Here is a 56,821-nt window from a genome sequence, read left to right on the forward strand (position 1 = left end):
GCCGCTCCGTGATCCGGAGCGGCGGTGGCGCTTTCAGGACTGCTGCGGTGCGCAGGCCGCGGCGAGCAGGGCGGCGCGGGTGGCCAGTTTGACGCGCGGCCTGCCTGCGGCGGCGCCCGCGGCAAGTTCGGCGCGATCGATGGCCGCCCAGCCGTCCCGGTCGATGCGGTCGGGCTGCCTGCGGTCGAGCAGTTCGGTGAGTGCGGCCCGGTCGCCGCTGGGCGACGCCAGGCGCCCCGCGGCGAAGTCGGACAGAATGGCCTCGACCGTCTCCTGCGCGTCGACTCGGTTGGTCCCGATGACGCCCTGCGGACCTCGTTTGATCCAGCCGGTCACATAGACCCGGTCCACCGGTGCGCCGTCCGGTCCGACGACCCGGCCGTGCTCGTTGGGGATCACCCCACGCGTGGGATCGAAGGGCAGACCGGGTTGCGCAGTACCCCGATAGCCGACCGCGCGCAGTACGAGTCCGGCCGTGAGGGTTTCGGTGCGGTCGGTGGGCTCGGCACGGAGGCGCCCGTCCCGCGCGGTGAGTTCGTTGTGGACCAGCTCGACGGACTCGACCTTGCCGTCACCGGTCAGTGCGGTCGGGGAGGCGAGATAGCGGAAGACGATACGGCGGTGTCCCGGCGTGCCTGCCGACGTCGAGTACTGCTGTGCCACCGAATACTTCAGCCGCAGTGATGGTTCGGCGGCGAGATCGTCGAGCAGGGCGCGACTCCCGGGGTCCAGGTCGAGGTCGGTCTCCTCGACGACGACGTCGACACCGTCGAGATGGCCCAGCGCGAGGAATTCCGGACCGGTGTAGGCCGCCTGTAGCGGACCGCGCCGCCCGATCAGGACGACCTCGGTGATACCGCTCGCCCGCAGGGCCGTGAGCGCGTGCTCGGCGATATCGGTCCGGCCCTCGAGCAGATCCGGTGGCATCGTCAGGACCCGGGCCACATCCAGGGCGACATTGCCGTTGCCGATGATCACCGCGCGCGGGCCCGACAGGTCGAACGCCCGGTCGGCGTAGTCGGGGTGACCGTTGTACCAGGCGACGAACTCCGTGGCGGAATGCGAGCCGGGCAGGTCCTCGCCCTGGATGTCCAGGGCGCGGTCGCCGGAGGCGCCGACCGCGTACAGCACCGCGTGGTGGTGGGCGAGCAGCTCGTCGTGTGAGACATGAACGCCCACTTCGACATTCAAGTGGAGCCCGACGGCCTCGCGGCCGAGGGCCGGCTCGAACCGGGTCGTCATCGCCTTGGTGCTCCCATGATCCGGCGCGACTCCGGAACGGAGCAGGCCCCACGGGGTGGGGAGGCGGTCGAAGATCTCGATCTCGGCGGCGCAGCGCCGCAGCAGTTCCTCGGCGGCGTAGCAGGCCGCGGGGCCGGCGCCGACGATGGCCACCCGCAGCGGGCCGAGGTCCTTCGGCAACCGCAGGGGCGCGACGGGGTCGGCCGCGGGCAGCAGCGGATGCCGCCGGAAGTACGCGGCGTTGATGTCGGCGAATCCGGTCAGCACGTCGGGCAGGTCGTCCTCGGCGAAGACGGCATCCACCGGGCACGCGTCGACGCAGGCGCCGCAGTCGATGCAGGTGTCGGGATCGATGTAGAGCATCTCGGCGGTCGCGAACCCGGGTTCGTCCGGACGTGGCCGGATGCAGTCGACCGGGCAGTCGGCGACGCAACTGGCATCGTTGCAGCAGCGCTGGGTGATGACGTAGGCCATGGTGTTCCGCTCCTCGGGGGCAGGGTGGGGGGTGAGCCGTCGTCGACGGGCGAGAGCGCGCGCCGGAATCGGCCGGAAGATACTGTCAGTATTACAGTAAGAGTTATTGGACGCGAGCTCCGGGGGTGTGTACTGTAATGGCAACAGTATGATTACCCGCCGGCCTGGCCGCCGGGTCGAGCGGATCGGAGACCGGCCGAATGCCCGACGGTGACGGAGCCCTCGCGGGGCGAACGATGATCATGTCCGGCGGTAGCCGGGGCATCGGACTCGAGATCGCCCGGCGGGCGGCCGCGGACGGCGCCAACATCACCCTGATCGCCAAAACCGATCAGCCGCACCCGAGTTTGCCCGGCACCATCCATACCGCCGCCGAGGAGCTCGAGCTGGCGGGCGGCGCCGTGCTGAAGGTGATCGGCGATGTCCGCCGGGACGATGTCGTCGCGGCGGCGGTCGAGCAGACCGCCGAGCGGTTCGGCGGGATCGACATCGTGGTCAACAACGCCTCCGCGATCGACCTCTCGCGCACCGAGGACCTGTCGATGAAGGCCTACGACCTGATGCAGGACATCAACTGTCGCGGCAGTTTCCTGCTGGCCAAGACGGCGCTGCCGTACCTGCGGAAATCGGCTGAGGCGAGCCGTAATCCGCACATCCTGACCATGTCGCCACCGCTGAACCTCGAACCACGCTGGGCCGGAGCTCATCTCGGCTACACCATCGCCAAGTACGGCATGTCGCTGGTCACGCTGGGGCTCGCCGAGGAACTGCGCGGCAGCGGCATCCGGGTCAACTCCCTGTGGCCGCGCACGACGATCGCGACCGCGGCGATCCGCAACCGGCCCGGTGGAGCGGAGCGCGTGGCCACCTCGCGGATCCCGCAGATCTGCGCCGACGCCGCCTATCTGGTGTTCACCTCGCCGGGCGAGGTCGCGGGCCGGTTCCTCATCGACGAGGACGTGCTGGCGGCGCACGGCGTCACCGACTTCGGCCGATACCGGGCGGTGCCAGGATTGGCTCCGCTCGACACCGACCTGTTTCTGTCATCGCGCACCGGGTGACGCCGGCAGGACGGAAGGACCCGATCCACGTGACCGACATTCTGCGCCGTGAGCGCAACGACCGCGTCGTGACGCTCACGCTCAATCGGCCCAGCCGCAAGAACGCGATCACCCTCGAACTGTGGGACGCGCTGCGCGGTGCGCTGGACGCGATTGCCCACGAACCCGGCGTGGGTGCTGTCGTCTTCACCGGGGCGGGTGGCGCCTTCTGCTCGGGCGCGGACGTCGTCGACAGCGATCCCTATGCCGCGCCGTTCCGGAAGCTGCGGGCGATCACCGATGTCGCCCAATACCTGCACGATCTGCCGGTGCCCACCGTCGCGAAGGTGCGCGGGGTCGCGGTCGGCGCAGGCTGGAACCTGGCCCTGGGCTGCGACCTGGTCGTCGCTACACCGGACGCGACGTTCTCCCAGGTGTTCACCCGGCGCGGGCTCTCGATCGACTGCGGGGGCTCGTGGCTGCTGCCCAAGCTCGTCGGCGTTCAGCAGGCCAAGCGGCTCGCGCTGCTCGCGGAAACGATCGACGCGGCCGAAGCACGCGAACTCGGCCTCCTCACCTGGATCAAGCCCGAGGCGGAGATCGACGAGTTCGTCGACGGGATCGCGCAGCGGCTCGCCGCGGGCCCGCCGATCGCGATCTCGCAGACCAAGGCGTTGCTCAACGAGGGTGTGGACCGATCCCTGCGTGAGGCCCTGGCCGGCGAGTCGCGCGCGCAGGCGGTCAATTTCGCCGTCGAGGATCTGCCCGAGGCCTATGCGGCGTTCGCGCAGAAACGGGAGACGGCGTTCACCGGCCGATGGAATGTCCGTCGGCTCGACGAGCTGGCGTAGCGGTCGGGGCCGCTACTCGGTACCCGAGGCCGCGCGGGTACGGCGCGGGGTGGCCGTCTTCCGGGCCGTCGTGGTCTTCTTCGCCGCGGTGGCCTTGGCGGCGGGTTTCGCGGGTGTCTTCTTCGCCGCGGCCTTCGTGGCCGGGGTCTTCTTGGCGGGCGTGGCGATCAGGCGGACCGCTCGTTCGAGAATGCAGTCGAGCCCGTATTCGAAGTTGTGATCGTCCGGAGCGCCGCTGTGGTGGCCCCTGGCGCTCGCTTCGGCCAGCAGCGGGGTGGTGTCCGCTGCGATCTGCAGGTGTTCGTAGTACGCACCCGGCTCGTCGCCGGATTCCTTGTTCTTGTCGTAGAGCCGCTGCAGAACCACCGAGCCTCGGGTGTGCAGCTGGACCGCGGAATAGGTGTCCACCGCGTCATCGATCGACATCCCCGCCTCGACCAGGTTGGCGACGACCTTCTCGGTCATCACGGCGCCGACCTGTGCGGCACGAGGACTCAGCGCGCCGCGGATGAGGATCAGATCGCACAGGATCGGGTTGCTCAGGAACGTCTTGCGCATGGTGCGCGCGTGGTTGCGCAGGGTGTCCTGCCAGTCGTCGGTCTCGATGAACGGCGCGGCATTCTCGTACTGCTGCAACGCTCGGTCGGTCATCGCGTTGAGGAGTTCGTCCTTCTTGCGGAAGTACCAGTAGATGCTGGTGACGCCGACGCCGAGGTGCTTGCCGAGCAGCGGCATGCTCAGGTTGTCCAGCGAGATCTCCTCGGCGAGCTCGAAAGCGCGGTCGAGGATGTCGTCGGGGTTCAGTGAACCCCGCTCGCGCCGGAGGCGCCTGTCCGTGGTTGCTCGTTTCGTCATCTGTGGCCACCTTCGTGGAGTCTTTGGTGTGGGGGCTATATCGGTGCGCGGCCTTTGTTATTTACCACAGTAACCATTACCGATGGAGTTTCCGCTGCCCGGCACGCGGGCGCGCGGCCCGCGCAGGTGAACAACCGAATCCAATACAGTATCATTCACGGGATGATATTCAGTGAGGCCCGCGGCGCAGGTGCCGACCTCGGTCGGAGATCGTGGTTGTTCGCTCCCGCCGACAGCGAGCGGAAGACGACGAAAGCTGCGGCGAGCCCGGCCGATATCGTGATCCTCGATCTCGAGGACGCGGTGGCGCAGGATCGCAAAGCCCACGCTCGCGCCCTGTGCGCGGAATTCCTGGCCGACTGCCCCGCCGCGGACCGGCGGCGGCTGTGGGTCCGGGTGAACCCGTTCGACAGCCCGCACACCTTGACGGACCTGGCGGCGGTGCTGCCCGCCCGGCCCGGCGGCATCATGCTGCCCAAAGCCCGCGGCGGCCAGGACCTGCGGACGCTGGACAACTATCTGTCCGCTCTGGAAGTGGCGGGCGGAACACCGCCCGGGCACACCGCGGTGATCGCGCTGGCCCCGGAGACCGCCGAATCGGTCCACACCATGGGGACCTATCGAGGTGCGCCCCGGTTGGCCGCTGTCACCTGGGGTGTCGCCGATCTCGCGGCCGAGATCGGCGCGGCGGCGGTGAGCGGCGCCGACGGACGGTTCGGTCCGGTCCTCGAGACGGCGCGCAGCCTGTGCCTGTTCGGCGCCGCTGCCGCCGGGGCGGTCGCCGTCGACACCATCCACGCCGACTACCGCGACTCCGCCGGGCTGCGGGCGCGCTGCGTCCGTGCCAGGCAGGACGGTTTCGGGGGCATGCTGGCCATCCATCCGGACCAGGTCGGGATCATCAACGACGTGTTCGCACCGACCGAGGACGAATTGGCCGCCGCCCAGGAGATCGTGGATCTGTTCGCCGCCGACCCCGCGGCAGGGGCGATCGGCCATCGCGGTGCCCTGCTCGACCGGCCGCACCTCACCCGGGCCCAGGCGCTGCTCTCGCGGCGGCGCCCGAGCTGACCGAGCCGTCCGGTCGCACGCGGATCAGGTATCGGCCGCCACGACCGCTGCCTACCGCAAATCCGTGATGGACGGGTTCGAGAGCCCGATCAGGTCGCGCAGGACCGCAGTGGTGTGCTGACCCAGCGCCGGAGCGATCCGGGCGGGCGGGTGCGTCCCGTTGATCGAAACCGGCGCGCCGGGCGCGAGATAGGTGCCGATGCCGGGCTGATCCAGGGGCGAGAACAGGGGATTGGCGGTGACTTTCGGGTCGGCGGCGACTTCACCGAAGGTCCGGTAGCGCTCCCACAGCAGGGATGTTCCCGCCAGTCCGGCGGTGATCTGCGCGCCGGTGTGGGCACGGAACCACGGTGCGACGAGACCGGTGAGCACCTCGCGATGGCGATAGCGATCTCCTTCCTCGGCGAAGTTCGCCGCCAGCGCGACGGCGAGCGCGTCGACGACGTGGCCGGTCCCGGTGAGCTCGGTGAGATCCCGGAAGTGCCGGGCGGTCAGTGCCACCACCATGAAGGTCGCGCCGTCGGTTCCGGTGAAATGCCCGCCGAACTGGCCGTAGACGGCATTGCCGAGCCGGGGGCGGGTGCGCTCGCACACCATGGCCTCGGTGAGGAACCCGAGGTTGCCCGCGGTGGCCAGCGCGACGTCCTCCAGTGGCAGCGAGATCCGGCTGCCCTCCCCGGTGGCGTCGCGGTGCCGGACCGCGGCGGTGATCGCGAGCGCCGCGTACAGGCCGCAGAGCAGGTCCCACACGGGCACAACGTGATTGACCGGTTCGGCGTGGTCGGCCGGTCCGGTGACGAGTGGGAAGCCGGTGGCCGCGTTCACGGTGTAGTCGACGGCGGTCGACCCGTCCGCGCGGCCGAGGATTTCGAGATGGATCAGATCGGGCCGCAGGGCGGCCAGGGCGGCATGGCTGTGCCAATCTCGGCCGGACACATTGGTCAGCAGGATTCCGCCCGCGGGGCCACCGGCCGTGATCAGCCGGCTGACCAGTTGCTGTCCCGCCGGGGACCGGAGATCAGCGGTGACCGAGCGTTTGCCCTTGTTCAGGCCTGTCCAGTAGATGCTGGCGCCGTCATCGGTCAACGGCCACCGGTGGACATCGGCCGCACCGCCGAGCGGGTCGACCCGGATGACCTCGGCGCCGAGCTGACTCAACGTCATCCCGGCCAGCGGTGCGGCCACGAAGCTGGAGATCTCGACGACCCGGACCCCGGCCAGGGGCTGTGTCGCGGACTGCTGATCCTCGGTCACCGACCAGCTCCTTCCGGCTGGGGGGACTGCAGCAGGGTGCGCAGACCGCGGATGTCGACTTTGCCGGTCGCGCCGCGCGGGATCCGCTCGGGCGAATCCGTCAGCACCCACACCGTGGGTATCTTGAAGGCGCTCAACGACTCCCGGACCTGTGCGCGTAGTCCGTCCGGCGTGGCCGAGCTGTCGCAGACCACGAGCGCGCCGACACGTGCGCCGTGCTCGCCCGCGACATCGGTCACGCACGCATCGATGACGCCGTCGACACCGCGCAGAGCCCGCTCGACCTCGCTGGGATACACCGTCGCGCCGCTGACCTTGAACATGTCGTCGGCACGTCCGTGATAGAAGAGGAAGCCCTGGTCGTCGACACGGCCGAGGTCGCCGGTGCGGTAGAAGCCGTCCGGTGTCATGAATTCGGCGCGCTCGCGCAGGCACATCCCGCGCAGCAGGTGAGGTCCGCGGAGTTCGATGACACCCACGTCGCCTGCGGGCACCGCGGATCCGGTGTCCTGGTCGGTGATCCGGAGCTGCGTCCCGGCGAACGGCTGCCCGCAGCTGCCCCAGGCCGACGCGGGCATATCGGTATGCGCGGGATACCCGCTGTACGGGCCGAACGATTCGGTCATGCCGAACAGGTTGGCGCGTGCACCGGGTCTGGGCCGTAGATCGGTGGGCAGCAACGCGTCCAGGCTGCCCGGCAGCAGCGTCGTGACGGCGACACCGTCGGTCGCGGCCACCCGGGCAAGGGCCTCGGCCTGCTCGGGCCAGCCCCGGAACAGCGTCACCCGTTCCCTGCGCAACAGCTCGAGGGTGGACTGCGGGTGGGGGACGGCTTCGGTGACGAGCGTGGCACCCGCGAGCAGTGTCGAGAGCACTCCGCCGCCGAGGCCGCCGACCCAGAAGAACGGCATCGGCAGGTAGAGGCGGGTGCTCGCGTCGATGGCGCGGGCGGATAAGCCGGCCCGGACAGCGCCGAAAGCACTGCCGTGGGAGTGCAGGACTCCCTTGGGCATGCCCCGGCTTCCCGACGTGAACAGAACGGCGAAGGTGTCGGCAGCCGACACGGATTCGGCCAGGGCTGTTGCGATCCGGACCGCTCGGCCGGTCGGCTTCGCGGTCAGGAGCCGATCCGCGGTCCAGATCTGCCTGAGCGCCGGGAGCGACGAATCGGGTGCGACCGTGCCGTCCGGGTGAGCCGGTGGGAGATCCGCGAGATAGTTCCGGCCGCGGAACTCCGGCACCGTCACCACGATCCGGACCGCGGCGACCCGCAGCTGGGCACGCAACTCCGGGGGACGCAGCAGTGTGCTCAACGGGACCAGGGTCGCGCCGATCCTGGTGAGCGCCATAGCGATCCGGACCCAGTCGATGCCGTTGGGCAGCAGCAGGCCCACCCGGGTTCCCTTGCCGACACCGGAACCGACGAGCACGGCGGCGAGTTCGCTTGTCGCCGAGTCGAGCTCGCCGTAGGTGAGCCGGCCACCGGGTTCGATCACCGCCGGAACATCGCCGAACCTCTCGGCCCGATCGCGGACGAGCCGGTCCATGGTCGTGGCCGGATGCTCGCCCGGGTGCGCCCGCGGCGACGGCTCGATACCGCGACCCACCGGGTGGATCACGCCGTCGTCGTCGCGATGGACGAGTTCGCCCGTGTGGAACCACTGATCGGGATCGAAGCACTCCTCACGGCTTCGCCGATGGTAGTTCTGCATGACGAATGGTCCGCGGAAACAGAACTCGCCGACCACTCCCGGATCGACCTCGGCGCCGGTATCGGGGTTGAGGACCGCTGTATCGAAGCCCGGCATCGGCATTCCGCCGGCCCGGCGCTCGTCCCCGTGCCACAGAACCGAACCGCCCGCTTCGATCGAGCCCGGCCCCTCGGGGCAACCGGCGGGGAGCTGCGTGGGAGCGGTGAGGTCACGGCGTTGCAGCGTCGCGCCGGCGAGCACGGCGGGCAGCAACCCGGACAGGATTCCGGCGGGGGAGGGGAGCGGGTGATCTGTACGCAGCACGAACTTCGCGGCCAGCCCACTCGTCCGGTTGCGTACGCGATGACCGCCGAGCAGCGAGCCGTGGGTATGCACGGCACCGGTGAGCGAGTCACCGGTCGAGGGCAGATAAAGCAGGCACAGCGGATCCGCGGCATGGACATCGTCTTCGATCGCGGCCAGCTGTTCGTCGTCGACGGCGTCGGCCCATCGGTGGACGTCCGGGGCGTACCGTGCCGGTGTCGTGCTGTCGGTGACCACGTGGCGCAACTGTGGTGCCGCCGTGCAATACCACCTCCCCTCGGCATCGAATTCCGCACCGCGCAAGGCCTCCGACACCACCCTGGCCGCACTGGGCAGGTGATCTTCCCGCGCCCGCAGGAGGATCCGGACATCACTGTGGGCCAGCAGATTCCGGATCTCGACGGGGCCGGCAGAGGCGGGCAGCGGGACGGCGACGGCTCCGATGCGCGCGGCGGCGAGCAGCGCGACAACGAATTCCGCCCCGTCGGGGTACAGCAGCCCGATGTGCACGCCCTTGCCTGCGCCGAGTCCGGCGAGACCGCGGGCGAGCAGCGCCGAACGATGCTCCGCGGCACCGAAGGTCAGCTGCTCGTCTCCCCGATCGAGCAGCGGGCGGTCCGGGAACGCTCGCGCGTGCGCGAGCAGCGCTCCGCCCAGGGTCGTGGGTTCTGCGCCGGGTCCGCGCCGTGTCGGCTCCACCTCGGTACCGCCTTCCATTCAGGTTCTCCAGTCACGCATGGCCATCCGCGGCTAGGGGCTGCTTCGCATCGCGATCGCCTGCTGGGCGCGGTCGAGCACCGAAGCCAGACCCCACTCGAAGTTGCGGTCGTCGGGTGCGCCGGAGCGGCGCCCTTCCGCCATGGCCGCGGCGAGCAGCGGTGTCGTCTCGGGCTCGATCCGGATCACGTCGTAGTACGCGGCGGCTTCGCTGCCCAGCTCCTGGTTCTTGTCGTGCAGGCGCTGGAGCACCACCGATCCCTGGACGTGCAGGTTGACCGCCGAATAGACGGTGAACGCGTCGTCGAGCGACAACCCGGCGCTGACCAGGTTCGCCACGGTCCGCTCCACCTGTTCGGCGCCGAGGCGCGCCGCGTGCTGGCTCAGCGCCGAGCGAATCAGGACCAGGTCGCACAGGATCGGGTTGTCGAGGAAGGTGCGGCGCATGATCCGCGCGTGCCGGGCCAGCGAATCCCGCCAATTGTGCGGCTCGACCGAGGGAAAGGGCACCGCGTACAGGTAGCGGCGCAGCGCGCGGTCGGTCATCGCGTTGAGCAGATCGTCCTTCTTGCGGAAATACCAGTAGATGCTGGTCACCCCGACGTCGAGGTGTTTGCCAAGCAGCGGCATGCTCAGGCCGTCCACGGTGACCTGCTCGGCCAGTTCGAACGCGCCGTCGATGATGTCCTCCGGATTGAGGGAGCCACGTTCGCGCCTCCGTCGCGGTGTGCTTCCCTGACGGCCGCTCACGCGGTGACTTCCGTGGCGCGGGTGTAGCGCGGTTCGCGCTCTTCCGCGTAGGCGGCGAATGCCTCGAGCACGTCCGGTCCCGCGAGATTGGCGCTCGCGGCCGACGCTTCGGCGTCGAGGGCCTCGGGGAGGGTGCGACCGGTACCTGTGTTGAGCAGGTCCTTGGTCTGCCGGAGTGCCAACGGCGGACCGGCGGCGAGGCGCTGGGCCAGCTCGGTCGCGACGCCGTCGATCGTGTCGGCGGTGTGCAGCCAGGTGACCAAGCCCAGTTCGAGGGCTTGCGTTCCGTCGATCATCTCCGCCAGCAAGGCGAGGCGTTTGGCCTGCTGGAGGCCGACGAGTCGCGGCAGCAGCCAGGAACCACCACAGTCCAGCGACAGCGCCCGGCGGGCGAAGATCTGGCAGAATCTCGACTCCGGCGTCGCGATCACGAGGTCGCAGGCCAGCGCGAGGTTCCAGCCCGCGCCGACGGCGACGCCGCGAACCTTGGCCAGGGTCGGCACCGGCAGTTCGTGCAGCAGGCGCACGGTGTCGTTGATGGTCGCGAGTTCCGCGCGGGGATCGGGGAATTCGTCCATGCCCTCGGCATCGGCGATATCGGCACCGGCACAGAATGTTTCGCCCGCACCGGTGAGGATCACCGCGCGGACCGTCTCGTCTCCGGCGATGTCGCTCAGCGCTGCCCGCAGCGCGTGCCACAGCGGGAAGCTGATCGCGTTCTTGCGGCGCGGGCGGTTCAGCGTCAGGGTGCGCACCCCGTCGGTCTGGTCGATGAGTAAGGTGGGTTCTGCGGTCACTGGATCGTCCTTTCGTCGTTGTTCCCGGCGGGCCCGATCGCGCCCCGGCTGCGGAACTCCTCGACCTCGTCCGGCGTGAAACCCGCTCTCGCCAGGACGGTTTCGGTGTGCTCACCCAGTGCCGGTACCGCGCCCATCGGCGGCTCGAAGCCGGTGATGACCGGTGGTGGCAGCAGCGCGGTGACCGGACCCGCCGGGGTCGGGACGTCGCGCCAGCGCCGCCGTGCCGCCAGCTGCGGATGCGTGAGCACCTCGCCGGGCGTCCGGAACCGGGAATTGCCGATACCGGCCGCGTCCGCCTGCTCCTGCACGGCGTCGGCCTCGTGGCGGCCGCACCAGCGGGCGATCTCCCGGTCGAGCTCGTCGCGCAGCCGCACCCGGTCGGCATTGGTGGCGTACCGGGGGTCGGCCGCGAGGTCCGGCCGGTCGATCAGGTCGCGGGACAGGCGCTGCCACTCCCGGTCGTTGGTGGTACCGAGGACGACCGTCGCACCGTCGGCGGTGCGGTACGCGCCGTACGGGGCGACCGCGGGCGAACTCATGCCCAACGGCTGCTGGTCGACCCCGGTATGGCGGGTGTAGGTGAGGTGGTAGCCCATCAGCTCGGCCGCGGTGTCGAACAGGCTCACCGACGCGCTGGCGGGCACAACGGATCGACCGTTGGGGGTGCGCTTGGCGCAGATGAGCGCCAGGATCGTCAGCGCGGCGTACAGGCCGGAACTCACATCGGCGATGGGTGGTCCGGGCTTCGCCGGCGCGTCCGCTGTACCGGTGACCGCGCAGGTGCCCGACTCGGCCTGGATGAGCAGGTCGTATGCCCGTTTGTGCGACAGCGGGCCGCCCGCGCCGTAGCCGTCGATCTCCATCACCACGAGCTCAGGGAACTCCGCCGTCAGCTGCTCGGCCGACAACCCGAGGGCGGCCGCCGCGCCCGGTGCGAGGTTGGACACGAAGACATCGGCGGTCCCGAGGATCCGCCGCAGGATCGCGCGGCCGTCGCGATCCTTGAGATCCAGCGCGACGGACTCCTTGCCCCGATTCGCCCACACGAAATGCGCGGCGAGGCCGTGGACGACATCGTCGTAGTGCCGGGCGAAGTCGCCGCCGGCCGGATTCTCGATCTTGATCACGTGGGCGCCGAAGTCGGCGAGGACGCGCGTACACATCGGCGCGGACACCGCCTGCTCCAGCGCGACCACGGTGAGCCCGGACAGCGGTCCTTCCGGTCCTGCCTCGGCGGAAATCTGCACAGCTGACCTCGTTTGCGTCGTCGGGCCGGTGACATCGGCCGCGAAGGTGTCTACTGTAATATATACAGTAGAAGAAACTGCACGGGCTACTGTCGTCTGGTGGCCGTGCGGCGTCACGGCGGCGCGAGGATCGGTGAGGCAGAGGTTGTCAGTGATGAAGTACGTTCTGGAGTACCCCGGTGAGCGTCCCGGCGCCTCGGAGGAATTTCTGCATCCCTCGGTGATCCGCGATCTCACGATCGCGGCCGAGGAGTGCGGATTCGCCGCGGTGGCGCTGAGCGAGCACCCCGCGCCGTCGCTGAAATGGCGGCACAACGGTGGGCACAACACGCTGGACCCGATCGCGGCGCTGAGCTACATCGCCGGCGTGACCTCGCGGATCCGGCTGCTCACCAACCTGTACGTGCTCCCTTTCCGCAACCCGTATCTCGCGGCGAAGGCGCTGGGAAGTCTGGACATCGTCTCCGGAGGCCGGCTCATCGCCGGTGTCGGAGCCGGATACCTGCGCGCGGAGTTCGCCGCGCTCGGCATCGATCACACCCGGCGGGGTCGCCTGCTCGACGAGTCGCTCGAGGCGATGTGCCGGATCTGGTCCGACCCCGGATCTCCGGTCACGGGAGAAGGTTTCGGCGCGCCAGGGTCGGTGTGGTTACAGCGTCCGGTTCAGCGGCCCCATCCACCACTGTGGATAGGGGGCAACGGGGCCGCCGCCCGGCGCAGGGTCATCCGGCACGGTTCCGGGTGGATGCCCATCATCGCGGATCGAGGGATGGCCGCGGCGATGCGCACGACAGCGATCGAGAATGCCGAGGACTTCAGCGAAGGCGTCGACGGCTTGCGTCGCGAACTGGCCGCCGCCGGACGTGATCCGGACTCCGTCGACATCCAGATCGTCTGCCCGGTGATCGATTTCGCCGACCGCTCCTCGGTACGGACCGCGATCGACGTACTGGAGGACCTCGGGAAGCGAGGCGCCACCTGGGCCGTCGTGCACGCCGACAGTACGAGTCCCGATGCCGCGGCCCGGTCGATCCGGGCGTTCGCGGACTCGGTGATCGCGCGGTAGACGCGACATGGAAATCGTCACAGCGAACCGAAGATGGAGTGTGTCATGACCGCACAGGTGCCCGCCGAGCTCGCGGACCTGCTCCGGCGGCCGATCGTCGGTGTTCTCGGAACGGTCGCGCCACACGGTGCTCCGGATCTGTCGCCGATGCGGTTCAAGTGGGACGGTGCGCATCTGCGGATGAGCCATACCATTCCGCGTCGCAAATTCACCAGCCTGCAAGCGAATCCGAACTATTCGTTCCTGATCACGGATCCGGATGCGCCGTCGCGATGCCTGGAAACCCGGGGGTGGCTGGTCACGGTGCTCGGGGACGAGAAGGGCGAGTTCTACCAGGAGCTGAACGAACTCTACGGTGACGCCGGAGGCGGACTGCCCGACGACGTCTACGACCGTGTCGTGCTGATTCTCGACGTCACCAGGTTCATGGCCAAATGAGGACGCCCGCCCCAGCACCGTCGTTCCGGTGCTGGGGCGGGCGGGCTTATGCGGTGGGTCCGCCGAGTCAGTCCAGCGTGACTTTGGCGCCGATCAGTTCGAGTGCGTTGTCACGCATCACCTTTCGGGTGTCCTCGTAGGAGAACTCCGGGAACTGCGGGATATCCGCGGTGAAGGTGGTCGGATCGGCGAGACCCTCGCCGTGCGGCCAGTCGGAGCCGAACAGGATCTTGTCGACGCCGATCGTCTCGGCCAGGAGCTTGACGTCGTCCTCGTAGTACGGGGCGATCCAGACATGGTTCTTCAGCTGCTCGACCGGGTCCTCCGTGAAGTGGTACGGCGCGGTGTTCGCCGCCTTCTTCAGACGCTTGATCAGGCGGTGGACGAAGTACGAGCCGTTCTCGATGCTCGCGACCTTGAGCTTCGGATGCCGGGTGAAGACCTGGTGGACGATCATCGAGGCGATGGTGTCGTGGATCGCACGGTCGTCCAGGAGGATCTGATCCAGCGGATCCTTTTTGCCGAATCCCTCGAATTGGGCCTTGCCTCCCCACAATGCGTTGATCGCGAGGTATCCGCTGTCGGACAGATGGAAGCCGACCGGCACCCCCGCCTCGGCCAAGCGGGCCCACACCGCGTCGTGCAGCGGGTCGCCCAGCGATCGTGGGTGCGTGACACCGGGCACCGGCGCCGGGCGGACCAGGACCATCTTGGCGCCCCGGCTCAGCACGAACTCGACTTCTTCGATCGCGGCCACCGGGTCGGCGAGCGAAATGATCGGCGCGGCGATGATTCGATGGTCGGGCCGGTCGAATCCCCAGTCCTCGTCGAGCCACAGGTTGAAGGCGTGCAGGGAGGCCATCGTCGCGGGGATGTCGTGCTTGAGGGCTTCCTCGACCCCGCAGGCGAAGGTGGGCAGCATGAAGACGGTCTCGAGCTTCTGCCGGTCCAGGACCGGTACGCGGGCGTCGCGCTGCTGGTACTCCGGGTGGTCGGCCAGGCGGTCGACTTTCATCAGCGAGGCGGGATCGACGCCGTCCGGGATCTCACCGCGGAACAGCAGATCGAGGCAGCCGGGTTCGATGATGGGGTCGAACGTCGGGTTGGGGACGAAGTGATTGACCTTCCCGCCCATGATCGCGAGGGTGCGCTTGCCGTCCTGGACCATCTGCACTCCGCGCTGCCGGAATTCCTTGGGCAAGTGGCGGGTGAACGCATCCAATGATTCGTAGTAGTGGTTGTCGACGTCGATGGCCAGATAGTCCAGCGTTGTCATTCCCTGTCCCTTCGTTGCGGATACCGCCGTCGAGGCCTCGTGGCAGACCGTCACAGACGCTGCGGTGGGTCATACTGTAGCGTTTCCAGTATTGCATTTGGAACATCGGATGACGAGGTTTCCGGGGGCGCTCGGCTGCAGCGGCTATCGATCGGGCGAATCGCGCGTCTGACTCGGTGCCGCCGGATCAGACCGGGCGGGCGGTGCAGCGCTCGGCGGGGTCGGGGTCGAGGCAGCCGGTTGCCCACCCACGCTTCTCACCCGACGGCAATACCTACTGGTCATCTGGGGTCACGCCCGGACTGGTCAGTGGCCGATCGGTATCGGCTCGACCGATCGGTTCAGTTCGAAACCCAGGCCGGGCGGGCGAGGTATTCGGCCAGCGCGCGCTCACCGGCACCGATGCCGCCATTGCCGTGGGCGCGCCGGATCTGTGTGGGTGGTGGCCGCATCTGCGTCCCGGTGAGCTGGCCCGGCGCACGGCGCGCACCGTACCGGCGCCTGCCGGCCCGCGCCCGGCCATTCGGCCACCGCCGCGTTGCTGCGGAACAGGTCCAGCTTTCGGTGGCTTCTGCCGTAGGCCTGACGACTCGACCATCCGGGCCAGGGCCGCCGGAGCCGATCGATACCGCGACGCGGCGCTGGGGCCGCTCGAGGTACTGATCGGCGGCGCTGGATTCGATGGGAGGGCCTGCCCGCAGTGTCCATGCCCGACTCCGGACCGGGTGCTGCAATCCGCCGACGCGGCGATTTGGCGGATCTCCGAATACGCGGAGGATCAATTGTAGGCGGCCGAAAAGACCGCTGAGAGAGGCAGCGCTACGCCGCGACCTCCGACTCACCGGATCGCATACACAGAACAGCCCCGGAATCTCGTGGTCCGGGGCTGTCGTTGTGTGTAGGTGCAGGTTAGCGGACCACCGGATACCGGCCGGATCGCCAATCGGAGAGGCGGAGCCGGATGGCGTCCACCATCGGAAGCGTGTCGGTGTCGTCGGGCGTGAACCACGCGACCTCGTGCGACTCGTCCGACGAGCGGAGGTCACCGCCGGTGGGCTTGCCGAGCAGACAGATCGAGAACTCCTGTCGGACCTCGCCGTCGTCGTAGGCGAAGACGTGACCCGGGTCGGTGTACGTCCCGACGATCCCGACGATTTCGACGTCGATTCCGGTTTCCTCCCAGGTCTCGCGGATGCCGCACCCTGCGAGCGATTCCCCGAGTTCCATCTTTCCGCCGGGCAACGCCCACATCCCATTGTCGACGCGGCGTTGCAGCAGGATGTGCCCCCGGTCGTCTACGACCACCACCGAAGCGGCAGGCACCAACGAATTCGCTGCTGGTGCGGTCGGGTCGTCTTGGTAATCGATCCTGCCCATGCGTTCAGCCTTCCCAGATGTCGCGGCCACGGGTCCAGAGTTCTTCGACGTGCTCGGTGAACCGGTCGAACATGCCGTCTGGCTGCTCGCGCCGTAGGTGCATCATCGGCGAATCGTGGCCTACCCGCCGAGCGAGGATCGGCGTGACGATCATGTCGTTGTCGAACCTGAACACCGAGATGTTCACGTGCCCCGTCTCGTACCGAGCGGCGAGGTTTTCTACGCCCCGGATCCGTGACAGCTCGCCTACGGTCACCGCGATACGCGCCGACAGCGTGAGCGGCACCGATTCCTCTTCCTCGCGGTCACGGGTTACCCGATGTTCCGGATCTCCAAGCAGGAAGCGGATACGGCATCCGACGGCGGCCTTGCGCTGGAGGAGTTTTCCGAAGTTGGCGTGTTCGAGCCACAGGAAGTAGTTCGTGTACCCGGCAAAGGTGAGTTCAGTTCGGGCGTTGTTGATCAGCGAGCGCCACAGTGAAGCAGGGGCGGCCGACCGATACGGGTAGACCTGGACGACCTCGCGGTCCGGCCCCGACTTCACCTGTAGCCGCACCGAGGACGGCCACAGATCGCTCTCGGTGGCCCCGAGTAGTTCGCACACCCGCCAACGATGCTTGGCGTGCGGTACGCGTGCAGCATTCGACACCCAGCGGGCGACGGTTTTCGCGTCGACTTCGCAGGCTTCGGCCAACTGCTGCTCGGTGAGTTTGGCTGCTGACATCGCCTGGCGCAGACCGTGGTTCATGCTCTCCACCTCGTGGGAAGGACGAACGGACGGATCGATCGTAAACGTCCCAAAAGTCCCGAGTACGCGGTGTAAACGGCCCTAACCGTGATCGATCCTTAAGGCGGGAGCGGGAAGAGATTCTGCACCACAGGGCCGCCCGGGCGATTAGACCCAGTTCGGTTGGTTGTCCGGGCGGAGCCCACCACCCGACGAGGGGGGAGCCGTGCCACTACCCAGCCGTACACCCAAGCCCAAAAACCCCGACGACGAGCAGGCAGTCCCGCCGCCGCCCGCGATCATCCGCAGACTCCTCGCCGCGCTCGATGCTTGGCAGCCCTACGGATCAGCGGAAAACTTCATGAGCGATGCGATACAGGCGCGCCTAGGCGCACTGAGTGCGCGAGCAGGACTGCGGTCCATGGCGATCCGCCGCGCACCGGAGCCGCCCTACGGCTGGGAGCTGAGTTCACCGTTCCGGGTGGTCGTCTCGGGTTCGCTGGACAACGTCGACGCGTGGCTGACGGCAGCCGAAGCGCGCGACCACGAACCACTGCCGCTGGACTCCGAGGGCGCGAGGGCGGACGGGTGACCACGCTCGGGTTCGTCGTCGCGGTCGGCCTGCCGTTGGCTGTCCTGCTCGGTATGATTGTCTGGCCCGAACGCATCCCGAAGGACCGCACGGTGGAGGCGATCCGGGCGCGCATTGAGAACGAGGCTAGGCAACCCAACTCACCGCCGGGTGGTGCCCAATCACCCCGGTAGATCCCAAGCTTGCCGTGCCGACGCTCCGGCGGTGATGTTCATCGCCGCGGTGGTGCTCATCGTCGTCGGTTCACTGTTGGTCGGGTTCAGTGCAGCGCTGCCCGACCGTGTCCCGAGCCGCGCCCGCGGAACCTTCGCCGCGGTGACGCCGGACTACGGTGCAGGAAGGAGTTCGTCGCCGTAGATCTCGAGGCAGCGCAGGGCCAGCTCGATGTGGACGCGCCGGCGATCGATCGGATGACCCATGCGGCGCTCAGCCTGCTGGAGTCGGTAGCGGATGGTGTTCGGGTGCACGCCCAACAGGTTCGCGGTCGCGTTGATGCTGCCTCTGGCGTAAAGGAATTCGCGCACGGTATCGCGAAGCCGGGCGACCGGCTCGCTCCGGTCGGCGAGCCGGCCGAGCTCGCGCTCGACGAGCGCGCGCACGGAGTCGATATTCCCGTCACCGGTGAGCAGGCAGACCAGGTCGACGTCCTGGTAGGCGGTGACCGTGGCGGCGTGGCAGGCGCTGGTCGCGATCCGCTGTGCGGCGCGTGCTTCCAGATGGCTGCGCCGGAAGCCGTCCACTCCTGGGCAGGGGATGCCGACAGCGACATGGGTGTGGGTCGTCGGTGGCGCAGGCAGGTCGGCGGTTTCCGGGCGATGCGGCGTTCCCACCCAGGCCCACATGCCGTGGGCGCCGCTGCTGACCAGCAGCGGAGGTGGCCCTCCGAGCGAGTCGGCGATGTGCGTAGCGTGTTCGCGAAGCAGGTGGGTTGCCTGCCGGGCGGGCACCTCACGGTCGGTCCAGAGAACCAGGGCTGTCTGGTATTCGTCCATCGGGTGTCCGAGGTCGTCGGACGAATCGGCAGTCGGCGCGGGCTCGCCGTGCAGGATGGCCTGGACGGTCGCCGTGCGGTGGGCATCGGAGTCGTGGGTGTGGTGTTCGCGCTCGTTCATGTACGCGGCGACGATGTCGTCGAGACAGTTGTCGAGCCATAGCGTGCTGCGTTCCCAGAAGGTGATCAAGACGACCCCGCGCAGCTCGGCATCGGGAATCTGCTGATTCAGCACCTGGGTGATATACCGCCACAACCCTCGCTGTGCTGCCCGGTACGTCTTGAGCAGCATGTCCACGCCGTAGCCTCGGCGTGCCACTGTCCGCGCACCGTCGACGGCCTCGGTGGGCGGGTGTGCCTCGAACCGCGTGCGCCCGACCACGGCGAGGAAACTCAGCCAGTGCGCCCTGGTGGCCGCGCGGACCTCCCGACGGAGTTCGGCGTCTGCGAGAACCTGCGGAAACGTCTCCTGGATCGCGGAATCGACAGCGGACAGGATCAGCTCGCTGGCGGACTCGGAGCGCATCCGCAGCGCGAACGCGGTCAGCCATTCGAGGGCCGATGCCTTGTCCGCCGCGGCAGCGGGGATCGATTCCTCCGCGCTGGGGTGGGTTGTCCTCACTGCGCCGCGGTGTGGTCGAACCGGGGTGCCTGACCGGTGTGCGTGGATGTGCTGTCGGGAGTAGCGGATGCCGGCATCACTGCACCCTAGCCCAACCGGACTCACTTGTCCGGATGTTTCGGATGTTCGGTGTACCACTGGGGCCGGCATTGTGTGGATGCATCAGTCGTGCGTCCACATTTGGAGGAATAGACAATTTCCCGATGCACGGTTGGTGCGGCTGTGTGTCGCTGCTACATCCGAAGCGGTCGACATCGGGCGGCGTATGTCTCCGGACGGCGTGGTACCGGAAAAGCTGCCCGGCGTCCGACCTGATTTGCTGAAATACGGGAAACAGTGAATTCGGTACCCGGTCGTCGATAATATCCGAACGGGGAAATGGTCGGCGCGCTATTCGACATGGCCGCATGGGAGGAGCCGATCGATTCGTTCCGCCGGTATGTGGGCGTGCTGTGAACGCGGGTTGCCCCCTGCCCGCGGTTTCGTCGCGGTTTGTGACCGGATCGGATCGGCCTATGGGTAGCGTTGTCCGGATGAGCTCGCCACGCCGTGTCAACAGAGGACCTGCCGCCGCCGCCGAGAATCGCGCCGCCCTCCTTGCCGCGGCGAAGGCCACGTTTGCCGAACACGGCCTGGACGCGCCGCTGAACCTGATCGCGCGCACGGCGGGAGTCGGGCAGGGCAGCCTCTACCGGCATTTTCCGAGTCGTGAGGCGATCATCCTCGCGGTCTTCGACGAGAACCTCGGACAGCTGGAGGCGATGGTCGCGAAGACCGACTCGACGCTCGACGAGCTGCTGGCGGAGATGTTCGACCAGATCGTCGAGGTGGCGGTCCTGTTCGACCTGTTTCGTCTCGCCGACAGCAGCGACCCTCGGCTGGCGGACATCATCGGCCGCCTATATGCCCTGCTCGACGACAAACTCGCCGACGACAGTCGGCGAGGCAGCGTCCGCCGGGGTGTCACGGCAGAAGAGGTCTTCCTGGCCGTAGGAATGCTGGGCGCGCTGCTGAACAAGACGCCGGAACGGGAACGGGTATCGGTGGCGGGCAAATGCTGGGGACTGTTGCATCGCGCGCTGTGCGAGTGACGCCCGGCGCACTTGGCGGTGCCGGGTGATCCCGTTCGCAATGTGTCTCGCAACCGGATATTCATGTCCGGTTGCGGTCGGTGGATTCGTATCGGCGGACTCGCTGGTGTGTCGGCGGGGGACAATTCGAGGCATTGTGTCGATCCCACGCCCGGCCGGTTGGCATGACAGCCGGATTTCATCCGGTGTCAGGTATCGGATTGCAGGGGAAATTCTTGAAGAAGGCACGTACAGTTGCCCCGATGATGTCAGCGATTGCCGCGCTCTCGGTGGCATTCGCTTCGGCAACAGTGTTCGCGCTCTCGCCCTATCTGAGCGCTTACGGCATACAGGTCACCACCGCGCTCCGGTCCGCGTCGATCGCCAACGTCTTGTTCCAGTACCCCGGCCTGACCTGGCAGCAGCTGATCAAGCCCGAGTATGCCGATTCGAATTCCGTTGCGCCCCTGGTCAAAGCGGTAGACAAGGTCAACCTGGGTGCGCGCCGGAGGCGTTTGTCGGGCTGCGACGCGCGGGGGAAGGTCCCGGCGTTGGGGCCGGTAGACCAGCGCCTGCCTCGTTCCAGCATCAGCACGTGCTGCAAGACGACTTAGCAAGTTCTAGAGCCTGACCGTAGTAACGGTCGTGCTGATCGTTGCCAAGTGCTCGACATAGATATCCGATTGCACCGAGCAACAGCAACTTTGGCTCGGATCCAACGGCCCCGCGCTGCTCTCGATCTCGGAGGCGTCTCGGCACCAGCGGGACTGATCTGCGAATTCTGACTGTCGCCGTTGGATTTGGTTGTTCGGATTGAGTCATCGGCGGCGATCGTTCCGAACTGGATCTTTTCTACCATCGCCCGAATAGGCCGAGCGCGCCCGTCAAGGGTTGGAGGACGGGGTCGAGTTGTCTCGATGCAGCCAGAACGGCCTGTGCGAACGGGAGGCCGTCTGCATAGCGTTGGTACGCGTCAGCGAGGAGCGCGCCGCTAGTCCTGTCATCGATCTCCCACACACCTCCGAGTGCCAGTGAGGCTCCGCCGGCGATGGTTGCCAGAGCTGCAGCGATCGAGTTGTTGTTCAGCGACGTTCGCCCTGACCAGCAGCAGCCTAGGTTGACTACAGGGGGTAATGGAAGTTCGAGAAAAGCGAGCAACGGCACCTTTTCTGTGCCGAAGTTCATCACGAATTCAATACCTGAGGAGAACGATCCGTGGGCGGCGATGGTGAGGACATCGAAGCTCGACTCGGAGAGTATCGTGTGCAGCTCGGCGAGGCTGTTGGCTGCGCGATAGTCGATTCGACGCTCGGCATGCAGTGATACCAATGCTGCGTGCTCAACGGCAGCGCCCTCCATGCCGGCATCGAAGTAGGAGACGATGCGTCGGGCAGCGGTCGGCGGGGGTGGTTGTAGGCGCAATGCCGCTGCGGCAGAAGGAATGATCGAGAACTGATCGACGAAATTCGGAATGATTCGTATCCACGGGAGCTCCCATGCGGTCCCGTCGGGGATGACGAAGACGCCGCTGGGACTGTCGGCGGCGTCTAGATCCTTGAAGATCAAGTCTTCGAGCCATGCGATCTCGCTCGGGTCGGCGACCTCGGACTCTTCGTTTCGGGAGCGGGTGAACAGGGCGGACTGGCGGTGGGTCAGAGCGACATTGCGAACAGTGCTACGGTCGCTGGTTGCCGGGAGTGTGAGTACCCGTATGTGATTCCCGGACAGGGCGGGATCGACCGGGTCGCTGGTGTCATGGATGATCTCGACCCAGACGAACGCAGCTCCGGGAATCGCGATCTTCAAGTCGGAGGCATTGATCAACTGCGGATCACGCTGCAAGGCATCGACGATGGAGGTGTCCGACAGTGATTTGGCTACGGTGGCAAGGTCGGCGAGGTTGTGGTCGAGTGCGACGCCCGCGCGCACGTCACCGATGAAGTCGGTTACCTGGATGGCGAGGTTCGACCCAGGGTGCGCGTGGTCTACCGCCGCGGCGGTCGTGCCATAGTCGGCGAAGGCGTCGTCCAGAGGGAAGAGTGGCTTCGCTTTCGTGACGTGGTCGCTGGCCAATCGGAGCATGCTCGCGCGGAAATCGGACGGCGTCTCGAGTTGCCCAACCCGTAGCCGGAAGATCTCTGAGAACAGCCGGAACAGGCCAGCTTGACCAGGGGTCTCTGCATCGCTGGTCGCGAGTCCATACCAGTGTGCGGCGGCAGCATAGTCTGCCGCTTCTGCGGCTGCGGCGGCCTGGCTGATGGCCGATCGCTGTCGGCCGTTTTCGTTTTCGCTCAGCCAGTGGGCGATGCGTAGCACCCGGTGGCGGGCAGGATCGGACCAGGTTACAGAGTGGAGTTGCACCTTGCATTCGGTCCGTAGCCGGGTGAACTCCGCCGGTTTCATTCGGACCGCTGGGAGTTGCGTGTGATAGAAGGCGAACAGGGCGGTGTAGCCAGGCGAATGCTGTCGGCGGCCTGCCGCCGACAGGACCTGTTCGAGAAGCTCGGTACGCCCGACATCGTGTGCAGCGGCCGCAGCGACACACAACGGTTCCGAACTACCGTGGTTGTCACCAATTCGCTCGACAGTCAACAGGATCGCTTGCACGACAGCGGAAGTGGCCGCGGAGTCCACCTGATAGGCGCGCTGGTCGTCCGCACACCGGGTCAGTGTCTCGAGCGCAGTACGCAGGCCAGTAGCGCCCCGACTGGCGGCGGCGAAGGGTTTGGCTTCGTCGATCTGCAGCCCGGTCCGGTCGACGATGCTCGCGAGCTCATCTGCAGCGATTCCGACTACTAGTTGTGTGATGGCGCTTGATGTCTGAGCTGACGTAGATCGGAGTGTTTCGAGAACGAACTCGGCGTCGTGGGCAAAGAAGGCGGGGCGACCCATCAGGTCGAACGTACGCTCGACGATCTTGAGCTGTGCGACCTCGTCGTCGCTCAGCGCGCTGAGAAGGACGAATTGTGAGGTGTTGCGCCGCCGGAAGATCCCCAACTAACCTTCCCCGGCTTCCGGGAAGAGCGTCTTGGTCAGCAGTTGTGCGATGGTCTCGACATCGACATCCTCAGTCAGTGTGAGGGTCACCTCACCGCCGGGCCCTTTCGCCGTGATTGTGGTGTGTTCTTCCTCGGCCGTTGCCTGCCTTGGTAGGAGCTTGTGAATTCGAGCTGACACGTCAGAGAACGTCGACGGCGCTTGGAGGACGGTGAGCACCGTTGTCGCTCCGGTCAGGGCCGACAGGGCAATCTGCCATGTGCTCCTTCGCGGCGGTGCGGGCGAGACGCCGGGGACCCCTGTGAGAGCCTCGGCGATCTCAGCTGGAACGGTGACGCGAATCGTGGTCATGCATCTCCAGAAACGGTGGTGGAAGAAGGCGTTGGCGCGGGCGGTTAGGTCGACCGCCAAGCGGCGATCCCGAGAACGATTCCGGTCGACGCCATGAGAGCGGTCACGATAATAGTGAGCACCGAAACAGTGCTCGAGGTCAGCGCTGTGGTGAACGAGCCCATCGCACCTCCGGACATGATGCCGCACGTCGCGTAGTACAGCTCGCGTCTTCGGGCGGCAGCAGTGGATTTCGCGCGCCTATCGAATGCTTGTTTGACATCGCCACCGTCGAGCACGGTGCCGCTGCGGTTCTTGGAAATTGCCACTGCGGCAACACCGAGTTCGGTGGTGAACTCGTCTTGCAACTTCAGCAGCTGTGTAACGGCGTCGGGGGTGACTGTGGCGGGGCCGCCGTGGCCGGCCATCGCAGTTTGGATGGCCGTTGCAGGATGCGGGCGCAGAGAACCTGTCACGCGGGGTCCTGCCCGTTCTCCCGGGTAGGTGCGACGAGTTGTTTCAGCTCGGCCTCTCTGATCCGCTGGGCCTGCTGGAACTCATCGGAATGCTTGACCGGCGAGTCCTGCAGATCGACTAGTTGTCCGACCAGGTTGCGCACCGCGTCGCGTGTGCTCGGATCGTCCTTGAGGCCGTCGAGCACAACCTCTCGTCGTCCGCTGGGACCTTCGACCGTGACACGTATTTCGGTCGGCGGTTTGCCTAGGGTTAGTCCCCACAGGACCCGGAGACTCAAAGCTAGTGCGCCGGTTGCCACGGCCGGAGTAAGCGCTATGAGTACCTCGTCCATCATCTGCGCAATGGTACGCGGGCCGCGAGCCTTGTGCACGCGAAAGTGACTGGTAGACAACATGTTAGGTGTGCGCACTATCGGTCGACCGAACTTTGACGCAGGAGCTCGTGTTGGTGCAGTCCTGCGGGCCGTGCGGTGGTATGGGTGATGAGCGGTACAGCGCCCGGCCACCCCGCCTGGGTAGATTCCGCAATGAACGAAGTGCAGGAGCAAATATGGTCGGAATCGGAATTCATGCGAAACATATTCAGGCTCAAATTAATACGCTGCCTCGCGAGGCAAACAGAAGACAGTCCGATTCGAGGAAGTGCTGCGGGAATCGGAGCGTGCGCCGGCGACCCACACCATCGTCACCTATCTAGGTACTCAATCACCGCGAGGAAGGGGCGCCGATGGCGCGCGGCCGGCGTTGAACTCGTGGGATGATGGCGCGAGGTCGGGGACCAGGACGATGCGCCGGTCGGCATGGATGTGGTGCCCGGCAGCGATGCGCCGAAAGCCTCCGAGGGGTATCGCTGTAGGTCAGTCGCAAGCCGAGTTCGCGGTAGGCCTGCGGCTTGTCGGCTGGTTCGGCTCGGCGGAGATCGTCGAGGATCTGGTTCAGATATCCATTGATGTCGTCGATCTCATGTTTGCCTCCGGAGTCGGCGGTGGATCCTTGTTGCTGCATCGCCATGAGTCGAGCTTCGGTCGAGTGAAGCTCGCCGAGGACCTCGCGGGTCCACTGGGCCACAAGTTCCGGATCCGCGCTTGTCTCCAGTGCGTCACGGTATTTGTCCAGTTTGTGGTGTTGTTGCGCGAGGCGGGCTTCTGCCTCGTCGATCGCCGGTGTGTGTGGTGATGGAGTGGTCGGTGATGCCGCGAGGTCGTGTTCGATCCGGCCGGGGGCGAAGGTGCGCGTGAGCCATTCGTCGAGTGGCCCGATGATCCTGTCTTCGCGGAGGTAGACAGTCGATGGGTGGTCGATGTTGTTGGCGAGAGCGTATTCGGTGGGGTACCGGCATCGGTAGTGGGCGGTGCCGTGGTTCCAGTTGCCTTGCATCCGCCGACCGCAGGTTCGGTGAATGATCAAGCTCTTGAAGGCGTAGTCGTGTTTGCGGGTGGTAGTGGCGCGGCCGGTGGATGTGGGCCCTTGTGCCGCCAGTCGTTTGTTGGACTTGGTCGAAGGTGGGTCGGTCGACGGGTGCTTCATGGGCGGGTCGGTCGGAGAAGACCCATTGTTCTCGGTCGTTCCAGGTGAGGCGAAATCGGTCGCCCAGCGCGATATCATCGACTTCGATGAGCGATTCCTGGCGGTGTTGCTTGTTCCAGACTTCGTGACCTGTGTATCGAGGGTTGGTGAGGATGGTGCGGACAGCGCTCTTTGACCATGCGTGTGCGGAACGGTGGCGGTTGCGTGCGCGGTCATGGGTGGATGGACAGGCGATACCGTCGACGGTGAGTTGCCGAGCGATGGCGAAGATCCCCGCGCCGGCAGGTATGCGTCGAAAATGCCTTGCAGGGTACGATCTGGCCAGGCGGTGGTCGTGACCCGTGGGCGAGCCAACGCAGGTGTCGCGTAGTCCTGACTTGGCCGTGCTGTCCGGGATCAGCGCTAGGTGGCAGGTGCCGCCCGCGTATCCTCGACCAGGGACTGCGGATGGGGGAGGGAAGCGCTGGGTGGGGAACTCACTTGAGCGAGGAAACATCTTTGCCGGCTACGAAATCGAGTACCTGCTCGGCTCGGGTGGGATGGGTGAGGTGTACCTGGCACGGGATCGCGACCTTCCCCGCAAGATTGCGCTCAAGGTGTTGCCCGCGCTTGCGAGTATCGATCCAGCTTCCAGGAAGCGGTTCGAACGCGAGGCGCATGCCGTTGCGGCGCTGACCCATCCCAACATCGTTGCCATTCATGCAGGTGGGGAGGAGCGAGGCCAGCCGTGGATCGCGATGGCATACATCGATGGAAGCGATCTTGATGCCGAACTTCGACTGGGCCCGATCGCAGCGGAGCGCGCGGTCTCGATTGTTTCTGACATCGCAGAAGCGCTCGATTACGCACATGACCGCGGGTTTCTTCATCGCGATGTGAAACCGGCGAATGTGCTACTGACAAGCGGCCGCCGGGAGCGGGCGATCCTCGGGGATTTCGGCATTGCGAAGAGTCTCGATGAGACGAGCCAGCTTACTGGCACCTCAAACATGATCGCCTCCATCCGATATGCGGCACCGGAGAGGTTTGACCCACAGGCGACGGTTGATCACCGTTCCGACGTGTACTCCCTCGGATGCGTGCTCTTCCAATTGCTTACCGGAGCATTGCCCTACGACGGAGATATGTTGCAGATCATCGCAGCGCATGCGACGGGTTCTGTACCGAGGGTTAGCACCCAGAATGCGTCTGTAGCAACCGGATTCGATGACGTGGTCGATCAAGCTCTGGCCAAGGACGCGGCCGACCGCTTCGAGTCCTGCTCGCAGCTGGCGACAGCTGCCTTTCGAGTGCTCGAGGCACAGCCGAAGCCGCCGCACCGACTTGAGGAGATTCAGCAGGCATGGCAGGAAATCAAGGCCACAGCCCGCCAGCATGGAACCACACTCCTAGCTTTGCTGTCTGGAGTGTCGTTGGTTGGGCTTGAAGGGTGGACCATTGTTCTAACACATCAAAGCCCACCCCTGATGCAGAGGTTGGAGACAGTCCAGAACCGTGCAGGGCTGCTTGCTGCGATCCAATCGGTACTGGGTAGCACCGACTACGACATTCGGTGGGAAGCGCGTACGGCCAACGCCCGTCAGCAACTGGGTCGAGGTTGAGGTCTCCCCGCTTGCTCCGGAGGTTGTCTTCCCTCGGTTTCCCGTAGTCACGTTAGTAACAGCAGGTCAGGCTAGGCAATGAGTCCGAAGCAGCTACACCGAGCCGATCCTGCACCGCCGTCGCCGCGAGTTCAAGGCCGCGCAGAAGTAGTGGTGTCGAGTGCATGAAAAGTAGCTCATAGCAGCTCTTTTCGCTTGCGGCCCCGAGTCGGAGACATCCGACGCGGGGCCGCTGCCGTCACTGGAGATCACCGTGGATACCGGCTCGTCAGCCTCAAACGGTCACCAAAACGGTCACAAACGGAACGTGCTGACATCGTCCACAGAAGTGGATGAGCCGATCAGCGAGGTCGAACCACTGCACATGCGTGCGTCCTGAGCAAGGCGTGTGGGCGGCTCGGCTGGTCGAGCCAAATGGGTCAGGACGGCCAGTGCTGATGCCGACGGGGAATCGGGTGGGGCTGTGCAGGTGACGAGGGTCTGGTCGGGGTGTTCGACCGACCTCAGTGTTTGTTGGGTGACGGTGAGGTCCCCGATCAGCGGGTGGTGCAGCTGGTAGTGGGCGGTCGCGCATGCCTGGACCCTGTGGTCGTTCCAGAGGGTGCCGAATTCCGGGCTGGCCATGGTGAGGCTGCCGATCAACGACGCCAGTGCTGGGTCGTCGGGGTGGGCGCCTGCGATAAGCCGCAGGTTGCCGACGACTGCGCGGGCCTTGCGCGGCCAATCGGTATAGAGGGCGCGGGTGTCGGGGTCGAGGAACACCATCCGGGTCATGTTCGGCCTGCGACCGGGGACCGCCGGGCAGTCGGGGTCGAGATTCGGGGCGAGAAGGGCGTGGCCGAGAGGATTCCAGGCGAGCACATCGCTGCGGCGACCCAGCACGAGCGCAGGTACCGATGGCATGGCGTCGAGCAGCTCGAGCAGAGCTGGGTCAGCGTGCTCGATGGGTGCCGGGCGCGTATGGCGGCGGCGGCCTGCGGACTCGGCCAGTGAGTGCAGGTGTCGCCGTTCGGTGGCGGTCAGCGCGAGTGCGGCGGCGATAGCGTCGAGGACCTCCGGGGAGGCGTTGCGGGATTGGCCCTGTTCGAGCCGGGCGTAGTAGGACGGGCTGACCCCTGCCAGGAGGGTCAGCTCCTCGCGGCGCAGTCCCGGAACACGGCGACGTTCGCCGTAGGGCGTGAGCCCCACCTGCTCGGGACGCACCCTGGCCCGGCACGCCTTGAGGAACGCCCCAAGCTGTCCGGACTGGTCTTCGCGGTCGCTCATCACGTCATTGTCTCTGCCGGATGCAGCGTTGTCCTGACCCTGCCGGGGTGTGGACACCGTTGACGCACCCGTGCCAGCGGCACCTTCGCAGGGTGTGGTTATCGACGTCGGGCACTTGAAAACTCGGTGGCACGGCCCATGAGCCGTCCGGCACCCGGTCACGGCGTCGGGAACACACAGCGAAGGAACCTGATGAACGAGATTGTGCTCGGCGATGTCACCGTGTCGCGGGTCGAGGAAATGCACGGGCCGGTGGGCATGACGCCCGACCAGTTCTTCCCCGGCTCACCCGACCAGCATTGGGACGAGCAGCGGTCGATGCTGGTTCCGGATCACCTCGACCCGGTCGACGACATCGTCCAGGTCGCGATGCAGACTTGGGCGCTGCGCAGTGAAGGCCGGATCATCCTGGTGGACACCGGCATCGGCAACAACAAGACCCGCCCGGCGGTCGAAGCTTGGGACCACCTCGACCTGGGGTATTTGACCAATCTCGCCGCGGCAGGAATCGCGCCCGAGGACGTGGACCTGGTGATCAACACCCACCTCCACGTCGATCACGTCGGCTGGAACACCCGCCTCGTGGACGGGCAGTGGGTGCCGACATTCCCCAACGCCACCTACCTGATGCCACGTGCTGACTACGAGCACTGGAATCCGGCCAACAACCCGAACATCACGGGCGGTGTCAACGAGAACGTGTTCGAGGACAGCGTCGCACCGGTCTACGCCGCGGGCCAGGTGCAGCTCTGGGAGACCGAATACGTCGTGGACGCGAATCTCACGTTGCGGGCGGCACCGGGGCATACTCCCGGTTCGAGCGTGCTGGAGTTGGTGTCGGGCAGCGACAAAGCACTGTTCGCGGGAGACCTCGTGCACACGCCCCTGCAGATCGCTCACCCCGAACACAACAGCTGCTTCTGCGAGGACCCCGCCGCCGCGAGGGCGACCCGACTTCGGCTGCTGGGCTGGGCGGCCGACCACACCGCATTGGTGTTGCCCGCGCACTTCAGCGGACACAGCGCCCTCGAAATCGTCCGCGACGCCAGCGCGTTCGCGATCAAGAACTGGGCTCCGCTGCCCGCCTACTGACCGAAGTCGCGCCGCCCCGCACCCGCACGGGGCGGCGCTGCACCCCTCACACGCTACCCAGATCAAGGTGCTCCATGACGGCTTCACAACCCGCCGATTCACAGCCCGCCGATGTCGTGCGCGACGTGGAGAGCGGACGGCTCCGCGGCACCGCATTCCCGACCCACACGGTGTTCTACTCCATCCCCTACGCCGCCGCGCCGGTCGGGATCGGCCGTTTTCAGGCGCCGGCTCCCGTTCGGCCTTGGCTCGGTGTGCGTGCGGCCACCGCGCCGGGGCCGACCGCCCCGCAGCTACCGCGCGGCCGTTTCGGATCACTGGATATCTCGGCGTATTTCGACCCAGGGTGGCGGGTCGGACCCGACTATTTGACTGTCGACATCTGGTCTCCCCGCGATGTGTCCGGCGGTGCCCCGGTGCTGGTGTTCTTGCACGGCGGCGCGTTCGTCGCAGGGTCGTCGCACTCGCCGATGCTCGACGGCTCCCGGTTCGCACAGCACGGCGTCGTGGTTGTCACGGTGAACTACCGCCTGGGCATTGCCGGGTTCCTCGACATCCCCGGCGCCTTCCCGAATCGGGGCCTCGCCGATGTCATTGCCGCGTTGGGGTGGGTCAACCGCAACATCACAGCCTTCGGCGGCGACCCCGCGCGTGTGACCCTGGCCGGTCAGTCCGCCGGGGCGATACTCACCGCCGCCGCGATCGCCGCACCCGAGGCTGCCGGCCTGTTCGGCCGTGCCGTGATGCAAAGCGGCAGCGGCAGCGCAGCATTCAGCCGCGACCAGGCCGCGATCGTGCGTGATGCCGCCGCAGCGACCCTCGGGGTGGCAGCGACTCTCGACGGATTCGCCGACCTGACAGATCAGCAGCTCATCGATGCCGTACCGGAGCTCACCGGTCTCGACCTCGGCACCGCGACGGTCCGTGACCCGCTGCAACGGATTACACCGTTGGGTGTGGTCCTCGACGACCAGCCCGTCACCACCGTGGCCCGCGCAGCGGGCCAACCTGTCGACCTGCTGATCGGCCACAACACCGAGGAAGGAAATCTGTATCTGCTGCCCAACGGCGTCGCGGCGGCGACAACCCCGCAACATCTGACCGAAGCCGCCGAGTACGCCGACCCCGACCCGGACCGGCTGCTGTCGGTCTACAGGAGGCTGCATCCCACCGCCACGCCAGGCAGGCTGCGCTCGATCATCCTCGGGAGGCGGTGTTCGGGGCCGGTAGCCGGGCCATGGCCGACAGTCACTCGGCGGCGGGCAGACGCACCTACGCCTATGCGTTCGGCTGGCGCTCGCCCGCACTCGCCAGGCAACTCGGCGCCACCCACATCGTCGAGCTGCCCTTCGTCTTCGACAACCTGCTGCCCGCCTTCCAAGGTGCGGACGGGCTACTCGGCACGCCTGCGCCTGCCCCGCTGGCCGCCCGAGTACATCGCGCCTGGGTCGACTTCGTCACCATCGGTACACCCGGCTGGCCCGAATACCGCCCCGACCGGCGCACCACGCAGCTCATCAACGACGAATGGGCCGTTGTCGACGACCCATTCGCCGCCGAGCGCGACGCTTGGACCCACGCCCACCACACCCGAACAGGAAACACCCACTGACGTAGCGGGAGGGAACTGGAGCGGGCTCAGGGGGTGATGGTGGCCGGGACGTCGAAGTAGTGACCTTGACCGAGGTCGTCGATGAGGCCGGGCTGGACGGGCTTCCATCCGAGGAGGTCCCGGGTCAGCGTGCTCGAGGACGGGTTGTCGGCCGTGGCGTGGGCGCTGAGGAAGCCGAAGTGGCCGTCGGCGTGCGTCGCCGGAATGCTGACCACGGGCACGTTCAGCCCGCGGCCGATGGCCTCGGCGATCTCCCGGAAGGGGATCCCCTGGTCATCGACGGCGTGCAGCCGCGATCCCGTCGGCGCCGATTCCAGCGCCAGCCGGTACAGGCGGGCCGCGTCGAGCGTGTGCACGGCGGGCCAGCGGTTGGCCCCGTCACCGACGTAGGCGGCGACGCCCTTGGACCGGGCGATGGAGATCAAAGTCGGGACGAAGCCGTTGTGGTCGAGCGTGCTGTGCACGGTCGGAGCAAGCCGGACGACGGACGAGCGGATGCCGCGCTGCGCGAGTCCGACCACCGCGTTCTCGGCGTCGATCCGCGGCCCCGCGTCGATCACATCCGCTTCGGTGGCGGCGTCCCCCAGCCCCGCGAAGGCGAGCAGCATGGTTCCCGACGTGGTCACCAGAGGCTTGCCGGTGCCGGCGAGCGCTTCCCCGAGCGTGTCTATGGCGCGCAGATCCGCTGCCACCGCGCTGCCGAAGTCGCCGGCGAACATGACGTCGTGCTTGAAGGCCAGGTGGATGACACCGTCGACCGCGGCGGCGGCCGCGGCGAGGCCGTCGAGATTGTCGAGGTCGCCCCGGTGCACCTCGGCACCGGCAGCCGTCAAGGCGGCGGCGGACTTGTCCGAGCGGGCCAGGCCGACGACCTGGTGTCCCGCTTCGAGTAGTTCGGGGACGACGGCGGAGCCGACGTGTCCGGAGGCTCCAGTGACGAATACGCGCATGGCGCGCCCTTTCTGCTGCGGCAATCCCACCCGAGGCGGGGCACCTGATGTCAGTTCGTGACATCACCGTAGCAGTGATGTCAGACTCTGTCATCACTTGATGTCAGATTCTGTCATCGGTATGTAGGATCGGAGCATGAGCCGATGGAAACCCGACGCACGAGGCCGTCTGGAGAAGGCGGCGCTGGAGCTCTACAACGACCAGGGCTTCGACGCCACTACCGTGGCGGAGATCGCCACACGCGCCGGCGTCACCGAACGGACCTTCTACCGGTACTTCGCCGACAAACGGGAAGTCCTCTTCCTGACCAACCCCCTCGCCGACATCCTCGCGAGCGCTGCGGCCGCCGCCCCTGTCTCGCTCCCGCCGCTCGAGGTGATCACCCACGCGCTGACCGAAGCCGCTCCCGTCTTCGAAGAACGCGGGGACCTGGCACGGCAACGCCACGCCGTCATCTCGGCCAATCCCGAACTCCAGGAACGCGAACTGGCCAAACTCGCCGCACTCGCTTCCACACTCGCCCACGCGCTGCGCGAACGCGGTCTACAGACCACCACCGCGGCACTCGCGGCCGAAATAGGGATCGCCACGTTCAAGGTCGCCTACGAACGCTGGGTCGACGACCCCGACCGACACCCCCTCGTCCAGCGCATTCGGGAAACCCTGGACACCGCCAGGCACCTCACCGCACCTGCCGAACATGTCGCCGCGACCGACGATGTGAGCTTCCCGGCGGTTGCGCGGGGCACCATCACTGCCCGGCGGGTACCCGAGCCCTGAATGTCAGCGTTCCTCGGTCTCCCACCGTTCAGCATGCGGCACACCGGAGTGTTCCGCATCGGAACCCTCGGCCGCCGGGTGCACGGACGTAGCTTGCGACCCGGTCCATGCGGCGAGCAGCCGCAGCGCGGTCTCCGACGCCGAGCCCGCCTCGGCGGTGTAGATGCACAGCGTCTGGTCGGGATCGCCTGGTAGCGAGACGCATTCGTAGTCGATGGTGAGATCACCGACGAGGGGATGGTGGTAGCGCTTGCTGCCATGACTGCGTTCGCGAACGTTGTGGTCGGCCCACCAGCGCCGGAATTGCGGGCTCTTGACCGCCAGTTCGCCGACGAGTTCGGCCAGCAGCGGGTCGTCCGGGTGACGGCCGGCATCCAGGCGCAGGACCGAGACGTTTTCCCGGGCGACCTCTTCCCAATCGAGGTACAGCTCGCGGGCGGACTCGTCGAGGAAGGTGTAGCGCAACATGTTTCGGTCCCGGGGCGGGAGCGCCTCGAAGTCGGTGATCAGCGCCCGGGCGAGATGGTTGGCGGCGAGAATGTCCATGCGGCGGCCGAAGACGAAGGCAGGCATCACGTCGTCGAGCGTCTCGAGGATGCGGCGGATCCCGGGACGGACCCGCTGCACTCGCGCCGGAGTCCGGCGCCGGGCGCGCCGCGGATTCGCCCGGGCGATCTGGAACAGATAGGAGCGCTCGACCTCGTCCAGGCGCAGGGCGCGGGCCACGGCGTCGAGGACCTCGTCGGAGACGTTGATGTTGCGTCCTTGCTCGAGGCGGCTGTAGTAGTCCACGCTGACCCCGATCAGACACGTATTAGTTCATACTACCTGACCTGCGGAAATGTGGCAGCTCAAGGCTCCTCACACTTTGCTGTGGTGTTGTGTGGCAAGCCCCGAAGGGGTGCGGCAGTGCATGTACCTCAGCGCCAGCTAATCGGTCGGTGCTGGGTTTCGTCATACGATCGCAGTCTTCGAATCTTTCTTCAGCGGGCTTGCCGAGGTTGGCGGCACAATGCACTGGTGTCCATACCCCGTACCTCGGCGCACCGCCTCGCAACGATCATGAGCAACGTGATGGCTCAGCCTGGCAACCAGGCTGTAGTGGTCACACTAAAGAACGTCCTCGGCTGCCGGAACGATAGCGAGTTCTATCCGCTGTACGGCGAGCTGCGTGAGCTTCCCGAGAAGATCGAACTCTTGGTTCGGCAGCACATCAGCGAGGAGTATCACAGTTACGAGGACCTGTTGAGCTGGCGTCCTCAGATCGACGCGGCCCTCAACGCGACGTTGTCGTTGGCAGGCCCCACACACTCGATCACGAACCACTACGGTCCTCAAGACATCAAGGAACTGCGGATTGTCGGTGGTTTGTTGGGAGAAGCGCAGGTTGAAGGGCGAGTCGATCCAGACACGCTAGCCGAGCTGCGTGCGAGCGTCGAGGAACTTCACAATCAAGTTCAATCGAATCCAGAAGTACCATCGGATCTTCGGACCTTCATCTGCGATCAGCTCGACACGATCCGGCGCGCCCTGCGCGAGTTCACCATTCGTGGGCCGGAGTCACTCAACGACGCAGTCACTGAAGTGGCGGGCGCGATCGTGCGCAACAGACACCTGTTCGATGACGCAAACGAGGCATCCCGCTCAGCGTGGGATGGGCTCCGTCGGACTTTCGATCTTGCAGAGCAGTGCGGTAATGCCATGCAGGCACTTGGAACCGGGGTTATCCAGGTGACGACCGCTGCGGCAGTGGTCTGGGGAGTACTGCACGGCGCTGTGCCACAACTTCAACTGCCACCGGCACCAGCCGACATAACAGTCATAGATGCTGTTGATCCTGGTCTCCGCGAAGTGCCCGGAGCTGAAGCTCATCGGTAGATGTGCCCAACCAGTCAGCGCGGAAAGCACCTCCGATGGCATTCGGAGCTAGCGGTTGCCAGGACTCCGGCCGACTTGATGTGTGCGCCTCTGCGTACAGGTGGCCCGGCGGGAGTACCGCCGGGCCACACATATCTGATCGGTCAGCCGATGCCCAGTCTCTCCATCGCCCAGTCTCCCGCGCCGCTGTCATCGGTCGCGGCGAACTTGCGCGTGTAGTACAGAGGCGGCGTGACCCAGCGCACCGAGCGCCACCCGCGATCGGGACGTACCGCCCACCCGCCATACTCGCGCCACAGCGGATACGTGGGCCGGTCGCTGCGGTACAGCCGCCGGTCGCGAACGGCAATGATCCGGCGGCGGAGCCATGAGGTCAGGCGGGTCGCAGCGTGGTTCATCTCGAACATCCTCAGCAGGTGATGATGGCGGGCGCTGACGGGAAATCGGTCTGGATTGTCGCCCCATTGGCGGCAGTCTCCCATATGGTCGCGACACCCTTCCAGAGCCCGTTTTCGCAGTCTGTGGATGTCGCGATGTTGCGCCGTGGTGCGGGTATTTCTATGGACGGTTCACTGCTGCGCGTGGTCCAGTCACCGCCGCGCGGTTTGTAGCGCAGAGTGAGGTTGATCGAGAACGCGGCTGGTGTGATGGCGCAGTCGACGTATCCGCCGCCGACGACTGCACCGTGTTGGGTGTAGACGGTGTTGGTGTAGAAGGTGAAAGTGCACGACGGTGCGGGTGCGGCTGTCGCGGTGCCGCTGGCCGGGTTAGTGATCAGCGCGACCGCGATCGGCAGTGCGGCGGTGAGGGTCTTGAACGTCATCAGGTGTCCCCTTCGATTCGGCATCGGTGATGGTGGCGCGCCCGGTCGTTGTCGATGCCCGGTCGGTTTCGGGAGTGCAGAGGCAGGCCCCGAGCGGTGTTCCGGCGTCTGGTGCGCAACCTGTCCGGGCCTGCCGGTACGTAGACCGGGCCTAGTTGGAGGTGTGGGTCGCGAGTGCCCGGTTGAGGATTGTTCTGGCGTCCTCGCCGTAGGCGGCTTGGGCGGCGAGTCGATCGAAGCTGCGCTCGGCCAGGGCGATGTCTTCGGCGCTGGTGGCCGTGACCGCGCCGGTGACGGTCTCGATATCGACCGACACCGTGTCGTTGATGACGAAAAGCGTTGTGGGAGTGACGAATGTGGCGTTGATCGGAATGATCCCGATTTCCACGTTGGTTCGCGCCGCAAGGATTTCACGGAGAAACCGGATCTGGGATGCCATCACCAGTGGACTGCCCACCGTGCGCAACAAGGCGGCCTCGCTGAACAGCAGCCGGAAGCGGTGGTCGGGGGCGTCGAGTACGGCTTGCCGGTGCAGGCGGGCGGTGACGGTCTCTTCGGTGTCGTCTGGCACCTCGAGGGCGGAGACGCACGCGGAGATGACGGCGCGGGCGTAGGCGGCGGTTTGCAACAGCCCGGGGATCAAGTCTGAGCTGTACCCGCGCTGATTGGTGGTGGCGTCCTCGAGGTCGACCAAGCTGCGTTGCAGGGTCGCCAATCCGTCGTCACAGGTTTCGTAGTAGCTGGTGTAGGACATGGCGATCTAACCCTTCAATAGGTTTGATGGTCGACGGGATCGATGGGTGGTCCCGCCCGGGGATCGTGAGTGCGGGTATCCCCCGGAGGTCGGGGCGGGGGCTGCGACCTCCGGGGGAACCTCCCCACCCTCGAGGCCGGTCGGCCTCAGCGCTGGGATCGCTGACGGCCTCGAGGTATTCGGGTGGTTTCGGTGTGCGGTGTGGTCAGTAGGGGCCGTGGTTTCGGGGCTTGGCGGCGTCCAATAGTTCGCGCACGCAGGCCAGGACGGTTGTGCCGGAGGGGCGGAACGGTGTGGTCGCGGGGGCTACCCAGGTGCGTGCGATGTGGTGCTCCGGCCCTGGGGATGGCAATGCGATCTCGCCGTCTCGGACTACGGCTACGTGTGCACGCCACAGTTGAGCGACCGCGACTGGGTCACCGATCGGGTCCATGTCGGCCCGGATGAGAAAGGACCACGTTCCGGCGCGGGGGTGGCCGATGATCGGGCACGGTCCTACGTTGCGGCGGTGTAATTCGACCTTGACCCGCTGGGCGAGGTCGGCGGGCATCATGACCGCGCCGGTTGATCCGGCCGACATCATGATCCGCCCCGTTGTCGGGTCCACGAAGGTCGGCAGGCCACAGACCTTGCGATAGAACAGGCTTCGCGACTGCGGCGAATCCTGCGTGGCGGCTGATGTGTGCGCGTGCGTCACTGCTCACCCCTCTAGCGAGGTCTCGCCTGGGGTAGCGGTGGCGAGAGCAACGATGCGGTCGATGTCGGTGACCTCGTATCCGAACCCGGCGGCCTCGAGTAGATCGGTGAGTTCACCGACTGTCAGCGGCCATTCGCCGTAGGTCGACAGCAGCGCGACCGCTTCGGCGTGGGGCAGGTGTGGGTAGAACGTTTCGGCGACAGCGGCGCGCATCGCCTCGACGGACAGGGGCGGGTCGGGTTGGATCTGGTCGGCCAGGATCAGCCGTCCGTCTGCGGCGACCACGCGCCGGAACTCCCGCAATACCGCCAACTGTTGGGTGGGCGGGACGTGGTGGAGGGTGAACGTCGACACGACCAGATCGAACGTGCCGTCGTCGAACGGCAACGCGCACAGGTCGGCGTAGACGAACGCCAGCGCTCCCCGCGGCTTGCGGGGTGCGTGCAGCCGGGCTTGGTGCAGCATCGCCGGTGACAGGTCGCAACCGACGATCTCGGACTCGGGGTGCAGGTCCTGGATCAGTCGCGCCATCGTCCGGCCGCTGCCGGTGCCCGCGTCCAGTGCCACGCATCGGCCGGTGGGCAGCTGCCGCGATATCTGGTTCAGGACCTGTTCCCGGACGGGGGCTTGGGTGAAGTCGGAATCGAACCCGTCGGCTCGGCGGTCCCAGTGGGCTTCTCGCGCTTCGATTCCCGGGTCCTCGGTGTGGGTGTCGAATTCGGTACTCATGCCAGGGCCTCGAGGTCGATCGGCGAACATGCACCGAGGTGATCGGTCAACAGCGCGGCCAACCGGTCGCGCGCGTCGGTCAGGTCGCCGGGCTCGCGGCCGGGGCCAGCGTGGACGATGAACAGGGTGTCGGTGGTCGCCGAGGTGGCTTTGGACTTCTCGCACTGACGGACCTCGAGGCGACACAACACGTCGGTGTCATCGAGGTAGGCGTACTCCCCGGCAGGCACCGGTACCGGTTCGGTCGCGCCGAGGGGTACGAACCGTTCGGTGCCGGTCGTCATCGCCAACCGCACATCTCCGGTGATCGTCGTGAGGTCGTGTGCGCCGAACGCCAACCGGGTCTGTGCCGACACGAGGTTGTAGATGTCGACGAGTGGATTGATGCGGGGCAACCGACCGGCGCGGTGCAGCAACCGGTGCAGGGTTTCCGGCGCGGCGACTTCGCTTTTCGCGGCCTTGCCGACCAGGGTGTGTACGGCGCGGAAGGCTTTGAACTCGGGTTCGGTCTTGAGGGTCTTCGGATCGGTCGCGGCTAGCAGCGCCTTTTCGGCGGTTTCGATGGTGTGGTCGAGTTCGGGGCTGGACTGTTCCGGCACGGTGATGCCGCCGACGACGAACGCGATGGCCCGGATGCCGAGGTCGCTGACCTGTGGATCGATGCTGAACGCGGTCACTACTTCTCCTGACTGGTGTGGTGGCGAAAGTGCGTGCTCAAGCGCGGGCGGCGCGATGGAACCGCGCGTGCCGCGCCAGTCGGTACATGCGGGACATCATCGAATCCTGTTGTGGTGCAGCGGGTGTGATGGTCAGCCAGGGTGGAAGCAGTGCGGAGGCTGCGTCACGCAAGGTCTCGAGGGACTCGTCAGCGGTGAAGTCAGCGGTGCCGGGAGATGATTCATCCCGGCACCGCGACGGTTGTGCGGCCCACTCGCGGACAGCGGCGGCAACCCGGGACAACTCAGCTGCCGGAACCCCGGTGTAGTCGGCCGGGGCGGGACCGAATCCAGCGAGGTGGCAGCCGGGATCGCGCTGTGGCAGTGGGTCCGACTGGATCAGCCCGAGGCCCTCGAGGCTCTCCAGCATCTCGGCAAGCTCGGCGCGGCTGCCCTCATCACGGGCGGACAGGGGGTCGATGGAACGCGAAGGTGTCAGCGGCACAATCTCGACTGTGGTGGTCAGATCTACTGCTGGGTCAGGCTCGTTCATCGTTCCTCCGTGTCATCCGTCTCGGATGTCCGTTTCTGTAACGAGGTGCTCCGCTCGGGAAGCTCGGCGGAACCACGAACCCAACATTGACCGATTGCAACGGCCAAAAGAAGGCCAAACAAGAGGACATAACGCGGCCGTGGGTAAACCTCGACCTCGTCAAATGTCCTGATAGCGGACTACTCTCGCTCGCATGGCAAACAATGGGAATGCGGCACTGCGCGCGGCCCGGCAAGCATTGGGATACAGATCCCAGGCTGCTCTGGCTGATGCGCTGACAGAAGCAGCTCGCGCGATCGGGCTCCGTATCGAGGTAGCCGCCCGCACCGTACGACGCTGGGAGTCAACAGACCCGCCGTGGCCGCATCCAGAACACGCCGCTGCGCTGGAGGCCCTGTTCAAACGCCCCATTGCAGAGCTTGGATTCACGCCACCGTGGCCGAATGGTGCGGACGGGCGTAGTCCACGGGAATCGTTGGGCCCCAATGGAAAACGTTATCGGCGCGTGGTGGGCAGCGTGGAGTTGCCAGCGGCTGTCGCAAAGAACTATGTGGCGATCACGGTCGCTCATCGCGGGATGTACTGGTCATTGCCTGCAAAGCAGCTGCAACGGTCCGTCGCTGATCATGCTCGGCTGGGGGCGGATCTCATTCCGCAGATCGATGTACGTGCTACGACCGCCCTGGCCAGAGCCGTGTCGGAATCGGCGCTGCTCGCGGGCCGCCTCGAGTTCTTCGACCTCCAGCAACCCGAGGAGGCGCAGGCCAGTTTTGTTCTCGCACTTCAAGCTGCCCACGAAGCAGCGGATACCTTGCTGGGCTGCGCAGTGCTCGCGCACATGGCATTCATCCCCGCGTTCTCAGGTGAAGTCAAGCGAGCTGAGGAAGCAAGGGAGCGGGTTCGTGCGGCTCGGGCATTCGCACGACGGGGCGAGGGGAATCATGAGCTGACGGCGTGGCTCGATGCGGTGGAAGCCGAGGTCGAGACGCGGTTCGGCAACACTCGTCAGGCTCTGAGCCTGATCCGGCACGCCGAACAGTCCTACGCCCAGCACGATCCGCAGGATCGGCCGTCGCCGGAGTGGCTGGATTGGTTCTCTCCGACGCGGCTCGCGGGCTTCAAGGCCAACACCCTGATCTCGACGGGTGATGGTCGTTTGGCGTTGGAGACGTTGCGGCAAGTGCTCGACGAACTTCCTGCTGAATCGGTGAAACAGCGGTCGGTCTACCTCGCCGATGCCGCAGCTGCGTGTGTGTTGGACAAGCTTCCCGAGCAGGCGTGCCGCTTCCTCGAGGATGCGTTGGACGGGATCAGTGAGTACTGGTACGCAACGACTCTCGACCGAATCAAGGTGGTCAGGCAGGACCTACGAAAGTGGGACTCGCTGCCTGAGGTGAGGGCGCTGGATGAGCGGTTGTACGACTGGCATACAACCGTCAACTCGCTGTCTGGCTAGCGCTCGGCCTTCACGATGTCGGGGAGCTCGGACAGGCTGTCGATTCGCCAGTCCGAAAGCTCCTTGACATCCTGGCGGTCCCGGTGAATCCATCCCCACGGCCCGCGCTGAATGTAGGCGGTCCGCATCCCCACCTTCACAGCAGGCGTGATGTCGTTGTCGATGCGGTCACCGACATAGATGATCTGATCGGCCGGGCATCCGGCGACTTCGACAACCTTCTCGAAGAACGCGACATCAGGCTTAGCCACACCCCAGTCATCGGAGGTCGCGATGAAGTCGGTCGGCAGATCGAGCCCACGCAGAAGGCCGCCCGCACGCACAGTTTGGTTCCCGACGATGCCCACCCAGACACCCATCTCACGCAGCTTCGACAGGGCAGGGCGCACATCCGGGTAGAGGTCGTCCTCTCCGAACCACTCGGGCTTGCCCGCGTCCGCGCGCGCTTGGCGCTGCTGATCCAAATCGAAACCCGGCTTGAACACCTGGAACGTCTCTCGGTAGTCCAGCCCTTGGGCGATCACGGCGCCGAACACCGAGACAAAGGTGTGGCGCGGAACGCCCAACCAGTCAGCCCAGGTGCCGTACTCCCGGGTCTCGTCTACAAGGGTCTCGCCGACATCGAATACAACAGCCTGGATCACCACAACTCCTACCTCGACCGCCAATCGCGCGGCACCGACCTTGCCCGAGCCAGTGTAGGGCGCGCAGGAATGACGGGTACGCCCTAAGCTCCGCTCGTTGTTTCCGGGCATGACGACGGGCTACCAGTCCAGGTCGTAGCCTGCTCCACGCGGACGCGGACCGTTTCCGGGGTCGAAATCGGTCCCGAAATCGGCATCGGTTGCGCTCACGCCATCACCGAACGTGGCGTTGACCGCAGCGTCGATGGCTGCGCCGGGTTCTTGAGTGGGGGTGGTTTGGCTGGGCTCCAGGCTGGCGGGATCGACGTCTAGGCGTGCCCAGAGTGCGGCGGCGGGCATCTCGTCGGGCAGGGGTTGGGTCCGGCCGGCTTCGGTGAGCTGGTGTTCGATATCGATGCCGGCCTGAGCGGCGGCGTCGATGTGGGTGGCGATGACAGGCCAGATCGGGTCGGCGCTGATGCGGGGGTCGATGCGGTCGACGGTGGCGGCCCACTGGTGTTGAGGGAGTCGGACGTTGCCGTCGGCCTCGAGGATGCGGCGTTGCAACCGTTGTTGGTGAGCGCGTTCGATCGCGCTGTGCCGGACAGGTCCGGTCGGCCGGTGGTCAGCCTCGGGGACATGCAACCCCGCGCGCCAGATGGCGAGTTCGGCCAGTAGCTCGGGGTCGCGGCCGATCAACGGTCGTGCCCACTTGGGGGCCGTGCCGGGAGTCCATGCGCGGGCAGCGTTGCTGACTTGTTGGGCGAGTTCGGCCACGATCCGTTCCCGCGCCTGTACCGGTGCAAGGGTGCCGGGGTCGGTTGTTTCGGTCGCGGTGGTGGGGAGTCCGGGTGTCCAGGCGAGCGGGCCCGGCCCGGCCGAGTGGTTGCCGGAGGTGTCCAATCGCCAGTCCAACACGGCGGCGGGATCGGTCACGGTATCGAGTTCCCGCGCGGCGATCGCGGCGCGGAGTTCGGCGATCGGGTCGGCCCCGGACAGTGCGAGCATCGCCAAGTGTTGGCGTAGCACCGAGTACGCGTCACTGTCGGCCAGTCCCGGAACCAGTCCTTCGGCGATGCGGTCGATGATCTCGAGTCGCCTTGTGCCGATAGCTTTTTCGGCGGTCAAGCCGAGGGTGTCCAGGTAGATGTCGATCGCGCGGCCGATGCGGCGGGCGGGGTCGAGTGCGTCGCGGAGTTCGGTGTGGGCGGATTTACGCGCTCCGTCGCGGTCGAGAACGTGGGTCAGGTGTTCCACTGCGGTGCGGGGGTAGTGGGCGTCCACGGTGTAGATGTCGCCTTCGGCGCCCTCGAGCGCGGTCGCGATATAGGCGTGATTCGCCTCGCGCCCGCGCGTCATCGCGACGTAGAACTGTTGGCGTGACTCGCGCCCGGACAGGGCGACGTGGCAGGAATCCGCAGTGATGCCCTGCGCGGAATCGATCGTAGCGGCGTAGCCCAGGTGCAGGTGATCACGCACATACTCGCTCGGCAAACGCACCACGTCGGCGGTGTCGCGGCCGTGTTCGCGCCGGATGACGGTCACCGATTCGTCGGAATGAACCTCGCGGATGGTCCACGTGTAGCCGTTGCGGACCCAGTCGTGTTCGCTCAACCGGAGCCGGGGATCGTTGCGGCGGGTGCGCACGGTGTCACCGACTGAGGCCACCAACCCGTCACCGAGGAACACGTGAGCGTCGATAGCGGGGCGCGTTCGCGGGTCGCTGTGGGCGATCCGGTGGGCGCGGGCACGCACGTTCAACTCGTCCACGATGTCGTGGGTGGGTGCGAGCATGACCGCATCCGACCCGCTGGCGGTGTCGGCCGCCCATGCCTGGTAGGTGTCGTCGTAGACGCTGCCCATGTGCCCGGCGTGGATGCGGCCGTTGTCCAGATACCACGCGAGTGCGGTCGGGTCGCCTTCGCGGAGTCCTTTCGAGGCCAGCGCTTCGCCGCGATGAGTGAACCGGACGACTTCGGTCAGCGTTGTTTCCGGGGCCGGTGAGGCGTGGGCCATGTCGGCGTGGACGCCTCCGGCGTCGATCGCCGAGAGTTGCTGATCGTCGCCGATGCATCGCACGGTCGCGCCGCGCCCGGTCAGGTATCGCAGCAGTTGCAGGCGTTTGGCGGTGGGCACGGTGACGTGTTCGTCGACGATGACCAATGTTGTGTGGTCGATGTCGAGTACCCATTGGGGCAGGAACGGCGGGTGCTCGCCGGTCATCGCGGCGGGCCGGTGGGCGTCGATGACGTGCAGAAGCTTGTCCACGGTCTCGGCACGAGTATCGATCGACTCGCCGAGGACGGACGCGGCGGCGGCGGTGGGTGCCATGCCGAGCACGGTTCCGCCGCTGGATCGCCATGCGGTAGCGAGGACTTGCATGGCGGTGGTTTTGCCGGTTCCGGCTGGGGCGTTGGCGGTGTGCACGCACAGTCCGGCAGTGGCGAAGGATTCGATGACGCGGATTTGACCGGAGTTCAGGGGCTCGTCGGGGTGCGTGTTGTTGTAGGCGTCGACGGCATTGAGGATGTGGGCGGGGTTCAGGATGCGTCCGCCGGGTTCGACCGAGAGCGCGATGAGTTCGGCTTCGTCGGCCAGCACCGATTCGGTGGTGTAGATCCGGGAGTTCGCGCGGGTATGCATCGGGGTGCCGTCGCGGCGGCGTAGCCAAGTCGGGACCGCACGTAGGCCGGGTTCGGCGGTCACATCCGGGTCACCACGCGCGACCGCCGATGACGGTGAAAGTGCTTGCATGACAACTTCATCAGCGACGCGTGACCAGTCTTCGGGAGCGACGATGCCGCGCAATTGGCGTTCGACTTCGGCACGGAGGTTGAACTCACGCCAGGTCGCGCGCCGTTGCGAAACCGCTGCTAGTACCTGGTCGGTGACGTGGGTGATGAACGCCTGATCCGGGACTGGACTCGCCGTGGCGGGCGCGGCAAGCACGCGCGGGAGTATGGCGTCTACCGCGTCGGGGCCACCCAATAGTTCTTCGGCTTCGGCGCGCCAGGTGGCGAATTGCTCGGTACGAGAGCCCGGAGTGTGTTTCCTGGGGCGGGTTTCCAGGGTCGCGCGCTGGGCCAGTCGGTGTATGTCACCGGGTCCTGGTTCGTGCCCGAACTTGGCTTGCCACTGGGCGGTGAGGGTGTCGAGTCGGTCTGTGATCGCGGCTGCGCGCTGTGACCAATGCTGGATCAGTTCGAGGGGAACGCCGACGATATCGCGGACTCGGACTTGGTCGGGGGTGCGGTCGGGGCGGGTTTCGAACCGGATTCCCAGCGCGATTTCCAGGTGGTGCTCTACCCGGGTGTCGAAGATTTCCGAGGCCGTGACAGTACCTTCATAGAGGATTTTGCCGTCGATGGTGCGCCACTTGCCATCCGAGGTCAGCACGCGATTGCTCACCAGGACATGGATGTGTAGGTCGGGGTCACCGGCGCGGGAGTCGCGATGTTCGAACGTGGCCGCGATCATGCCTTGCACGTCGACTTGCCGGATACCGTTGCGGCCCAGCCGGGTGAACAACGCGTTGTCTTCCATCCAGGCCAACGCCTCGTTGGCCGCGCGGCGGATAGCGGTCTCGATGATCGCCCTAATCTCGGGTGTGCCGATTGCCCATAACACCGCGATGCTTTTCACGGCGCTGAACGTGAAGTCGAACCCGGCGACCGCTGTGCGGTCCGGGCGGGTGTTCTTGGCGATCCATCCCGAGAGTTCGCGCGCGTCCAGCGGTGGGCGTTTGTACTCGGTGGTGAACATGGTCTTGGCTACTTCGGTGCGGATGCGGGCGCGGATGTCGTCGGGGATGTGGGCGGTGACGCACGCGCCTGTCATGGTGTTGTAGTCGCGGTATGCCTGCCCCTTGGCCCGCCTGTAGTCGGAAACCGTTGTGTAGAGGGCGTATCGGTTGCCTAGTTTGGTGGCTTTCTCGGCGCGGCGGGCGGCTTCGGCCGGCCGGATTCCGGCGTTGAGGTGCTGGGCTTTGACGCGTTCGCGGACCTGTTCGGCGTTGGGGTGCATCCCGGCCCCGAACATGTTCTTCATTTGGTCTTCGGTGACTTCGGAGCCCTCGGTGAGGCCGAGCGCGGAAAGTCCGGTGCCGTGCCAGGTTCCGGGGGCTTCGCCGTGTTCGTTGTAGTAGTCGGCCAGCGAGGCGCGCCCGCGCGCGGTTCTGTCGTTGGCGGCGGTTTTTCGCATGTAGTACTCGTAGCCGTTGCCCGCGGCGACCTTGTGCATAGTCGCGACCATGCCTCCATGAGGCAGCGGTCAATTCGGCTGCCGCAAGGGAGAATTGATGCGATGCGGGTCACATTTCGCGGTGATGGGAAACTTTCGACAACTTTGGACAACTTTCGACCCAGGCGTGACCGAATTGTGCCCTGCTCCCGGTCCGAGAAACGGTGGAAATTGGACACATTCGAACAGTTCCAGCGGGCGCGCTGCGGTCACTTTTCCGTTGACAGTGCGGGGTTGGCCCTGAGATGCAAGATGTCTGATTGTGAAGTAGGGGGAAAATAGGGGTAGGGGGTATGCGGTGCGCGAATGAGAGTTGTTGTGTAGGAGTGGAAATGGGCAGCGGGGGTGCGTGATTTGTGTGGGCGGGTGCGATGGGCGGTGAGCGTGTGAAGCGCGGGGGTGTTAGTGGCGGGTTGGAATGTCCCGGCGTTAGGGCGGCCGGACCGACGCGCGAGCGGCGGCCACTGGCCGGGTCGACCGTGCGGCGAAAGTCTGTGCGCCAAGCCACTGTTGATCAACGGGCACACTGGAAGGTGGGAGAGCCACTGGCCGGGGACAAACGATCAAAGGAAAATCGCGAATGTCCTCCCACAACAGAAGAGATCGAGCGCGCACCGGCAAGACCGGTGACGCACAACTACGCCATGACGCGCAGGTGGCATCGGCGGGCACAGGTGAAGGGCCGTCCGATCAGCCGCCGTCGCGCACGACGTTCGAAGGCTGGATCGCCTACTGGCGGCCGATCACTCAGGAATGGCCGCCAATGGACCCCGAAGGAATCGCCGCTGTCGCGGCGGTCGTTGCCCGCATCGACCGACGCCGCGCCGACGGCGGCGAGGGAGGCGAGGGCGGCGACGGCCAGAATCCGGGGGCACAGTGAGACCACTCAGGTGCAGACGACAGCGCACCGCCGCCGCTGAGAACAGCGGCGGCGGTGACGGTGTGGCCGGTCGACGCGCGGCCTGATGCTCAAGCGGCGATCGGGTCGACCACGATCCGGTTCGGGTCGAACTTCGGACCGCGTTCGGTGGCGGGCATGACCCGCACCCGGCGGCCCCGCAACGCACGCTTGATCATCACCCGCTTCTCCTGAGTGCTCGCGTCGTTCCAACGCTGCGTCCACTCCTGCACCGATTCCGCGTGCGCCCCGCTCTGCTCGACTTCGTCGAGCTCCGGCGCGACGTCGAGTTCGGCCAGTTCCTCGCGCAGCGCGGCAATGCGCCGATCCAGTGGCGTGATCGCTTTGTCGTAGCGAGCCAGACTGATTTCCCCGCGCCCCAACCGGTCCGATAGTGCCTCGGCCAGCTCCTCACACTCGGCCAGCTTCTCGGCCACCGGACGACGCGCCTCGTTCGCTGATGTCGCTGCGGCGGCAACGGCTTCACTGTGGGCAGGGTCGGACAGGATCGACACCACCAACGCACCCATGGCGGTATCGAGCTGACGCATGTCTATCGACACCTTGTTGCACCCGCCACCGGTCAGCCGTTTCTGGCACCAATACCGCCGCCGCATCGCCCCATCGGCGTACAGTGCCCGGTTCGGCTGCGGGCGGCCGGTCAACCCGCGACCACACCCACCGCAATCGACCGCCCCCGAACACGCATACTCCGCGCTCGCCGGTCGGCCCCGTCCCGTGGCGTCGAACATCGCGGTCAGTTGTTCCCATTCGGACTCTGCGATCAATGGCGTGCCCGGCATCTTGGACACGAGTTCACCGTGGTGCACCACGTACCCGGCGTTGCGCGGGTTCGACAGCACTCGCTTGACCTTCTCCCCGCGCCACTTCGCCCCGACCGAGGTCGTGATTCCCCGATTGTTCAGATCGATCGCGACAGCGCGGTAGCTGTCCCCGGCCAACCGGCGGGCGACCATTTCCCCGATCACTGCCGCTTCGGACGCACGCGGGGTGACCCCGTCCGGTTCGAACCCGAATGGGCGGTGAGTGTGATTGGGTTCGCCTCGCGTGGCCTTCAACCGCTTGCCTCGCTTCACGCGGGTAGACAAACGATCCGACTCGTAGGCGGCGGCGGTGAGCTGGTCACGAAAAGACTTGCGCCCGTTCGCAGTCAACAGATCGTATTCGCCTTCACTGTCGAGCACCGTGAGCCCCTGCTCAGCGGCCAGGATCAACCGTTCACCCTCGATCGGACGGCGAGAGAAGCGCGCCATGTCGAACACGACCACGCCGCCGGTCGCGCCGGACTCGAGCCGCGTCATCAGTCGTTCCCATTGACGGCGGAACACGCGCCGGTTCCACGCCGATCGATCGGAATCGATGTGGACTTCCCCGACCTGGCCGCCATGCTCGGCAACGCGCGCGGTGCAGTCTTTGACCTGCCCGTCGGTGGACCGTTGCCGGTCGTCAGAGAGACGCGAAACCCGCGCGTAGATGTCCAGAACAGGGCCTTGACCGGCTGTGACCTGGTTGTTCGCCATCGTGACGCTCCCTTGTGAAGGGGTCACTAATTGTAGAGTGGCCCCGGCCAGCTGGGCAACTTCCTCGCGACGCAGCCCCGGTACCCGGCGTACCCCGGCGGTTCCGCCGATCTGCATGTCATCGACGTTCAGACGGGCGCGGCGGGTGCGCAAGAACTCCTTCAGCTCGGCATTGTGCTCCATGGATCCAGTCTGACGTGCACGGCGGCCACACATCGCAACCAAGGTCGGTCTGCTGGACCCAGGTTCGCCGGACCTAGGTCCAGCAGGGCCCAATTAGGCCGTCCTCGGGCCCTGTTCCCGCTGTTGTATCGAATACGCGGCGCATCCGCCGCGGACGACACACAGGAGAGATCACACCCATGACTACTCACAACACCTCCCCCCTCGCCGGTCGCGTTGCCGTGGTGACGGGCGCCTCCAGCGGCATCGGCGCCGCCACCGCCAAGCGGCTGGCCGCGTCCGGGGCGACGGTGGCCGTGCTCGCACGCCGGGCCGATCGGCTCGAACTCCTGGCCAAGGAAATCGAACGGGCAGGCGGGACGGCGCTGGCCCTGACCGTCGACGTCACCGATGCGCAGGCCATGCGCACCGCGGCCGAGCGGGTGGCCGCCGAACTCGGTACCGCCGATCTGCTGTTCAACAATGCGGGTGTCATGCTGCCCGCACCCGTCGAGGAGCTGCCGGTCGAGCAGTGGCAGCGGCAGATCGATCTGAACGTGACCGGCCTGATGAATGCCATCGGCGCGTTCGTACCGCAATTGATCGCCGCGGCCGCGGACAAGGGCGTGGCCGACCTGGTCAACACGTCCTCGATCGCCGCGCAGAACCTGTTCCCGACCTTCGCGGTGTACTCGGGCACCAAGGCCTACGTGACGCACCTGTCGCGGACCCTGCGCGCGGAACTCGGCGCCAAGGATGTCCGTGTCTGCGCGATCGAGCCGGGCATCGTCGGCACGGAGCTGCAGAGCCATGTCACCGACGCCGGCGCCCGGGAATGGCTCGAGGGTTCGAAACAGGAGATGACCTGGCTCGACCCGGAGGATATCGCCGAGGCCGTCAACTTCCTGGCATCCCAGCCTGCGCACGTGAACCTGCAGCAGGTCACGATCATGCCGACCCGGCAGCCGTCGTAAGCGAATCTTCCGCGACTACATCGCACCTCATCGATTGATCGTTGGCTGGCCACCCCTGTTCGATCGGACCCATCGCGATCGCACCATCGCCCGACTGACCGAGACCGAGATCCGCAAGCGGATCGACTCACTCGGCGAGATTTCAGCTGTTCTCCCGCAGGTGCCCGATCCGATGTCGGGCTGACAGGATTTGAACCTGCGACCACAGGACGGCAATTCCAGTTCCTCGGAAGCTGCCCAACAGTTCCCAATAATGCTGGTAGTCAACATATTTCATGTGGTCGATGCGCTGGCTGGTTCTCATTGGTTCCCGTCGATTCCGGTCAAAAGTGTGTGTTTGTTGTGTGTTGGTTTCAGGTGCGCATCCGGTGGCGGTGTGGGCTGATCTTGTTCGGAGCTGAGCAGGAAGGAACAGGGATAGCCTGAAGGCAGAGCGACTGAAGGACTTGGGGGAGAAGGCACCCCGGCCGTCGTCCACTCGCCTTGCAGGACAACAACGAAGGAGGCGCCACCCTGTGCGAACAACTCAAATCGTCGTGTTCGCCGTCGCTTCACGGACTCTCAGCCTCTGCGCGGCCGACTCCCCGATCACAAACGCCCGAACTTATTGCGAGCAAGGGGCATTCGGCGTTCTGGCTGTCGGGGCAGGCGGTTCAGGGTGGTCAATCGGCAGACTGAACGCACCCGACGTAGGGGCGTCGGCCGGTGGCCTGACCGGCGATGAGTTCACCTTGCCGGTGGTCACCGCGAGCATGGCCGGCAATGATTCAGCGGAGTTGGAAGGGCCGCGGCCAATGGCATTCTGCGCAGGCGACATCGGCGTCTGCGCCTCCGAGCTGAGCCGGCCACCTCGGCCGTTCAGTGTCGGCGGCCGTGATAGCGGTTGGCCCGTCAACACCTGCCGCGACAGTCGGTCACGCACGTGTCGGGGTCGCGTCTCTCCATGAGGAATGTCAGCAGCAGGTATGGTTGCCAGCGACTGGGGCGGCGGAGGCGACGATGGCGTTTTGGTGGGCGAGTCAGGGCAACAACTACCCCACGGCGATCGGCCAGGGTTCGCTCTGGACGTGTCCGAGAATCAACGGGGCGCTTCCATCGGACCGGGCACTGCTAAAACAGCTCCGCGCCGGTGATTTCGTTTTCCACCACTACCGCAGTCACCTTCGCGCGATCAGCGTCGTCACCGCACCGTGGCGCAATGCGCCACGGCCACCGGGATATCCGAGCAGGTACGGTGATCGGCTCAATGACGGCTGGCTGGTTACCGTCGATCCTCTCCTCACGGGGCTCGCTGTCCATTTTGGGCGTGTGGCGCAGCTGTTGCCTCTCGGACCTCCAGGACCGCTGGACAAGAACGGGACGCCTCAACAGAAGTACATATCGTCGCTGACCGAGAACCAAGGCCGACAGCTGCTCAACGAGGCCGGGCTCTTTGTGCCAGCGGCAAGGCTTGAAGACGAAATCATCACGGCGGCCTCCGTTTCCAGTGATGCTGCTGTGCAGGCGACGCGCAGGGTGGAGCAGGCACTGCTGCGGGCTTATCTGCTTCGTGGTGCTTCGGAGGGTGCGTGTGGACTGTGCGGGCGGTTCCTTCCCTCGTATCTTCTCGTCGCTGGGCATATCAAGCCGCGTGCCCTGTGCTCGGAGGCCGAGCGATGGGCGTTCTCTGACGTGGCGATGCTCATCTGTGTACTCGGGTGTGATGCCCTGTTCGAGCACGGGTACGTCGTAGTCGACGCTGCAGGCAACATCATCGCAGGTCGATCGTCGTCACATTCCAGTGTCATAGACACCGTCCGCGTCTTCATCGGCCAACGATGCCCCGCATACACACCAGAACGTGCTGAAGCGTTTCGCGCACACCGTGAGCAGTTCATCGAGCGTGGGCAGTGACTACGTCATCGAATCATCCGCGTTCGTAGGGGTTTTCGCGACCGCTGCGGAACCGGACCGCTCCGGATGGAGCGAACTCGACCAGGGAACGAGTCTGTAGCGGCATCGGTCGAGGTGGGTGCGGATGGTGGTGCGGATGTGGTTGGGGATCAGTACTTCTCCGGTGGATCCGTGTTTGGGGTTCTCAAACAAACCTGACATTGGGAGATTTCGCGAGCAAGGGCCACTAGCCGGGGGCGCGGACGCAAGGGCAGTGTCGATCGAGGGAAGACTCAAGCGGTAGCCGCACTAGCCTGACGGGCTCATCCCGGTCGAGCTCGGCGGTCGCCATCGACAGTGGCATCCTGCCCGGCCCGAGCAATTGTCGATGACAGGGCGATGCGACAGGCCGACGTCAGCCGCGGTCTGGCCTCGCTGGTTGTGTCTGGCGCTTACCCACCCGCTTGGTCGATACTGCCGCAACGTCGAGCCGAACGCCGTCGGGTTCGATGGCTCCAGCGAGGGTGGTGGGCACGGTTTGCGGGCGGTCGACGTCAGTGACCGAGAAGGCAAGCTCCTCGCCCACGAGCTCAGCGGAGCCCGTGTACGCGATTTCCCCGTCGGTCCTCACCACGTCGACTCTCACCGACAGCCCCACTGGGCGGGTCATCACCAGGTACTGCGTGGTCATGGCCAGGGCAGGAAGCGCCCAGCGGGCCATCAGGGCGGCGATCCAGGGTCGCTCGAGCATCCGTTCCCGCGCCGAGAACGAGCTGCCGAGATCACGGTTCACGAAGACCGACCACTCGGCCCGGCCGCACCGGAGTCCGTATGCCCGATCGGTGAGGTCGATGCCGAACGTTGGTCCGCGAAATCGCTCGGCGTCCTCGGTCGTGTCCTCCGCCGACTTCAACTCGAGGCTCACCTCGCGCGTGTCATCGTCTCCTCGAGTGCCTGGGCGACTCCCGCTGATGTCGGGGAGGAACGGCCCATCTGCTCCTTCTCGATGCGCGATCATCGCCCGGGTCAGGGTCAACTGACGTTGTGACGCGTTGTCACCAGTCTCATCGAGGGCCATGAGCGCGTTCAGGGCCGACGTGCCGGCGAAGGTGCCGAGGGCGGCGAAGGCCTCCCGGCGCACGGCGGGGTCCGCATCGGTGATGTGCCCGAGGAGCAGCCTTTCTGCGGCGGGGGTGGCGACTCTGCCGAGACCCCGGAGTGCGGCGACGCGATCGGTTCGCCCGGCGGCGCGATCACCGGCAACCTGCTCTAGCACCGGGAGGACAACCTCTGCGCTGGCCACGGCGGCGAGCACGCCCAAGGCCCGGTGGCGGCTAAGGGGAACGTCGACGCCCTGCTCGTCATGGGCAACGGCAATGAGTAGCTGGAGTTCGGCATCGCTGAGGGAGCGAACGCGGCGCCGCCCGGACGGTTCGTCCATTACGAGCTCACGAATTGCGGGGGTGAGCGACCCGACGTTCACTGAAGGCATCATCTCTCCTAGGTCCCTAAGCAGACGGGCTCACATCTACGGAGCAATGGCTGCGCATGGTCGTCCCCTGCTCGGCAGTCAGACCGGTGCTGTTGACGCCGATTTCGTCGATCCCGTCGGGAGGGTTGATATCGACGCCCATCACGTTCGTGGCCGATGTCCCGGTACCGAGCCCGAGATAGTGCCCAACCTCGTGGCCAAGCAAGATGCCGGTGATGCGCCGCGATCCCGAGACCTCGAGGACCGCTCCAGTAAGGTCATCACTGGAATCCTTGTCGCATGGCCCGTCCACGTTCGACCAGCCATCCGCGTCGCCGATGGACTGTACGAAGAAGACGTCGATCCCCCCGAGCGGGCCGGAGAAGTCATCGGTCAGATTCTGGGCCTCGGCCCGGTTGCGGATGTTGGCGTAGGCGCTCGGCGTCATCCGCGTATCCGCGATGAACTGCCACTTGATGCGCCGGATCCCCACGTTTCGCTGGGCGTAGATGTCCCGCGCGATCTGGATGGCGTACTGGACCCGCGTAGCCTGGTCGGGCGTGAAGGTGCCCGAGAAGTCGTTCTGGTGGCCTACGAAGATGGGCACCAAGTCAAAGGCGCTGCCGTTGATTGTCTGCAGGTGCCGTTGGAGTGAACGATTCGTGGCCGTGCCCGAGCCGGGCAGGATGTCGCCGGCCTGAAGCTGACCGAACAACGACCCGTCGATATCGCGGAAGATGTAGCCGAAGACGTCGCGATTCACCGACATCGATCCGGTGACGCCCAGGCACCGCCGTGCCACATCACGCAGGCTCAGCATCATGTACTCCTCTTCCTCGCTGCTGCTGTTTCAGGAGGTGGGCCTCAACTGCCGTTCCCTTCGCCGATGAGAGATCGACCTGAGGCCTTCAGGTCTGGAAGCGTCGAAACGATTGTCGGTCGGCAGCCGATCGAAGAGTTCGGCGTCGGGTGGTCACCTCAAGCAGAACAGCGCGAGGACCAGCCCAGCGTCTGAAGCGAGGGTTGCGCCCAGCCCCGCGTCGAGTCTCACCACGCAGCGGTCGACCGCTGCAATGGTAGTCGGGGCTTGATGAGGTGAGCAGATCGCCGACCTCGAGAGGTGGCGCTGTGGCGTCAGCCAGGCTCCACGCGCTCACCGTCAATGCGACCGGCGTCCGAAGGTTGTCTGATTCCTGCCGATCCAGGAGCAGACCAGGTCGGTTCGCGCTGGTTCCGGAGGCGACACCCGCGACGCTCAGCATGGCCATGCACCTACCTTCAGCTTGCCTACTGCAGTGCCACGAGCATGGGGATCATGCCGCGGCCGGACGTCAGCGTGCCCAGCGCCTTGCCGATGACGGCGCCGAACGCGCGCTGCGGATCGGCAGCCCGCATCGCATGACCTGGAACGGCCGAGCTGGTGAGGAGGTCGCCGACCCGGATCGGCCCGGTATCGGCGTCGACCTTGCACATGATGCGCCCGATCAACGCGATCGGCACGCCAGCGGTGGCTGCGGTGCCGCGGCCCAGCACGATCCCGGGCCGAAGGTCGCCGGCGCCGGCGACGACGCCCGCGACACACGTGTCGTACGGCGCGTCGCTCACACGGAGCTTCAGGTCGTCTCCGACCACCATGATCGTCCCTGGCTCGCTGGCTCCAGGATCCTCGGCCTGAAAATCCTCGGCGCAGTCGGCATTCTGCAGAATGATGTCCCCAGCGATATGGATATTGCCGGCGCTGTCGAGGACGAGGTCATCTCGCTGCTCGCTTTCGTTGCGGATCACAAAACAACTAGCTCCGGCGGCATCTGCAAGGTCCGTGGCACGCAGGCTGTAGTTCTGGACGCCGAGCCCGCGCGGCTGAATCGCTAGCCTCCGGTCGAGCTGGAGATCCCCAGCGAGCCGGACATCGCCGGCGTTGTCGAGGATCAGGTCATCTCGCTGCTCGCTTTCGTTGCGGATCACGAAGCGTCGGCCGCCGACGGCGTCGGCGTCGTTGGTCGCGCGCAGGCTGTAGTGCTGGGTGCCGTTTCCCCGCGACCGGATCCCCAGCTTCGGGGAGCCGTTCTTCTCGAGCCGCACGTCCCCGGGGGTCTGGATGTTGCCGGCGTTGTCGAGGATCAGGTCATCTCGCTGCTCGCTTTCGTTGCGGATCACGAAGCGTCGGCCGCCGGCGGCGTCGGCGTCGTTGGTCGCGCGCAGGCTGTAGTGCTGGGTGCCGTTTCCCCGGGACCGGATCCCCAGCTTCGGGGAGCCGTTCTTCTCGAGCCGCACGTTCCCGGCAACCTGCAGCAGCGCTTCTGGCGACGTCGTTCCGATACCGACTGCCGTCGATGAGAGCGCAAGTACGCTGCTGTTTCCCCCCGCATCCTCGACGGTCTGAGCGACCGCGTTCAACGTCTGATCGACCCGGAGATCCACCATGCTGATCACTCCTTTCTAGTGCAAGGCTCGAATCAATTTTGATGGTGAAGTGAATCCAGCACATGAGTAGCCGACTACTCGGTTCCGCTCCACCTGGCCGGGCACGCACCATGGACCGAGTTGCTCACCACCGCCGCTGCCCGGTTGCAGCCTGGCTGAGCACCGACGAACCTGTCCCTTTGACTGAGGAAGACCCGGAATTCTACGATCGAATCGGCAATCCGAAACCCCGAGGTATGCCCGGACAGCTTCATCAGCACCGGGGTCGACGCGCCTTCCTCTGCGGCATGCGTAAGCCGGGAATGCCGCAATTGATGCAGCGTGTACGGGGTCCCGGTAGTAACCGCGCGAAAGCAACGGATATGGCGTAATGCCCTGCTAGTAGGCAGTTTCCACGTTCAGTGTGCGGGTCGGGCTGGTTGGTGCTTGGCTTGCCGATGATGTGGATCGGCGCACTGGAGGGTGGGAATCCCCGCAGACGTTCAAGTTCTTCGGCTGCGAACAAAGCTGCGCCGCATCGACTTCCAGCTGCTGCGCCAGATGCGCCACTGCCACCGTCGGCGCCGCGGTCACCTCGTCCGCACGAACTCAACCACGGCAGCGTGCACATCGCCACCGCCAGGCCGAGACGGACTACCGCGCCCCGCTCACGCGGCGCGACGAACGCCAAATCCGCCGGGGTCAACGTGAAATACCGGAACAACTCCTCACGGCTGATCTCCGGGTCCCCCCAGACGCTCCAACTCCTCGCCCGCGAACACTCGCGTGGCCACGAACCCGACCCTCCAGCACACCGACCAACCCCGTCAGCAGCCAAGCCAAGCACCAAACACCACGTACCGCAGGCAGAACCATCAAACGCCCTGACCAGTCGCTACCCGGACTTCGTTGGTTTCTGCGCGGTTGCTGCCGGCACGCCGTGCGCTCCGGCCTCGGCGCTCGCAGCTACCGTCGGGGGGTGACTCGCAGCTTGAAGCCTCGCGGCTTGAGGGTGATCTGTTCGGCGATGTCGAGCGCGTAGTCGGGCTCGTGCTCGAAGTCGAACTGATGAAGGATGTAGGTCAGCGCGAGCATGATCTCGTGGTAGGCGAATTGGCGGCCGACGCAGGCGCGTAGCCCGGTGCCGAAGGGTTTGTAGATTCGGCGGTTGTCGGTCTCGGCGAGGTTCGTCCTGAGCCAGCGGTCGGGCTCGAACTGGTCCGCGTCCTCGCCCCAAGCGCTCTTATCGCGATGGGCTTGCAACGTGAGGACGAATACCCAATCGCCGGGCTTGAAGTGGTAGCCGTCGCCGATAGTGACGTCGGTGATCGCCTCCCGGAAGTATCCCGGGGCCACGGGCCAGAGCCGGAGTGTCTCGTCGACGACGCGACGGACCGACCGTAACTTGGCCACGTCCTCGAACGCGATCGTCGGCCGGTCGCGGCCGGGGAAACGTTCGTCGATCTCGGCGCGTACCTTCGCCGCTGCCTCCGGGTTTCGCGCGAGTTCGTAGAGCGCGAACGCCAGGGCTCCGGCGCTGGTCTCGTGGCCGGCGACCAGGAACGTGAAGATCTGATACCGGATGTTGGTGTCGGAGAGCCGCTCGCCGGTTTCGGGGTCCTCCACCGTGAGCATGCGATCGAGCAGGTCGCCGTGTTCACCGACGGTGCCGCCGGCTTTGCGGGCAGCGATCACCTCGTCGACGATCGCGTGTGTCGTGGCGATGTCGCGCTTGTGCTGAGCAGCTGCCCGGCGCCCGACGGTCTTCTCCAGGAAGGTAGGCAGATTGGCATAGCTGTTGATGTAGCGCAGCGAGCGCAGCATCGCGGCGACGAAGGGGTGCGGGGTGCCGCGGCCGAAGGACTCGAAGTCGTAGCCGCCGAAACCGGCTCGAGCGATGACCTCCAGAGTGAAACGGTTCATGTCTTCGGCAGTGTCAACCCACTGGCCGGCGCGATCGCTCCAGTAGTCCACCAGCTCGTCGG

Annotated in this window: 50 protein-coding genes and 4 pseudogenes (1 of these 54 cut by a window edge); 18 read left to right on the forward strand and 36 right to left on the reverse strand. The window is 66.1% G+C overall.

The annotated features are described in order from the left end of the window. Positions 1–33: 33 nt before the first annotated feature. Complete coding sequence (locus tag ACWF9G_RS08655; protein ID WP_452514592.1) at positions 34–1,716, reverse strand: FAD-dependent oxidoreductase; 1,683 nt, start codon at positions 1,714–1,716, stop codon at positions 34–36. A 200-nt stretch (positions 1,717–1,916) separates the two neighbouring features. On the opposite strand from ACWF9G_RS08655, the gene ACWF9G_RS08660 reads away from it, so the two are divergent. Both ACWF9G_RS08660 and ACWF9G_RS08665 read left to right on the forward strand, forming a co-directional pair. Continuing rightward, positions 1,917–2,777: an SDR family oxidoreductase gene (locus ACWF9G_RS08660; RefSeq protein ID WP_452514593.1), complete on the forward strand. Its 861-nt coding sequence runs from the start codon at positions 1,917–1,919 to the stop codon at positions 2,775–2,777. Between the two features lie 29 nt (positions 2,778–2,806). Beyond that, positions 2,807–3,607: an enoyl-CoA hydratase/isomerase family protein gene (locus ACWF9G_RS08665; protein WP_452514594.1), complete on the forward strand. Its 801-nt coding sequence runs from the start codon at positions 2,807–2,809 to the stop codon at positions 3,605–3,607. A 12-nt stretch (positions 3,608–3,619) separates the two neighbouring features. Here ACWF9G_RS08665 and ACWF9G_RS08670 read toward each other — a convergent pair whose 3' ends face one another. Further along, positions 3,620–4,462 carry a TetR/AcrR family transcriptional regulator C-terminal domain-containing protein gene (locus ACWF9G_RS08670; RefSeq protein ID WP_452514595.1) on the reverse strand — a complete coding sequence of 281 codons (843 nt, stop codon included), beginning with the start codon at positions 4,460–4,462 and terminating at the stop codon, positions 3,620–3,622. A gap of 162 nt (positions 4,463–4,624) precedes the next feature. Between ACWF9G_RS08670 and ACWF9G_RS08675 the strand changes: the two genes are divergently transcribed. Then, entirely contained in the window at positions 4,625–5,533 is a 909-nt protein-coding gene (locus tag ACWF9G_RS08675) for an HpcH/HpaI aldolase/citrate lyase family protein (RefSeq protein WP_452514596.1), read from the forward strand. Positions 5,534–5,584: 51 nt separating this feature from the next. Here the strand turns inward: ACWF9G_RS08675 and ACWF9G_RS08680 are convergent, their stop codons facing one another. The 6 genes and pseudogenes from ACWF9G_RS08680 to ACWF9G_RS08705 form a co-directional block, all read right to left on the reverse strand. Beyond that, positions 5,585–6,787, reverse strand: coding sequence for a CoA transferase (locus tag ACWF9G_RS08680; protein ID WP_452514597.1), 1,203 nt, complete (start codon positions 6,785–6,787; stop codon positions 5,585–5,587). Continuing rightward, on the reverse strand, positions 6,784–8,334 hold the full coding sequence (locus tag ACWF9G_RS08685) for an AMP-binding protein (protein ID WP_452514750.1): 1,551 nt from the start codon (positions 8,332–8,334) through the stop codon (positions 6,784–6,786). The genes ACWF9G_RS08680 and ACWF9G_RS08685 overlap by 4 nt, the downstream gene beginning before the upstream one ends. Positions 8,335–8,496: 162 nt before the next feature. Then, positions 8,497–9,519, reverse strand: a pseudogene (locus ACWF9G_RS08690) (AMP-binding protein); the annotation flags it as partial. 33 nt (positions 9,520–9,552) lie between these two features. After that, positions 9,553–10,269 carry a TetR/AcrR family transcriptional regulator C-terminal domain-containing protein gene (locus ACWF9G_RS08695; protein ID WP_379311107.1) on the reverse strand — a complete coding sequence of 239 codons (717 nt, stop codon included), beginning with the start codon at positions 10,267–10,269 and terminating at the stop codon, positions 9,553–9,555. Continuing rightward, positions 10,266–11,066 (reverse strand): enoyl-CoA hydratase/isomerase family protein, encoded by an 801-nt coding sequence (locus ACWF9G_RS08700; protein WP_452514598.1) that lies wholly within the window; start codon positions 11,064–11,066, stop codon positions 10,266–10,268. Before ACWF9G_RS08700 ends, ACWF9G_RS08695 begins: the two co-directional genes overlap by 4 nt. Beyond that, complete coding sequence (locus tag ACWF9G_RS08705; protein WP_379311109.1) at positions 11,063–12,316, reverse strand: CaiB/BaiF CoA transferase family protein; 1,254 nt, start codon at positions 12,314–12,316, stop codon at positions 11,063–11,065. Before ACWF9G_RS08705 ends, ACWF9G_RS08700 begins: the two co-directional genes overlap by 4 nt. Before the next feature lie 154 nt (positions 12,317–12,470). Between ACWF9G_RS08705 and ACWF9G_RS08710 the strand changes: the two genes are divergently transcribed. After that, positions 12,471–13,382: an LLM class F420-dependent oxidoreductase gene (locus tag ACWF9G_RS08710; protein ID WP_379311110.1), complete on the forward strand. Its 912-nt coding sequence runs from the start codon at positions 12,471–12,473 to the stop codon at positions 13,380–13,382. Positions 13,383–13,427: 45 nt separating this feature from the next. Beyond that, positions 13,428–13,820: a pyridoxamine 5'-phosphate oxidase family protein gene (locus ACWF9G_RS08715; protein WP_379311111.1), complete on the forward strand. Its 393-nt coding sequence runs from the start codon at positions 13,428–13,430 to the stop codon at positions 13,818–13,820. A 67-nt stretch (positions 13,821–13,887) separates the two neighbouring features. Here the strand turns inward: ACWF9G_RS08715 and ACWF9G_RS08720 are convergent, their stop codons facing one another. From ACWF9G_RS08720 to ACWF9G_RS08730, 3 genes are all read right to left on the reverse strand, one after another. Then, positions 13,888–15,096, reverse strand: coding sequence for an amidohydrolase family protein (locus tag ACWF9G_RS08720; RefSeq protein WP_357347430.1), 1,209 nt, complete (start codon positions 15,094–15,096; stop codon positions 13,888–13,890). A gap of 909 nt (positions 15,097–16,005) precedes the next feature. Next, complete coding sequence (locus tag ACWF9G_RS08725) at positions 16,006–16,473, reverse strand: NUDIX hydrolase (RefSeq protein ID WP_379311011.1); 468 nt, start codon at positions 16,471–16,473, stop codon at positions 16,006–16,008. 4 nt (positions 16,474–16,477) lie between these two features. Further along, positions 16,478–17,221: a hypothetical protein gene (locus ACWF9G_RS08730; RefSeq protein ID WP_379311012.1), complete on the reverse strand. Its 744-nt coding sequence runs from the start codon at positions 17,219–17,221 to the stop codon at positions 16,478–16,480. A 205-nt stretch (positions 17,222–17,426) separates the two neighbouring features. Between ACWF9G_RS08730 and ACWF9G_RS08735 the strand changes: the two genes are divergently transcribed. Next, positions 17,427–17,792 (forward strand): hypothetical protein, encoded by a 366-nt coding sequence (locus ACWF9G_RS08735; protein WP_452514599.1) that lies wholly within the window; start codon positions 17,427–17,429, stop codon positions 17,790–17,792. A 326-nt stretch (positions 17,793–18,118) separates the two neighbouring features. Here ACWF9G_RS08735 and ACWF9G_RS08740 read toward each other — a convergent pair whose 3' ends face one another. After that, complete coding sequence (locus tag ACWF9G_RS08740; protein WP_379311015.1) at positions 18,119–19,405, reverse strand: PucR family transcriptional regulator; 1,287 nt, start codon at positions 19,403–19,405, stop codon at positions 18,119–18,121. Between the two features lie 533 nt (positions 19,406–19,938). On the opposite strand from ACWF9G_RS08740, the gene ACWF9G_RS08745 reads away from it, so the two are divergent. Further along, entirely contained in the window at positions 19,939–20,496 is a 558-nt protein-coding gene (locus ACWF9G_RS08745; RefSeq protein WP_379311016.1) for a TetR/AcrR family transcriptional regulator, read from the forward strand. A 242-nt stretch (positions 20,497–20,738) separates the two neighbouring features. Next, positions 20,739–21,089, forward strand: a complete 351-nt coding sequence (locus ACWF9G_RS08750) for a hypothetical protein (protein ID WP_379311024.1) — start codon at positions 20,739–20,741, stop codon at positions 21,087–21,089. Between the two features lie 238 nt (positions 21,090–21,327). Here ACWF9G_RS08750 and ACWF9G_RS08755 read toward each other — a convergent pair whose 3' ends face one another. The 6 genes and pseudogenes from ACWF9G_RS08755 to ACWF9G_RS08780 form a co-directional block, all read right to left on the reverse strand. Continuing rightward, positions 21,328–23,472 (reverse strand): CHAT domain-containing protein, encoded by a 2,145-nt coding sequence (locus tag ACWF9G_RS08755; RefSeq protein WP_452514600.1) that lies wholly within the window; start codon positions 23,470–23,472, stop codon positions 21,328–21,330. After that, entirely contained in the window at positions 23,473–23,823 is a 351-nt protein-coding gene (locus tag ACWF9G_RS08760) for a hypothetical protein (RefSeq protein ID WP_379311018.1), read from the reverse strand. Between the two features lie 44 nt (positions 23,824–23,867). Next, the gene (locus ACWF9G_RS08765; protein ID WP_452514601.1) at positions 23,868–24,278 is read right to left on the reverse strand and encodes a hypothetical protein; all 411 of its coding nucleotides are present in this window, start codon (positions 24,276–24,278) and stop codon (positions 23,868–23,870) included. Then, positions 24,275–24,613, reverse strand: coding sequence for a hypothetical protein (locus ACWF9G_RS08770; protein WP_379311020.1), 339 nt, complete (start codon positions 24,611–24,613; stop codon positions 24,275–24,277). Before ACWF9G_RS08770 ends, ACWF9G_RS08765 begins: the two co-directional genes overlap by 4 nt. Positions 24,614–24,983: 370 nt before the next feature. Next, positions 24,984–25,805 carry a hypothetical protein gene (locus ACWF9G_RS08775; protein ID WP_379311025.1) on the reverse strand — a complete coding sequence of 274 codons (822 nt, stop codon included), beginning with the start codon at positions 25,803–25,805 and terminating at the stop codon, positions 24,984–24,986. Positions 25,806–25,818: 13 nt separating this feature from the next. Beyond that, a pseudogene (locus ACWF9G_RS08780) lies at positions 25,819–26,301 on the reverse strand (recombinase family protein); the annotation flags it as partial. Here ACWF9G_RS08780 and ACWF9G_RS08785 point away from each other — a divergent pair. Continuing rightward, the gene (locus tag ACWF9G_RS08785; RefSeq protein WP_452514602.1) at positions 26,273–27,406 is read left to right on the forward strand and encodes a protein kinase domain-containing protein; all 1,134 of its coding nucleotides are present in this window, start codon (positions 26,273–26,275) and stop codon (positions 27,404–27,406) included. The pseudogene ACWF9G_RS08780 and the gene ACWF9G_RS08785 sit on opposite strands and share 29 nt — an antisense overlap. A gap of 294 nt (positions 27,407–27,700) precedes the next feature. Here the strand turns inward: ACWF9G_RS08785 and ACWF9G_RS08790 are convergent, their stop codons facing one another. Further along, positions 27,701–28,672: an MmyB family transcriptional regulator gene (locus ACWF9G_RS08790; protein WP_452514603.1), complete on the reverse strand. Its 972-nt coding sequence runs from the start codon at positions 28,670–28,672 to the stop codon at positions 27,701–27,703. Positions 28,673–28,864: 192 nt separating this feature from the next. On the opposite strand from ACWF9G_RS08790, the gene ACWF9G_RS08795 reads away from it, so the two are divergent. The 3 genes and pseudogenes from ACWF9G_RS08795 (at position 28,865) to ACWF9G_RS08805 (ending at position 31,376) form a co-directional block, all read left to right on the forward strand. Next, positions 28,865–29,764 (forward strand): MBL fold metallo-hydrolase, encoded by a 900-nt coding sequence (locus ACWF9G_RS08795; protein WP_452514604.1) that lies wholly within the window; start codon positions 28,865–28,867, stop codon positions 29,762–29,764. A 74-nt stretch (positions 29,765–29,838) separates the two neighbouring features. Continuing rightward, a pseudogene (locus tag ACWF9G_RS08800) lies at positions 29,839–30,762 on the forward strand (carboxylesterase family protein); the annotation flags it as partial. Between the two features lie 215 nt (positions 30,763–30,977). Next, positions 30,978–31,376, forward strand: a complete 399-nt coding sequence (locus tag ACWF9G_RS08805; RefSeq protein ID WP_452514751.1) for a hypothetical protein — start codon at positions 30,978–30,980, stop codon at positions 31,374–31,376. A 26-nt stretch (positions 31,377–31,402) separates the two neighbouring features. Here the strand turns inward: ACWF9G_RS08805 and ACWF9G_RS08810 are convergent, their stop codons facing one another. Continuing rightward, on the reverse strand, positions 31,403–32,326 hold the full coding sequence (locus tag ACWF9G_RS08810) for an SDR family oxidoreductase (protein WP_452514605.1): 924 nt from the start codon (positions 32,324–32,326) through the stop codon (positions 31,403–31,405). Between the two features lie 136 nt (positions 32,327–32,462). On the opposite strand from ACWF9G_RS08810, the gene ACWF9G_RS08815 reads away from it, so the two are divergent. Next, positions 32,463–33,107: a TetR family transcriptional regulator gene (locus ACWF9G_RS08815; protein ID WP_452514606.1), complete on the forward strand. Its 645-nt coding sequence runs from the start codon at positions 32,463–32,465 to the stop codon at positions 33,105–33,107. A gap of 3 nt (positions 33,108–33,110) precedes the next feature. Here ACWF9G_RS08815 and ACWF9G_RS08820 read toward each other — a convergent pair whose 3' ends face one another. Beyond that, positions 33,111–33,899 (reverse strand): helix-turn-helix transcriptional regulator, encoded by a 789-nt coding sequence (locus ACWF9G_RS08820; protein ID WP_452514607.1) that lies wholly within the window; start codon positions 33,897–33,899, stop codon positions 33,111–33,113. 228 nt (positions 33,900–34,127) lie between these two features. Here ACWF9G_RS08820 and ACWF9G_RS08825 point away from each other — a divergent pair, with 228 nt between their 5' ends. After that, entirely contained in the window at positions 34,128–34,985 is an 858-nt protein-coding gene (locus ACWF9G_RS08825) for a hypothetical protein (protein WP_452514608.1), read from the forward strand. A 143-nt stretch (positions 34,986–35,128) separates the two neighbouring features. Here the strand turns inward: ACWF9G_RS08825 and ACWF9G_RS08830 are convergent, their stop codons facing one another. The 7 genes from ACWF9G_RS08830 to ACWF9G_RS08860 form a co-directional block, all read right to left on the reverse strand. Further along, positions 35,129–35,392: a hypothetical protein gene (locus ACWF9G_RS08830; protein WP_452514609.1), complete on the reverse strand. Its 264-nt coding sequence runs from the start codon at positions 35,390–35,392 to the stop codon at positions 35,129–35,131. Between the two features lie 2 nt (positions 35,393–35,394). After that, positions 35,395–35,808 (reverse strand): hypothetical protein, encoded by a 414-nt coding sequence (locus tag ACWF9G_RS08835; protein WP_452514610.1) that lies wholly within the window; start codon positions 35,806–35,808, stop codon positions 35,395–35,397. A gap of 151 nt (positions 35,809–35,959) precedes the next feature. Then, entirely contained in the window at positions 35,960–36,562 is a 603-nt protein-coding gene (locus tag ACWF9G_RS08840; protein ID WP_452514611.1) for a DUF5753 domain-containing protein, read from the reverse strand. Between the two features lie 205 nt (positions 36,563–36,767). Next, on the reverse strand, positions 36,768–37,259 hold the full coding sequence (locus ACWF9G_RS08845; RefSeq protein ID WP_452514612.1) for a DNA-directed RNA polymerase subunit beta: 492 nt from the start codon (positions 37,257–37,259) through the stop codon (positions 36,768–36,770). 3 nt (positions 37,260–37,262) lie between these two features. Beyond that, a complete protein-coding gene (locus ACWF9G_RS08850) occupies positions 37,263–37,988 on the reverse strand; it encodes a class I SAM-dependent methyltransferase (RefSeq protein WP_452514613.1) in 726 nt (241 codons plus the stop codon). After that, positions 37,985–38,665 (reverse strand): B3/B4 domain-containing protein, encoded by a 681-nt coding sequence (locus ACWF9G_RS08855; RefSeq protein ID WP_452514614.1) that lies wholly within the window; start codon positions 38,663–38,665, stop codon positions 37,985–37,987. Before ACWF9G_RS08855 ends, ACWF9G_RS08850 begins: the two co-directional genes overlap by 4 nt. Positions 38,666–38,702: 37 nt before the next feature. Next, positions 38,703–39,197: a hypothetical protein gene (locus ACWF9G_RS08860; RefSeq protein ID WP_452514615.1), complete on the reverse strand. Its 495-nt coding sequence runs from the start codon at positions 39,195–39,197 to the stop codon at positions 38,703–38,705. Positions 39,198–39,390: 193 nt separating this feature from the next. Here ACWF9G_RS08860 and ACWF9G_RS08865 point away from each other — a divergent pair, with 193 nt between their 5' ends. Then, positions 39,391–40,653 (forward strand): helix-turn-helix transcriptional regulator, encoded by a 1,263-nt coding sequence (locus ACWF9G_RS08865; protein WP_452514616.1) that lies wholly within the window; start codon positions 39,391–39,393, stop codon positions 40,651–40,653. Here ACWF9G_RS08865 and ACWF9G_RS08870 read toward each other — a convergent pair. Next, positions 40,650–41,297 carry an HAD family hydrolase gene (locus ACWF9G_RS08870; protein WP_452514617.1) on the reverse strand — a complete coding sequence of 216 codons (648 nt, stop codon included), beginning with the start codon at positions 41,295–41,297 and terminating at the stop codon, positions 40,650–40,652. The genes ACWF9G_RS08865 and ACWF9G_RS08870 overlap by 4 nt on opposite strands. 120 nt (positions 41,298–41,417) lie before the next feature. Continuing rightward, on the reverse strand, positions 41,418–45,527 hold the full coding sequence (gene mobF / locus ACWF9G_RS08875) for a MobF family relaxase (protein WP_452514618.1): 4,110 nt from the start codon (positions 45,525–45,527) through the stop codon (positions 41,418–41,420). A gap of 568 nt (positions 45,528–46,095) precedes the next feature. On the opposite strand from mobF, the gene ACWF9G_RS08880 reads away from it, so the two are divergent. Continuing rightward, positions 46,096–46,395, forward strand: a complete 300-nt coding sequence (locus ACWF9G_RS08880) for a hypothetical protein (RefSeq protein WP_452514619.1) — start codon at positions 46,096–46,098, stop codon at positions 46,393–46,395. Between the two features lie 89 nt (positions 46,396–46,484). Here ACWF9G_RS08880 and ACWF9G_RS08885 read toward each other — a convergent pair whose 3' ends face one another. Beyond that, complete coding sequence (locus ACWF9G_RS08885; protein ID WP_452514620.1) at positions 46,485–48,137, reverse strand: recombinase family protein; 1,653 nt, start codon at positions 48,135–48,137, stop codon at positions 46,485–46,487. A 179-nt stretch (positions 48,138–48,316) separates the two neighbouring features. Between ACWF9G_RS08885 and ACWF9G_RS08890 the strand changes: the two genes are divergently transcribed. Both ACWF9G_RS08890 and ACWF9G_RS08895 read left to right on the forward strand, forming a co-directional pair. Then, on the forward strand, positions 48,317–49,090 hold the full coding sequence (locus tag ACWF9G_RS08890; RefSeq protein ID WP_452514621.1) for an SDR family oxidoreductase: 774 nt from the start codon (positions 48,317–48,319) through the stop codon (positions 49,088–49,090). Between the two features lie 999 nt (positions 49,091–50,089). Beyond that, a complete protein-coding gene (locus ACWF9G_RS08895; protein ID WP_452514622.1) occupies positions 50,090–50,983 on the forward strand; it encodes a hypothetical protein in 894 nt (297 codons plus the stop codon). A gap of 394 nt (positions 50,984–51,377) precedes the next feature. Here the strand turns inward: ACWF9G_RS08895 and ACWF9G_RS08900 are convergent, their stop codons facing one another. The 5 genes and pseudogenes from ACWF9G_RS08900 to ACWF9G_RS08920 all read right to left on the reverse strand — a co-directional run. Then, entirely contained in the window at positions 51,378–52,454 is a 1,077-nt protein-coding gene (locus ACWF9G_RS08900) for a HEAT repeat domain-containing protein (protein WP_452514623.1), read from the reverse strand. A 16-nt stretch (positions 52,455–52,470) separates the two neighbouring features. Beyond that, positions 52,471–53,256, reverse strand: coding sequence for a hypothetical protein (locus ACWF9G_RS08905; protein ID WP_452514624.1), 786 nt, complete (start codon positions 53,254–53,256; stop codon positions 52,471–52,473). Positions 53,257–53,720: 464 nt separating this feature from the next. After that, on the reverse strand, positions 53,721–54,857 hold the full coding sequence (locus ACWF9G_RS08910; protein ID WP_452514625.1) for a hypothetical protein: 1,137 nt from the start codon (positions 54,855–54,857) through the stop codon (positions 53,721–53,723). Between the two features lie 516 nt (positions 54,858–55,373). Beyond that, a pseudogene (locus tag ACWF9G_RS08915) lies at positions 55,374–55,630 on the reverse strand (DUF4158 domain-containing protein); the annotation flags it as partial. Positions 55,631–55,802: 172 nt separating this feature from the next. Next, positions 55,803–56,821 carry the 3' portion of a cytochrome P450 gene (locus tag ACWF9G_RS08920; RefSeq protein ID WP_452514626.1) on the reverse strand. The gene runs 397 nt beyond the window's last position, so only the last 1,019 of its 1,416 coding nucleotides appear in the window; its start codon lies off the right edge, out of view — the gene reads right to left on this strand; it ends in the stop codon at positions 55,803–55,805.

This window comes from Nocardia sp. NPDC055029 (assembly GCF_053608525.1).

Excerpts from the sequence above, each read along its gene's own strand:
- ACWF9G_RS08655 (WP_452514592.1), bottom strand. The coding sequence starts at position 1,716 with ATGGCCTACGTCATCACCCAGCGCTGCTGCAACGATGCCAGTTGCGTC.
- ACWF9G_RS08660 (WP_452514593.1), top strand. The coding sequence starts at position 1,917 with ATGCCCGACGGTGACGGAGCCCTCGCGGGGCGAACGATGATCATGTCC.
- ACWF9G_RS08670 (WP_452514595.1), bottom strand. The coding sequence starts at position 4,462 with ATGACGAAACGAGCAACCACGGACAGGCGCCTCCGGCGCGAGCGGGGT.
- ACWF9G_RS08675 (WP_452514596.1), top strand. The coding sequence starts at position 4,625 with ATGATATTCAGTGAGGCCCGCGGCGCAGGTGCCGACCTCGGTCGGAGA.
- ACWF9G_RS08685 (WP_452514750.1), bottom strand. The coding sequence starts at position 8,334 with ATGGACCGGCTCGTCCGCGATCGGGCCGAGAGGTTCGGCGATGTTCCG.
- ACWF9G_RS08710 (WP_379311110.1), top strand. The coding sequence starts at position 12,471 with ATGAAGTACGTTCTGGAGTACCCCGGTGAGCGTCCCGGCGCCTCGGAG.
- ACWF9G_RS08715 (WP_379311111.1), top strand. The coding sequence starts at position 13,428 with ATGACCGCACAGGTGCCCGCCGAGCTCGCGGACCTGCTCCGGCGGCCG.
- ACWF9G_RS08720 (WP_357347430.1), bottom strand. The coding sequence starts at position 15,096 with ATGACAACGCTGGACTATCTGGCCATCGACGTCGACAACCACTACTAC.
- ACWF9G_RS08725 (WP_379311011.1), bottom strand. The coding sequence starts at position 16,473 with ATGGGCAGGATCGATTACCAAGACGACCCGACCGCACCAGCAGCGAAT.
- ACWF9G_RS08730 (WP_379311012.1), bottom strand. The coding sequence starts at position 17,221 with ATGAACCACGGTCTGCGCCAGGCGATGTCAGCAGCCAAACTCACCGAG.
- ACWF9G_RS08745 (WP_379311016.1), top strand. The coding sequence starts at position 19,939 with ATGAGCTCGCCACGCCGTGTCAACAGAGGACCTGCCGCCGCCGCCGAG.
- ACWF9G_RS08750 (WP_379311024.1), top strand. The coding sequence starts at position 20,739 with ATGATGTCAGCGATTGCCGCGCTCTCGGTGGCATTCGCTTCGGCAACA.
- ACWF9G_RS08760 (WP_379311018.1), bottom strand. The coding sequence starts at position 23,823 with ATGACCACGATTCGCGTCACCGTTCCAGCTGAGATCGCCGAGGCTCTC.
- ACWF9G_RS08770 (WP_379311020.1), bottom strand. The coding sequence starts at position 24,613 with ATGATGGACGAGGTACTCATAGCGCTTACTCCGGCCGTGGCAACCGGC.
- ACWF9G_RS08775 (WP_379311025.1), bottom strand. The coding sequence starts at position 25,805 with ATGAAGCACCCGTCGACCGACCCACCTTCGACCAAGTCCAACAAACGA.
- ACWF9G_RS08790 (WP_452514603.1), bottom strand. The coding sequence starts at position 28,672 with ATGAGCGACCGCGAAGACCAGTCCGGACAGCTTGGGGCGTTCCTCAAG.
- ACWF9G_RS08795 (WP_452514604.1), top strand. The coding sequence starts at position 28,865 with ATGAACGAGATTGTGCTCGGCGATGTCACCGTGTCGCGGGTCGAGGAA.
- ACWF9G_RS08810 (WP_452514605.1), bottom strand. The coding sequence starts at position 32,326 with ATGCGCGTATTCGTCACTGGAGCCTCCGGACACGTCGGCTCCGCCGTC.
- ACWF9G_RS08815 (WP_452514606.1), top strand. The coding sequence starts at position 32,463 with ATGAGCCGATGGAAACCCGACGCACGAGGCCGTCTGGAGAAGGCGGCG.
- ACWF9G_RS08830 (WP_452514609.1), bottom strand. The coding sequence starts at position 35,392 with ATGTTCGAGATGAACCACGCTGCGACCCGCCTGACCTCATGGCTCCGC.
- ACWF9G_RS08835 (WP_452514610.1), bottom strand. The coding sequence starts at position 35,808 with ATGACGTTCAAGACCCTCACCGCCGCACTGCCGATCGCGGTCGCGCTG.
- ACWF9G_RS08840 (WP_452514611.1), bottom strand. The coding sequence starts at position 36,562 with ATGTCCTACACCAGCTACTACGAAACCTGTGACGACGGATTGGCGACC.
- ACWF9G_RS08850 (WP_452514613.1), bottom strand. The coding sequence starts at position 37,988 with ATGAGTACCGAATTCGACACCCACACCGAGGACCCGGGAATCGAAGCG.
- ACWF9G_RS08860 (WP_452514615.1), bottom strand. The coding sequence starts at position 39,197 with ATGAACGAGCCTGACCCAGCAGTAGATCTGACCACCACAGTCGAGATT.
- ACWF9G_RS08865 (WP_452514616.1), top strand. The coding sequence starts at position 39,391 with ATGGCAAACAATGGGAATGCGGCACTGCGCGCGGCCCGGCAAGCATTG.
- mobF (WP_452514618.1), bottom strand. The coding sequence starts at position 45,527 with ATGGTCGCGACTATGCACAAGGTCGCCGCGGGCAACGGCTACGAGTAC.
- ACWF9G_RS08880 (WP_452514619.1), top strand. The coding sequence starts at position 46,096 with ATGTCCTCCCACAACAGAAGAGATCGAGCGCGCACCGGCAAGACCGGT.
- ACWF9G_RS08885 (WP_452514620.1), bottom strand. The coding sequence starts at position 48,137 with ATGGAGCACAATGCCGAGCTGAAGGAGTTCTTGCGCACCCGCCGCGCC.
- ACWF9G_RS08890 (WP_452514621.1), top strand. The coding sequence starts at position 48,317 with ATGACTACTCACAACACCTCCCCCCTCGCCGGTCGCGTTGCCGTGGTG.
- ACWF9G_RS08895 (WP_452514622.1), top strand. The coding sequence starts at position 50,090 with ATGGCGTTTTGGTGGGCGAGTCAGGGCAACAACTACCCCACGGCGATC.
- ACWF9G_RS08900 (WP_452514623.1), bottom strand. The coding sequence starts at position 52,454 with ATGCCTTCAGTGAACGTCGGGTCGCTCACCCCCGCAATTCGTGAGCTC.
- ACWF9G_RS08905 (WP_452514624.1), bottom strand. The coding sequence starts at position 53,256 with ATGATGCTGAGCCTGCGTGATGTGGCACGGCGGTGCCTGGGCGTCACC.
- ACWF9G_RS08910 (WP_452514625.1), bottom strand. The coding sequence starts at position 54,857 with ATGGTGGATCTCCGGGTCGATCAGACGTTGAACGCGGTCGCTCAGACC.